This is a genomic window from Hymenobacter sp. (assembly GCF_036388155.1).
GTDB lineage: Bacteria > Bacteroidota > Bacteroidia > Cytophagales > Hymenobacteraceae > Hymenobacter.
This window is the reverse complement of sequence record NZ_DASVSI010000144.1, coordinates 1-55009: the sequence shown is the minus strand read 5'-3', so window position 1 is coordinate 55009 and position 55009 is coordinate 1. Positions and strand designations below refer to the sequence as shown.

Here is a 55009-nt window from a genome sequence, read left to right as displayed (position 1 = left end):
AAAGTGCGGCGGGCGGGGCCCGGCGCACTTCGAAAAAACAAAACCGGCTGGCCACCAAGTGGTGGGAATAGCAAGGCGGCGGGCTGGGGAAGTTTTGCCGACTGCGGCGGGGGCAAATGACCCGCGCGGCAGGCGGCGGCTCCGGCGTTCCGGCACGAAAATAGGACCGTTGGTGAGCGGGCCAAACTTCACGCGGGCCAGTGTGCTCGCAGGCCGGAACGCCGTTTTGCCGTCGGGCGGTGCTGCGGCACTAGCTTGACGGCAAAAACTTCACTCATCCTTGAATTTGACCTGTATGAACCTATCCCGACGCCTTGCGGCCGCGGCCTTTTTGGGCTTGGCTTTTTCGACTGTTTCCCCGGCCCAACCGAAGGAAGGCGCAAGCCAAACCGTGCAGATGACCGTGCAGGCCGGCGACCCCAAGCTGCAAATCAGCAAGCACATTTACGGGCACTTTGCCGAGCACCTGGGCCGCTGCATTTACGGCGGCTTCTGGGCCGACAAGGACTCGAAAGCCCCGCAGCAAGGCCGCATTCGCATGGACATTGTGGAGGCGCTCAAGAAAATCAAAGTGCCCAACCTGCGCTGGCCCGGCGGCTGCTTCGCCGACACCTACCACTGGCACGACGGCGTAGGGCCGGCCGCTCAGCGCCCCAAAATGCTGAACTTGTGGTGGGGCAATACGCTGGAGGATAACAGCTTCGGCACCCACGAATTTTTGGAACTGTGCAACCTGCTCGGCACCGAGCCCTACCTGGCCGCCAACGTGGGCAGCGGCACGGTGCAGGAAATGAGCAACTGGATGGAGTACCTCAACTCGAACGAGGACACGCCGATGGTGCTGGAACGCCGCAAAAACGGCCATCCCGAGCCGTACAAAGTGAGCTGGTGGGGCATCGGCAACGAAAGCTGGGGCTGTGGCGGCAACATGACGGCCGAATACTACACCGACGTGTACAAGCGCTACGCCACCTTCGCCCACAACTACCCCGGCACTGACCTGAAACGCATCGTGAGCGGCGCCAACGGCGACGACGCCCACTGGACCGAGACGTGCATGAAAAACATCCCGCTCGGCCAGATGTGGGGCCTCACCCTGCACCAGTACACGCTGCCCACCGGCAGCTGGACCGGCAGCAAGGGCAAGGCCACTGGCTTTGGCGAGGATATGTACTTCAGCACCCTGCGCAACTGCCTGAAAATGGAGGCTGTGGTGACCAAGCACGCCGCCATCATGGACAAGTACGACAAGGACAAGAAGGTGGCGCTGCTGGTGGACGAGTGGGGCGTGTGGACCGACGTGGAGCCCGGCACCAACCCCGGCTTCCTGTACCAGCAGAACTCGCTGCGCGACGCCCTGGTGGCCGGCACCACCCTCAACATCTTCAACAACCACTGCGACCGGGTGCGCGGCGCCAACCTCGCCCAGGCCGTGAACGTGCTGCAAGCCGTCATCCTCACGGAGAAGGACAAAATGCTGCTCACGCCCACCTACCACGTGTTCGACCTCTACCAGGTACACCAGGACGCGCAGTACCTCCCGCTGCAATTCAGCAGCCCGGACTACGCCTTCGGTAACGAGAAAATCCCGGCCCTAAACGCCTCGGCTTCGAAAGACGCCAAAGGTGCGGTGCACATCTCACTGGTCAATCTGGACCCCAACAAAGCCATCAAGCTGGAAACGGCGCTGGCCGGCGTCAACTGGAAAACGGTGACGGGCCGCGTGCTCACTTCCGCCAAAACCAACGACTACAACACCTTCGACAAGCCCAACACGGTGAAGCTGGTGGCCTTCAACGGCGCCAAAAAGCGCGGCGATAAGCTGAGCGTGGAACTGCCGGCGAAGTCGGTGGTGGTGCTGGAGTTGAAATAACTATTCTCCAAGGTAGCTGGGTTTGCGCCCGCCCGCTTCCTACAGTCAGGACCGTTCTATGAACCCGCAGAAAGCACTTGCGTGCCTCACGTTGGCTGGCCTTGGCCTCGGCTTCGGGCCGAAAGCAGACCGGCCCTTGAAGGATGCCTTCAAAAAGGATTTTTACGTGGGGGCCGCCCTCAACTACCGCCAGATAAGCGGCCGCGACCCCAAATCCACGGCCCTGATAAAGCAGCAGTTCAACACCATCAGTCCCGAAAACCTGCTGAAATGGGAGGCCGTGCACCCGCAACCCGACACGTACAACTTTAAGCCCGCCGACGACTACGTGGCTTTTGGGCAGGACAACAAGATGTTTACCATCGGCCACACGCTGATGTGGCACCAGCAAACGCCCAAGTGGGTGTTTGAGGACGGGACCGGCAAACCCGCCACCCGGGAAGTGGTGCTCAAGCGCCTGGAAGACCACATCAACACGGTGGTGGGCCGCTACAAGGGCAAAATCGCGGGCTGGGACGTGGTGAACGAAGCCATCGACGACCAGCAGGGCGACCTGCGCAAAACCAAGTGGTTGGAAATCGTCGGCGAAGACTTTGCCGCCAAGGCGTTCGAGTACGCCCACAAGGCCGACCCCAAGGCAGAGCTGTATTACAACGACTACAGCCTCTACCGCCCCGAGAAGCGCGAGGGCGTGATTAAGCTGGTAAAAAGCCTGCAGGCGAAAGGCATCAAGGTGGACGCTATCGGCATGCAGGGCCATTACGGCCTCACCAAGCCCAGCCTGGAGCAGGTGGAGGCCAGCATTGTCGCTTTTGCGAAGCTGGGATGCAAGGTCAACTTCACGGAGCTGGACATCGACGTGCTGCCGAACCCGAGCCGCCGCCAAGGGGCCGACATCGCCGAAACCTTCGCGGCCGACGCCAAATACAACGTGTACACCACCGGCCTGCCCGATTCGGTGCAGCAGAAACTGACCAAGCGCTACGCCGACCTGTTCGCCCTGTTCCACAAGCACCGCGACGTCATTGACCGCATTACGCTTTGGGGCGTGACCGACGCTGACTCCTGGCTGAACGACTGGCCCATCCGGGGCCGCACTAGCTACCCCCTGCTGTTCGACCGCAATTTCCAGCCGAAACCGGCGGTGCAGGCGGTACTGCAGGCGGCCAAGTGAGGCCTGGAAAGGAATCGCAACGACTTTCCATGAAGTAGCAAAGTTTGAGCAAAACCACCGTCATGCAGCGCGCAGCGAAGCATGACGCATGCTTCGTCCTATCGATTGAACTACTACCACACGCGAGATGCTTCGCTGCGCGCTGCATGACGGGCTTGATTATTAAGCTAGCCAATCCATCCTGCTCTATGAAAACCACGTCCTTCCGCCTATTCCTGCTGCCTTTGGCAGTACTGTGTACCGCCGTTGATGCGCTGGCCCAGACGGTGCTCCCCATGGGCACGGCCACCGTTTCGGCCACCAAGGGCAGAGGCGCGTTCACGCTGGCCGCGGCTGGCAAAGCGGCCGCCATTTACGCCAGCGGCAGTGACTGGCCGGGCGTGCTGCGCGCCGCCAAGGACCTGCAGGCTGACGTGCAGCGCGTGACCAAAACCCAACCCGCCTTCAGCACCAGCCAGCCGGCCGGGCAGGAGGTTGTGCTCATCGGCACCCTGGGCAAAAGCCCGCTCATTGACCAGTTGGTGAAGGCCAAAAAGCTGGACGTGAAAGCCGTGGCCGGCAAGTGGGAAACCTTTGTGCGCCAAGTGGTGGAGCAGCCCATGCCCGGCGTGGCGCGCGCCTTGGTTATTGCCGGCAGCGACAAGCGCGGGACGATTTTCGGCATCTACGACCTTTCGCAGCAGATTGGCGTGTCGCCCTGGTACTGGTGGGCTGACGTGCCGGTGAAGCCCCAAACGGCCCTCTACGTAGTCCCGGCCCGCCACACGCTGGGCGAGCCTGCCGTGAAGTACCGCGGCATTTTCCTGAACGACGAGGCACCCGCGCTCTCGGGCTGGGCCAAGGAAAAGTTCGGCGGCATCAACTCCAAGATGTACGGCCACGTGTTTGAGCTGATTTTGCGGCTACGAGGCAACTACCTCTGGCCCGCCATGTGGGGCAATGCCTTCAACGACGACGACAAGCAGAGCCCGGTGCTGGCCGACGAGTACGGCATTGTGATGGGCACCTCGCACCACGAGCCCATGGTGCGCTCGCAGCAGGAGTGGAAACGCTTTGGGTCTGGGGCGTGGAACTACCAAACCAACGCCAAAGCGCTCCAGGAGTTCTGGCGGCAGGGCATCCGGAACATGGGCACCAAGGAAAGCATCGTGACCGTGGGCATGCGCGGCGACGGCGACGAACCCATGAGCGAAGGCAGCAACATTGCGCTGCTCGAAAAAATAGTGGCCGACCAACGCCAACTCATCGCCGAAAGCACCGGCAAGCCCGCCAGCCAAACGCCTCAGCTGTGGGCCCTTTACAAGGAAGTGCAGGACTACTACGACAACGGCATGCGCGTGCCCGACGACGTGACCCTGCTGCTGTGCGACGACAACTGGGGCAACCTGCGCAAGCTGCCCAAGCTGGCCGATAAGCCGCGCAAAGGCGGCTACGGCATCTACTACCACTTCGACTACGTGGGCGGCCCGCGCAACTACAAGTGGCTGAACACGAACCCACTGCCGCGCATCTGGGAGCAGATGCACCTGGCCAAGGAGTACGGCGCCGACCACATCTGGATTGTGAACGTGGGCGACCTCAAGCCCATGGAGCTGCCCATCAGCTTCTTCCTCGACTACGCCTGGAACCCCGACCGTATTGGGGCCGACCAGGTGGCCACCTACACTCGGCAGTGGGCCGCTCAGCAGTTCGGCTCCACGCACGCAGCTGGCATTGCCGACGTCCTGGCCAAGTACGCCAAGTACAACGCCCGCCGCAAGCCCGAACTGCTCGACGCCGATACCTACAGCCTGGCTACCGGAGAATGGGCCACCGTCGTTGCCGACTACAACGCCCTGCTAGCCCGCGCCGAAGCCATCAACCAGCAGCTGCCCCTCGAAACCCGCGACGCCTACTATCAGCTGGTGCTGCACCCGGTGCAGGCCTGCGCCAACCTCAACGAACTGTACTACACGGTGGCGCTGAACCGCCAGGCGGCCAAAGCCGGGTATTCCACCACCAACGCGCTGGCCGAAAAAGCCAAGGCCTTGTTCGCCAGGGACACCGAAATCAAAAACCGCTACCACGCCCTGGCCGGCGGCAAATGGAACCACATGATGGACCAGACGCACATCGGCTACACCTACTGGCAGCAACCGCCCGCCGACAAGCTGCCCGAGGTGCTGACCCTCCCCAACGAGAAGGCCACCGCGCTGGTGGAGCCAACCATTCCGGCGCCGCATTCCTTGTACGATGCCAAACAAGTTGTCTCCATCAATGCCGAGCACTACACGCAAGCCGTCACTGCCGGCCCCATCGCCTGGCAGCGCCTGCCGGACCTGGGCCGCACGGCGGGAGCCGTCACCACGTTTCCGGTCACGGCGGCCTCGACTGCCGCGCCGGGTGGCGGCAGTCCGCGCTTGGAATACCGCTTCGCGCTGGCCCAGGCGGGCCCCGTGACCGTGCAGGCCTATTTGGCCCCAACGCTGGATTTTCTGGGGGGCAAGGCCTGCGCTACGCCGTGTCCATCGACGACGAAGCGCCGCAAATCGTGAACCTGCACACCGGCCTGAAGCCCGACAACGGCAACCAGCCCTGGGAGCAAGCCGTGGCCGAAAACATCCTTCTCAAAACCTCGCAGCACCGCGTGGCCGCGGCCGGGGCGCACACGCTTAAGTTCTGGCGCGTGGACCCCGGCGTGGTACTCGAAAAGCTGGTGGTGCACAGCGGGACCCTGCCCGCCAGCTACCTCGGGCCGCCCGAAACCGGGCCAATGCCCGCGCCCGTGCCAGCTGCCGGCAAGGGCAGCGTGGGCAATCGGTAACATCTTGGAAGCTGTTTGAATCAACAAACACCGTCATGCTGGGACAGGCGGACGCCAGATGAAGCACGACGGCCTAACATAATAGCTGGCCGACTCAATGGCTGGCTGACTCAAACAGCTTCGGAAGAATTTCGCTGGCTGCACCTGGTGCCGGGCGCCAAGCAAGCGGGGGCGTTCGCGCTTACCCCGCGCCAGCTCTCGCGCCTAGATGCGCCGGACCGCTCTGTTTCGAGGCACTGGTTTTCAAGTAGGCTACAGAAGCAGCGACCGGATAATGACGTTGCGCGCAAAGGCCGCTAGAATGGGTTTGACAAAGATTTAATGGTAACATTGCGACACTCTTGTCTTACAGCCTTAGCTAAGCTTATGCGGAAATTTACCCTCTTGCTGCTTGGAATGACGGTTTTGCCCACGGCTGGGTTCAGCCAGGCGAGCAAGCAGCCGACCAAAGCTTCCGGGACCAACCAGCCGGCGGCTTCCTTTGCGGCCGCTACCAAAGGCCTTAAGAAATACGACGGGTATTTCCCCTTCTACTACGACCCGAAAACGGGCAAGGTGCTGCTGGAAATCAGCCGGCTAGACCAGGAGTTCCTGTATTTCGCGTCGCTGGCCAGCGGCATCGGCAACGGCATTGAGCGGGGGGAGAGCAATTCAGCCATTGCCAAGTTTGTGCGAGTGGGAGGGAAGGTGATGCTCATGGAGCCCAACCTCGATTACCGCGCTACCCGCGGCAACGCCGACGAGCTGCGCGCCGTCGACAACGCGTTTGCCAAGTCGGTGATTTGGGGCTTCACGCCGCTGGCCAGCGAGGGTGAGAAAGTACTGATTGACCTGACGCCATTCCTGGTGCGCGACAGCCAGAAAATAGCCGAGCGGCTGAGCAGCGGCGGTTTTTCGGGCCCGGGCGCCAACCTGCTCAACCTCGGCGCCAAGCCGGCCGCGGCCTACAAGTTCGACGAGTCACGCTCGGCGGTGGACGTGAACAACTCCCGCAACTTCCCCCAAAACACGGAGTTCGAGGCCATGGTGACTTTCACCGGCGCGGGAGGCAGTGACGGCGGTTCGGACCTGGCGCCCGACCCGAGTGCGGTGACGGTGCACATGCACCAGTCCTTCATCGAACTGCCGGAAAAAGGGTTTAAGCCCCGGAAATTCGACCCGCGCTCGGGCTTCTTTCAGTTCGGCTACCTCGACTTTTCGGCGCCCATGACCCAGCCGCTGACGCAACGGTTCACCGTACGCCACCGGCTGGAGAAAAAGGACCCGGCCGCCGCGCAAAGCGAAGCCGTGGAGCCCATCGTGTACTACATCGACCGCGGGGCCCCGGCCGCCATCAAGAAAGCCCTGATTGAGGGCGGCGCGTGGTGGAATCAGGCTTTTGAAGCCGCTGGCTACACCAATGCCTTTCAGGTGAAAGAGATGCCGGAAGGGGCCGACCCGCTGGACATTCGCTACAACGTGGTGAACTGGATAAACCGCAGCGGCAGCCCGCGCGCCTATTCCTATGGCAATTCCTACATCGACCCGCGCACCGGCGAAATCATCAAGGGTATGGTGACGCTGGGCGCCGACCGCCACCGCCAGGACTACCTCATCGCCGAGGGCCTGCTGCAACCCTACGAGGACGGCAAGCCCGTGTCGGACCAGATGGAGCAGCTGGCCCTGGCCCGCATTCGGCAGCTCTCGGCCCACGAAATAGGCCACACGCTGGGCCTGTACCATAATTTCACGGCCAGCACCAAGGAGCGGGCTTCGGTGATGGACTACCCGTTTCCGCGCTTCACCCTGCTGCCCGACGGCCGCATCGACGTGTCGGACGCCTACGCCACCGGCATTGGCACCTGGGACAAGCGCGCCATTACGTGGGGCTATACTGACTTTGCCAAGGGCACCGACGAGAACGCCGCCCTCGACAACATCATCAAGGAAACGCTGGCGCAGGGCTACCGCTTCATCCCCGACATTGGCGGCTACGCCCACCCCGACGCCAACCAGTGGGAAGACGGCGTAGACCCCGTGGCGCAGCTCACCAAGCTGATGACCGTGCGCCGCCGCGTGCTCGACCAATTTTCAGAAAAAGCCATTCGCAGCGATGCGCCGCTGGCTACCCTGGAGGAAGTGCTGGTGCCCATGTACCTGCTACACCGCTACCAGGTAGAAGCCGTGGCCAAGTCCATCGGCGGGCAGTATTTCAGCCACGCGGTGAAAAACGACGGCCAAGCCCCCACCAAAATGGTGCCGCCCGCCGTGCAGCAACAGGCCCTCGATGCCTTGCTGGCCACCATCACCCCAGCCGCCTTGCAACTGCCAGAAGCCCTGATTGCCAAGATTCCGCCGCGGCCCGTGGGCTACCCCGGCTCGGTGGAAACCTTCTCGCGCTACACCGGCCCCACCTTCGACCCGTTGGCGGCAGCCGAGGCAGCCGCCGGCCCCACCATTTCTTCCATCCTGAATGCGGAGCGCGCCGCTCGCCTGATTGAGTACCAGGCCCGCGACAGCAAGCAGCCCGGTTTCGGGCCAGTAGTAGACCAACTGCTGGCGCGCACCTGGCGCGCCAAGCCGGAAACCGGCTACGCCGCCGCCCTGCAAACCGTAGTGAACAACCTCACCCTGAAATACCTCTTACAACTAGCCGCCGACAACCGCGCGGCCGCCAGCGTGCGCGGCCAAGCCCTGCTGGAAGTAGACGGCCTGCAGAAGTGGATGCAAAGCGAAGCCAAGCGTGCCAAGCCGACGCAAAAAGCCAACCTGCTGTTCGGCCTCGCGCAGATTGACCGTTTCCGCGCCGACCCCAGCAAGTTCACGACGCCCCCGGCCGTGAGCATGCCGCCCGGCGCGCCCATCGGCATGCCGGGGCTGAATTTTCTGGACTGCTTTTAAGAGTCTATCCGCCAAATAGCTTAGGCCGTCCTGCCCTATCGGGCGTCCGCTGGTCGAAGCCCACCGAGTACCCCGAAATTTTATTTCGGGGTACTCGGTGGGCTCCTCTCTCCTGGGGAGAGGGGTTGGGGGTGAGGTGAACGGGGTCGGGCAAAGGGGACTCTTAGAGCGGTTTCGTGGTCAGTGTACAGGCCGGGCAGTAGCGCGAACTTTGTAGTTCGCGTCCCCAGTGGACACCCGAACGACTGCCAAGTGGGGCGGGGACGCGAACGCTACAAAGTTCGCGCTACTATCCACCGACCCCGAAACTGCTCTAGGTTCACTGGTTAAAGTTGTTCGGGGACGCGAAGCACCGCTTCGCGCTACGGCGCTCCAAGCCCGAAATTGCTCTGAACACAAGCAACGGTCCGCCCCTTAAGCCAACCGCTACGGCTGTCGCACCAGAATCAGGGCGGAGCTGCCGGCTATTTGCACGCCGCTGGTTACCTCGAGCACGTCCAAGCCCTCGGGCTGAATTTGGTCGCCGCGGAGCACCACGGTGTAGGTGCCGCGCGGCAGGGCCACGCTGTCGGCGGAGGTGTTGCCGTTGAAAATTACCGTGATGTTTTGCCAGGCGTCGCCGCCGGCGTTGTCTTTCAGCTGATAGGCAATGACGCCGGCGTGGGTAGTGGGCAGGAACTCCAAATGCTTTTGCACCAGCTCGGTGCTGGGCAGGCGGAAGGCCGGGTGCGCGCGCCGCAGGGCAATGAGCTTGCGGTAGAACTCATACACAGCGGCATATTTGGCTTTGCGGCCCCAGTCGAGCTGGTTCACGCTGTCGGGCTGGTTGTAGGAGTTGTGCGAGCCGCCCTTGGTGCGAAGGAACTCGTCGCCGACGGGCAAAAACGGAATGCCTTGCGAAGTGAAGACAATGGTGTTGCTCAGCAAGTCCATCTTGATGCGGTCGGCTTCGGACGCTGTGGGGTTGGAGGCTCTTAGCTTGTCCCACAGCACCATGTCGTCGTGGCAGGCCACGTAGTTGATGGCCTGGGCCGGCGACTCGGCCCACGGCGCCTTCGAGTAGTTCACCTTCGCGTAGTCTAGCTGCGGATGCTGGGTGGCGGCCACGATGCCAAATTTCACGCTCTCCTCCAGGCCGGGCTGGCCGCTGGCGAAGCCGGGCTCGGTTTGGCGGGCGTAGTGGCCCTTCACGCCGTCGCGCAGCTCGTCGCCAAATGCGGCGATGCGGGGCAGCTTGGGCACGTTGGCTTTCACGGCGCGGCGGGTTTCGGGCAGGGGCGAGGGGCCCGCGGTCCAGCCCTCGCCATACATGAGAATGCTGTGGTCTTGCAGGTCCAGGGCCACGCGCACGGCCCGCATGGTTTCGATGTCGAGCACGCCCATCAGGTCGAAACGAAAGCCGTCGGCGCGGTATTCTTTGGCCCAGTACGCCAACGATTCCACGATGAGCTTGCGCACCATGGGCCGCTCCGAGGCCACTTCGTTGCCGCAGGCGGTGGCGTTGCTCAGCGTGCCATCGGGGTTGTGGCGGTAGTAGTAGCCGGGCACCAGCTGCTCAAAGCTGCTGCGGGCGGCATCGGCGGTGTGGTTGTACACCACGTCCAGCACCACGCGCAGGCCCTGGCCGTGCAGGTTTTCCACCATCTGCTTGAATTCGCTGATGCGCGTGGCCGGGTTGGCGGCGTCGGTGGCGTAGCTGCCTTCGGGCACGGAGTAGTGCAGCGGGTCGTAGCCCCAGTTGTAGCGGTTGGCGCGGGCCGGCGCGGTTTCGTCGATGCTCGCGAAGTCGTTGGTGGGCAGCAGGTGCACGTGGGTCAGGCCCAGTTCCACCAGGTGCTCCAGGCCGGTGGTTACGTTTTCGGGCCCGCGGGTGCCGAGCTGGGCCAGGCCCAGGTACTTGCCCTTCTGCCGGATGCCCGACTGCGGGTGCATGCTCAGGTCGCGCAGGTGCATTTCCCCGATGACGATGTCGGTGGGCTGCTTCAGGGCCGGGCGCAGGTCCTCGGCCCAGCCGGGCGGGCTGGCCAGGGCCGGGTTCAGCACGGCACCACGCTGCCCGTTGATGCCCACGGCGTGGGCGTAGGGGTCGGCTACTTCGGCCATGGTTTTGCCCGCAATGGTGGCCTGCACGGTGTAGAAGCCGGTGGTGCCGGCGGGCAGGGCGTAGGTCCAGGTGCCGCTTTCGGCCTTTTGCATGTCGTACTGGGCGCGGGCGGTGCCGCCGCTGCCCGCCGCATAGAGCCGCAGCCGCAGCCCGGTGGCCGTGGGGGCCCACACGCGCAGGGTAGCTTGGGGGCCCCGCCAGGTCAGGCCGAGGTCGGGCCCGAGGTAGGTAGGGTATTTGTCGAAGTCGGGGAGGGGCGAGGCGGCAGCGGAGGCGGCAGAGAAAAGCACGAGCAGCAGCAGGTAGAAGCGAATCATGGGGCAAAGGTCGGATGTCGCACTTACACTTATATAAGTAAGAAGTGAAGAAAGCAGAACAATTAACTCCTCTCCTTACCAAGGAGTGAATGTTCGAGCCAAGGGCTCGGACGGGGGTGGTTAGGGCGTGAACCGAGACACGAACGATTTCGCCCCGACGGCGCGGACGTCCCAACCACCCCAGCCGGCGCTACGCGCCAGCGTCCCCTCCTTGGTAAGGAGGGGACTTGTTCGTGCGGCTTGCTTCACTGGTCGTGCAGCGCGCATCCCAGCCGATAAAACCTCGCTCGCCGTCGATACAATTCCCCTTGCAGTCGGTTTGGCCTGAGATTGGGTAGTTGCCTGGCGTAAGTTTGCTTTGAAGACTCCCACCTGCTATGCCATTTCAGACCCCCCGCCGCTACCTCACCTTGCTCATTCATGTGCTGGTGTGGGGTTTGTTCGGGCTCACTTTCTTGTTGTTCCAGCCGCTCACGGGCCGGCTCGAGCTGCCCCCGCAGTTTTGGGTGAAGCAGGGCCTGATGTTCACCGTGTGGGTGTCCACGTTCTACCTCACGGCCCGCGTGACGGTGCCGCGCCTGCTGTTTCAAGGGCGCACGGGCTGGTTCATTGTGGCCCTGTGCATCACCACGTTGGCGGTGTTGCTGTTCAGCCGTTTTCTGGAGCAGGTGCTCGACTTGCCCGCCCTGCTCAATAAAGCGTTTGAGGCCGCGGCCGGCCGGCCCAAGCTGCTTCAGCAGCGCGGGCCGCGCTTCGACTCCATGGGCCTGCTCACCACCATGTTTGTGCTGGGCATCAGCACCTGCATCACGGTGGTGCAAAAGCTCCAGCAGGACTCCCAGATTCGGCAGACCTTAGAGCAGCAGCGCGTCAGCTCCGAGCTGTCCATGCTCAAGGCCCAAATCAACCCGCACTTCTTCTTCAACACCCTCAACAACATCTACGCCCTTACGCTGCTCGACGGCGAGGAGGCCCGCTCGGCCATCCACCGGCTGTCGCGCATGATGCGCTACGTGCTCTACGACACGGCCTCGGGCACCACCCTGCTCAGCCAGGAAGTGGCCTTTGTGCAGGACTACATCACCCTGATGCAGCTGCGCCTCGACGAGCGCGTGACCGTCACCTTCGAGCGGCCCGAGCCCGTGCACGACGTGCCGGTGGCCCCCATGCTGCTGCTGCCTTTCCTCGAAAACGCCTTCAAGCACGGCGTGGCGGCCACCCAGGCCAGCGCCATTTACGTGGCCCTGCGCCAGCCCGGGCCCGACGTGTTGGAGCTAGAAGTGCGCAACACCCTGCTCAACTTGCCCTCTACGGACCTGGCCGGCAGCAACGGCATCGGCCTGGCCAACACCCGCCGACGCCTCGACTTGCTCTACCCCGGCCAGTTCAGCCTGGAAGTTGACGACCACACCCCCACCCATGAATTCCGGGTTCATTTAACGTTGCACGTTTAATGGGTAAGAGGGTGTGGGGATAGGAGGGGAGGAGTTAAAAATTGTGAACTCTCCCGCGCCAACTGCCCTCATGCCCTCCTACCTCCACACCTCCTTACCCTAAAGCATGTTCGCCCTGCCTCCCCTCAAGTGCATTGCCGTTGATGACGAGCCGCTGGCCCTGGGCTTGGTGGTTTCGTTCATTCAAAAAACACCGTTTCTGGAGCTGGTGGGGAAGTTTGGCAGCGCCGTGGAGGCCCTTAAGTACCTGCACCAGCACCCCGGCTCCGTCGATTTGGCCTTCCTCGACATCCAGATGCAGGAGCTCAACGGCCTGGAGCTGGCCCGGGTGCTGGGGCCCACCGGCCCGCGGGTCATCTTCACCACCGCCTTCAGCCAATACGCCCTGGAAGGCTACCGCGTCGACGCCCTCGACTACTTGGTGAAGCCGTTCAACTACGAGGAGTTTTTGCGCGCCGCCGGCAAGGCCCGCGCCTACGCCGAGCTGCTGGCCCAGCACACCACCGCTCCGGTTGCCAACGGCCCGGAAGAAGAGGAATACCTCTTCCTGAAAGCCGAGTACCAGTTGGTGCGCGTGGCCCTCAGCGACATTCTTTACGTGGAAGGCCTGAAGGACTACGTGAAAGTGCACCTCAAGAGTACCCCGCGGGCCCTGCTCTCGCTCATGAGCCTCAAGGCCATGGAGGAAAAGCTGCCCAGCCGGCGTTTCATGCGCGTCCACCGCTCGTTCATTGTGGCGCTGGACAAGATTGAGGCCGTGCGCCGCCTCACCGTTCAGATTGGGGCCGTCACCATTCCGGTGGGCGACCAATACAAAGACACCTTCCTGCAGTTCCTCAGCCGCTGGAGCTAGCCAACGGCCGCGGCGAGCTGCTCGGGCCAGGGTTCAATGTTTATCCGTTGGGATTTGCCTTAGGCTTTTGCGCGCCGTGCCGAGGCATGATGCTGGCGCGCGTGCGCTTACTCGAGCGTGTCAGCCTGGCCCCTTATTATAAAACAATCATAGAAGTATGCAACGCTTTTGCCAAGCGCTGGGTCCACAGCTACAGCGGGTGGGATACCCCTCTAAAGTTATACGTATAATAAACTGAATATTTACTTTAATTAAATCAAAAAATGTACTTGAACGAAAAAAATAATGTTAGAGTTACACCTTTCTTTATTTATTGATTATGAGCGGCTTATGATTCATAAGGTAGGCCAATAGGGCAAATCAGCCAAAATCAATCAAAACATTGACTAAAATAAATGGTAATTTTATGTGTTTAAACGGGAATAAATTTTACCTCCTGCCATAGTTCATACCTTTTTTCATGATGCACAAATTTACTAGTCCGCACCAACACAGCTGGAATTTGTGGAAACAGCTGCTCCTGCTGCTTTCCTTCCTGGCTCCTGCACTAGCGCAGGCCCAAAGCACCACCGTTGTTATCAGCGAAGTGTACGGGGGGGGAGGAACCAGCACTTCCGTTTACCGCAACGATTTCGTCGAGCTGTACAATAAAACCGGGGCGGCCATCAACCTGACCGGCTTTTCCATCCAGAGTGCAAGCGGCACAGGGAACTTTACCGCCCTCTCACTCGCAGGGGAAATCATTCCTGCCAATGGGTATTTGCTTGTACAATTCGGAGGCGGTGGCAACCCCGCAGGCGCACTCTTGCCGACGCCCGATGCCACCAGTGGGACGAACCTGGGCGCTACCTCCGGCCGGATTGCCTTGGTGAACGGCACTGTTCCAATTGCCAGTAACTTAGCTGCCAACAGTCCTGGGATTGTGGATTTTGTGGGGTACGGCCCCGCGGCCGACACCTATGAGGGCGGCGAACGCGCCCCGGCCCTCACCAACTCTACCAGCATCGAGCGCAAAGCCCGGGAGTTGTCGAGGGCTGCGTCGATGGCCATCGGCGGCGTCGATGCCAACCAAGGCAATGGCTACGACAGCAACAACAACCAGAACGATTTTTTGACGCGCCAAGCGCCGCAGCCGCAAAACTCGGCTTCGCCCGCTGAAGTGCTGACCCCCACCGCAACGTACTACAACACCAAGAACCCGGCCGGCGCGCTCAACGAGCTGGCTACCTACAGCAGCACCCCCGACGGCCTGGGCGCCTCGCCGACCAGCTTCTCGGACGCCTTTCAGGTGTTCTTCATCAGCGGCATCACCCGCGCGGCGCTGACAGCCGACTGGACCGTGGACGGCGTCGGGTCCCGCGTAATCCTGCAGGACAACGCTTCGTTCACGGTGCCCGCGGCTTTTGACTTCACCGGCACGCTCGATTTGCGCGCAAACTCCACTCTGGTGGAGTTGAACGCTGACCCGGGCGTGACGTTCGACACCCAGGACCCCAGCAGCACGGTTGAGTTTGCCCAGACTTCGGACTACACCGTGCCAGTGCTCGCGAGCCCCGGCTACGGCAACCTCACCCTGCGCAACGGCACCAAACGCCTAGGCACTGGCACCACCATCGTGCGGAGCAGCTTCTTGGTGAGCAACGTGGGTGCCGTCGCAGGCGACGTTTTCCGCGGCGCACCCGGAGCTGCTTCTACGCTCAGCCTGAACGGCAACTTCACGCTGGAAGGCACCGTGAGCTTCGCAGCCGATGGCAACGACCGCATCGCCCTCATCGCCACCAACGGCGGCACCACGCAAGTGCTGGACGGTGGCGGCAACACCATCAAGCTCTACAGATTGACCACGGCTGCTGGCCAAGCAGCCCTGCGCCTGGCCGATGGCAGCAGCAACCTGGAGCTGGGCAACGCCCTGGCGGGCGGCGGCTACGCCCTGGCTGCAAATACCACCTTGACGGTGGGCGCCAACACCCTGAGTTTTTTTCCCGGTGGCCAAGCCACCATTGGGTCCAGCACTGGCGTGTTGGCCCTCAGCCCTGCTTCCAGCTTGGCGTTTAGCAAAAACGGGCCCGCTTCGCTGGGAACGCTGCGCCTCTCGACCGGCAGCACCGAAGTGACCAACTTCACGCTGGATGCAGCTGGCCCGGCCAGCAACACCCTCACCCTGCCGACCAGCCTGACGGTGAGCGGCACCCTCGCCCTGACCACCGGACGGTTGACCATCGGGGCAGGAAATGTGCTGACCCTCAATGGCCCGTACAACGTGGGCAACGGCAGCTTCGGCGGCTCCACCACCTCCGATTTGGTTATTGCCGGCACGGGGGCCGTCACTGGCAACCTGTTCGTGGCCGGCGGACTGGGCAACTTCACCTTCAACCGCCCCGGCAGCACCTTGCCGCTTGCCGCCAACCTGACCGTCAATTCCGCACTAACGCTTGCCAACGGCACCTTGGGCCTGAGCACCTTTGACCTAACGTTGAACGGCAGCGTGACCACCACCGGCGGCTTGCTGAGCGGCACCACGGCCTCGGACTTGCGCATCAACGGGAGCGGCCCGCTGGGCAACATTGCTTTTGCTCCCTCGCTCGGCGTGTTGTCCGTGCTGCTGCTGAATCGCCCCGGCGGCACCCTCCTCGTAGAGGGCGGCCCCTTGCAGGTAACCTCGCCCACGCTGACCAACGGCATTCTTAGCCTGGGCAGCAACGTGGCCCTCACCATCACCGGAACTCTGGTGGTGGATAATCCCGCCGTGGCCCTGTTTGCCGGTACGCCTACTTCCAGCCTCAACTTCACGGGTACGGGAGCCATTGGCCCCCTGGCTTTTGTGGCCGGCCAAAACGTGCTGCAGGCGCTTTCGCTCAACCGCGCTACGGGTACCATCCCCACGGCTGAGCTGATGACGAGCCTGACCGTGAACAGCCTGACGCTGACCCGCGGCCGCATTTTTGCCCCCGCCCTCAGCACCAAGCTGATACTTACCCCCGGCGGTAGCCTCGCGACCGGTGCAGCCAACGGGTATACCAACACCCTGACGCTGGCCTCGGTTACCAACAACACCACGCCCACGGTCAACCTGACGTTCCCGCTGGGCGTTGATGGCCAGGTGCGTCCGCTGACTTTCTCCGTGACCGACCAGGTGATTGGCACCACCAGCTACACCGCCCGCCAGTATGAAGCGCCTTCGCCGACGCGCACGCTGCCCCCCACGTTGGTGCGGGTGTCGCAGATTCGCTACTACAGCGTGGTGCGCGAAAGCGGCACCAGCACCTTGCAAAGCGCTAGTATTCGCCTGACCTACGACGCCGGCAGCGACCGGGTGACCACCGCCAACGCCGGCCAGCTGCGGGTGGCCATGACCGACCCCGCCGACAACACCCGCTGGCGCGACGCCGGGGGCTTTGGCGATGGCGCCGGCATCACGTCGCTGCCCTTCCCCGATGGCCCGCTGGGCGACTTCACCCTGGCCACCGACATCAATACCCCCCCGAACACCAACCCGCTGCCCGTGGAGCTGTCGCGTTTCGACGCGGCTCGCCAAGCCGACGATGTGCGCGTGAATTGGGCCACTGCCTCCGAGAAGAACAGCTTGCGCTTTGAAGTGCAGCGCAGCCTCGACGGCAAGACCTTTGCGACGGTGGCCATGGTGAATGCCCAAGGCAACAGCACCCGCCAGCACGAGTACACCGCCCTGGACGCGCAAGCGCCCGCCGGCCAGCTCTACTACCGCCTGCGCCAAGTGGACGTGGACGGCACCGTGGCCTTCTCCGGCGTGGTGACCGTGAAGGGAACCGGGGTGGTGCGTGAGCTCGCCCTGTACCCCAACCCGGCCACCGAGCGCGTGTCGGCTTCGCTGCCCGCTGCCGAAGGCCGCACCTTCCGGGTGCTCAACAGCCTGGGCCAGGTGCTCAGCCAGGGCGATGCCGCCGCGGTGAACCCCACCGTGGACGTGCGCCCGCTGCCGGCCGGTACCTACTTCCTGGAGCTGCGTACGGCCACGGGCCGTCAGGTGCGCCGCTTCGTGAAGAACAACTGATTTTAGTGGCTCAACAAGAGCGGGTTAACTCAAAGCCCCTGCTTCGGCAGGGGCTTTTTTGTGTTTGTGGGTAGTAAAATGGATTTTTTTGGAAGGCTATATTTGAATGCGACTGTCTGCCTAAGAAAAAGACTTTAACAAACTAGAATATAATCATTCGGTAATTCTTGTGTTAGGTAAGTCCTACCCTGTCGCGTTAACTTTACACATGGCGCGTCCACTCCGTGTCATTTAGTCAAACCCCTCAACACCCGTTTCTTATGCTAGTACCCGCTACTACTTTCTCGGCCTTGCTTAGTCGCAGCACGGCGCTGCTCATGTTGCTACTGTTACCACTGGTAGGGTGGGGGCAGGTGACGATTGCAAGTCAGGATTTCGAGGCTTCCCCAGCAACCCCCACTGCTACCGTTACTCTGACAGGCGGAACGGCACAATCCGGCAACACAGGAGGCAGCGACTCACCAGCTAACACACCAAAATTTGCATCTGGCTTGCTTGGATATGGGAGAACAAATGGCGGTGCAACGATTACATCGTCTGCTGATGTAGATGCGAGCACCTATTCTGCAATTTCGGTTGAATTTCGGTTGGCTTCTTTTTCGCTGAATTCGACTGGAAATGGAGCTGACAATGGCGACGTCGCTACACTTGGAATAAGCTTGGATGGAGGGGCTACTTACATAGACCAGGTAACGGTTCGCGGAAACAGTAATTCCCGATGGTCTTTCACGTCTGGCACAAGCCTAGCGACAAGGGCTTACTCGAATAGCCCGGTTACCGTATTGACCAGTGCTCCTGGGTCAACTTTGCCCAGCTATGGGACGGTCTCGGTAACGGGTATTCCTACGACTTCTCAGTTGCGATTCAGAATTACACTCACAAATAATGATGCTAATGAGTTATGGGTAATCGATGATGTCGTACTTAAGGGTACTACCGGCACACCCCCTGTCGCGGTAGCCCCCACTGTAACCACTGCACCAGTTACCGTTTTTGCCGCTACAACTGCTACGGCTGGTGGCAACGTTACCGCCGATGGTGGAGCCTCAGTTTCTAACCGGGGCGTGATATACAGCACCACCAGCGGCTTTAACCCTGCTACTAGCGGCACAACCGTGGTGGCAGGTACTCCAACGGGCACCGGCACGTTCAACGCGTCCCTTACTGGCCTGTCGGCGGCGACCACGTATTACGTGGTGGCTTTTGCGACCAACTCCGCCGGCACCAGCTATGGCGCTGAACAGTCCTTTACGACCAGCGCGGGAGCCCCTACCATTACGGTCACGGGTACGCTCACGGCTTTTAATACCTTTGCCGGCTCGGTCTCTACTGCCCAAAACTTGAGCATTAGCGGCACTAATCTCACGGCAGGCATTATCGTTACGCCGCCCGTTGGGTACGAATTGTCGCTAGTCGGGACTCCAGGTGCAACATACTCATCAGGCCCAATAACGCTGGGTGGTGCAGGCACCGTGGCCGCCACCGATGTGTATGTGCGCCTCACCGGCACTACCCCCACGGCCAGCCTGGGCCCAACCCTGCAGATTCGGAGCAGTGGCGCCACCGACCGCGACCGTACCGTAAGTGGCACCGTGGTAACCGAGCCGACCGCATCACCCACCGTGGTAGCAAGCGCACTGGGTGCCACCACAGTCACGCTTACCGTGAGTGGAGGTAACGGCAGCAGGTATTTTGTCGTGGTGCGGCCATCTGCTGCACCTAACGAAGTTCCCACCGATGGCTCTCCATATACTGCCAGTGCAGTATATGGTGCTGGCAGTGAAACATTTAATGGCTCCAATAATTTTGTGGTATCAGCTGGCGTAGCCACTTCGGTTAATGTTACCGGCCTGACTCCATCTTCTACCTACGTTGTTTCGGCCTATGCCTACAACGTGGGCACAGTAGCAGGTTTTGAAAACTACTTTGTTCCGACTACCGGGACCGTCACCTTTACCACTACCGCCGCACCGGCCACGCCGCTGTTGGCTTATGATTTTACGTCTGGTGACACTCCATCCACCCAAGACGCAAACGTAAATGGCTCAGCCTTTTTACGCCAAGGCGTAAGTTCCAACGCGGGTAGTGGTCGTTTCAACTCAACCGGATGGCCCTCCACAATTAATACTAACGAGTACATACAATTTACATTCTCTCCGAAAGCGAACTACTTAGCTGACCTTACCTCGTTAACATTCGTCGACCAACGTTCAGCTGCTGATGCTGGAGCTTATGAAGTAAGGGCTAGCAGAGACGGATTTGCCACTTCTACTACTTTACTCACTGGTACTACCAATGGAGGAAATAAGTCCGCAACACTGAACGGTTTTACGAATATTGCGGCCGGTACTACCGTTACCTTTCGGTTCTATTATGCTAATTCGGGTACATACAGTGTCGATGACGTTCAACTATTTGGCACCGTAACCACTGCACCTCCCGCCCCCGAAATTGACGTAGCCCAAGGCGCTACCGCCATCGCCAGCGGCACCGGCAGCTATACTTTTGGCAACACGGGCGTAGGGGCAACCCGAGACGTTACCTTCACCATCACCAACAGCGGCACCGCCGACCTGACGCTTAGCCCAACTATCACCCTCACCGGCGCCGATGCCAGCCAATACAGCATCACCCAGCAGCCGGCCCTGACCACGCTCACGCCTTCCGGCGCCAGCAGCTCCACCACGTTCGTTGTTCGTTTTGAGCCTACTTCCGCCGGGACGAAGGCCGCCAGCATCAGCATTGCCAACAACGACAGCAACGAAAATCCCTACACGTTTGCTCTAAGCGGCTTGGGCGTACCCCCCACGCTCACGGCAACCCCGAATGCGCTGACCATTAACGCCGCCGTCTCGCAGTCGGCAACGGACAGCTACGTGCTCAATGGCAGCAACCTGCCCGCCAACGCCACGGTGAGCGTCAGCAGCAACAACGCCGCCGTGGAGGTGTCCACCAACGGGGGTGGGACTTACGCCGCTACCGCCTCCGCCAGCACGTCATCCACCGGCACCCTGAACCAGTCGGTACAGGTTCGCTTCACGGCGGGAGCCACGGTGAGCACCACCACCGCCACTATCACCAACACCATGAGCACGCTGTCGGCGTTGGTCGCCGTCACGGCCAATGCCACGGCCACCACCCCGTCCCCAGTCGCGTCGGCGGGCCTGCTGCTGCTCGAAGACGATTTCAATTACCCCGCCGGAACCACGCTCAACGCCAACGGCTGGGCCGTGCACAGCGGGGGGACAACCGAAGTTCCTGAAATGGTGGCTGGCAACTTGACCAAAGCTACTTACCCAACTGGGCCGCTGGCGCCCAACGCCAACCAGGTGCTTTCGGACGGAACCACCTCAGACGTCAACCGTGGCTTCGCGGTACCTGCCGGCCAAAATACGTTGTATTACTCTGCGTTGGTTAACATCCCTCCGGGCGGCACTTTTCCTGACTACTTCTTGCACCTTCTGGACCGAACCAACGCCGCCGGTACAACCACACGAAACTTCCGAGCCAAGCTCTTTGCTAAAGAAGGCACAACTCCCAACCGGTTTGTGTTTGGGGTCAGCGTTACTTCCAATCCAAACGAAACGCCTGCACCTGCTTACACCACCACTGAGTATTCCGAAGGGCAGACCTACCTGGTCGTAGTAAAATATGTGCTGGTTCCGGGTGGTAGCGATGTTGTCGCGCTCTTTGTGTTCGATGGCGCGACTCCACTGCCTAGCGCTGAACCAGCGACACCCAGCGCAGGGCCGCTGCAAGAACCCAACAACGCCGCTTTCTTGACGCCCAATGGCATCGCCATTCGACAAACGGATAATTCGCCGTTCGTGAACCTCGACGGCATTCGGGTGGCTACCGGCTGGGGCACCGTCATTGGCCGCCCCACTTATACCGCTCCCGCTGCCGTAATCAAGACGGGCAACTACTTTGACCTCTCTCTTTCCAACGCCGACGTGCTCACTCCCGAAGGCGCCGTTAACGTGGAAAGCAACCTAATCCTGGTCAGCGGCTTGGTCAATACTTCGACCACCAACAGCCTCACGCTGTACCAGCCCGCCAGCGTGACCGGTGGCAACGACGCCAGCTTCGTGAACGGGCCCGTGCGGCGGGCCATCGACGGCGTCACCGTCCCGACCAGCTTTGTTTTCCCGGTGGGCAAAGCCACTTCCTACCGTCCGTTTATCCTAAATATCAACAGCCAGACCACGCCGAGCATTTATACTGCCGAGCAGCAGGAAGGCAACCCTGGCCAAGCGGTTTTGCCTGGTCCTGGGCTGGGTTCGGCCGAGATTAAGCGCGTGTCCTTTTTCCGCTCTTTTGACCTGAGCTCCACGGCCGTTTCCAACGCCGTTGGCACGGTCACCCTCAGCTTCGGCACCAACGACGGCGTAAACAACCCCGCCGACCCTGGCCTGGTGGTGGCCGTTCGCAACAGCACCGTTCCGTTGTGGGCCAACTTTAGCCGTTCGGCCAGCACCGGCACGGGCACAGGTCCCGGTGGTTCGTACGTTGCCGGCACCCTGACCTCGAGCCTTTTCCCCAACGATGTCGCTTCGGCCACGTTTGCCCTGGGTGCCACCAACGACAACACCACATTTGGCAGCGCTGTCAATCCCCTGCCCGTGGAGCTCAGCAGCTTCAGCGCCCAGCGCCAAGCCGGTAGCGCCGCCGTGGCCGTGAAATGGACCACGGCCAGCGAGCGCAACAGCGCCTACTTCGAGGTACAGCGCAGCCTCGATGGCCGGGAGTTCACCACCGTGGCCAAAACCGCCGCGCAAGGCAACAGCGCCAAAACCACGGCCTACGCTGCCCTCGACAAGACGGCGCCCCTGGCCACGCTCTATTACCGCCTGCGCCAAGTTGACGTAGACGGCACCGTGGCCCACTCGCCCGTAGTCACCGTGGAGGGCACTACCACTGCCGCCACCCGGGTGCAGCTCTACCCCAACCCCACGCGCGCCACCGTCAGCTTCATTGCCGCCGAGCCCACGCCGTACCGCGTGCTGAGCAATTTGGGACAGCCGCTGCTGCATGGCACCACCGGCACCGGCACGGCCACCGTGCACGTCGAAACGCTGCCCTCGGGCCTTTACCTCCTGGAACTGCAAACCCCCACCGGCCGCGTGGTGCAGAAGTTCGTGAAGGAGTAATTGTCAACCGCGGATTTTCGCCTATTCAACGGATTTCGCGGATTCAATAAGCCGCCATTAAAACACAAAAAAGGCCACCAATTGGTGGCCTTTTTTGTGTTTGTACTTTTCTAAACGAGGAGAACAACCGGGGCTGAATCTGTGAAATCCGTTAAATCGGCGAAAATCCGCGGTTCAGACAGAGAAGCTTTCGCCGCAGCCGCACTCACGCGAGGCGTTGGGGTTGTTGAATTGGAAGCCCTTGCCGTTGAGGCCGTCGGAAAAGTCGAGTTCGGTACCGGCTAGGTACAGGAAGCTCTTCATATCGACCACCACGCGCACGCCTTTGTCTTCAAACTCCTGGTCCATGGGGCGCACTTCGTTGTCGAAGTCCAGCTTGTAGCTCAGGCCCGAGCAGCCGCCGCCGGCCACGGAGGCACGCAAGCGGTACGTCTCGTCGAGGTGCGCGTCGCTCATCAAGCGGGTCACTTTCTCTTTGGCTTTATCAGAAACGGTAATCATGGCAGTAGGGGAGGCCTTGTGACAACGGCCGCAAGTAATTGGAGCCGCAATTTAGACACATTATAAACAAGCTGGTGCGCCACTTGGTTCGCGGCAGTGCTGGCAGCTAGCTAATCAGTTAAGAGCTAGGATTTAATACTACGCTGAAAACCGTGATGGTATTCAAGTCCCGGCCGAAGTACAGCTTGTCCAGTGCCTCGTATACGTTGTGGGCCCGGAAGTAGGAGGTTTGTAGCTCGCGGTCGCCGCGGGTGCGCCATTGCAGCGTGTAGGAGCTTTCGGTGTCGCGGTAGCTGCGCACGTAGTCCAGCATCTTTTGCAGGCATTCCACTTCGTCGCGGCCGGTTTCGTAGCGGAACAGGAAGCTTTGCTGGTGCCGCGGGTTCACGGTCACCAGGTCCAGCCGGGTTTGGCCTTCTACTCTCCGAAAATCAAATCGCAACTGCTCGGGCGTCAAACCCAGGTACTGCTGAATCTCGCGTTGCAGACGCGCTGCTTCAAATTCGTCGGTCATTATATCAATGAGTGAATGAACGAATGAAAAAATGGGTGAACAAGCGAGGCAGCCAGCGGCCAACTCACTCATTCACCCATTCACGATTCACTCACTGATTAGTGGTGCGCCAGCTCCAACGCGGGCAGACCGTTCTTCACGCGGTAGTCCGAGATGGCCGACTTGATGGCATCCTCGGCCAGCACCGAGCAGTGGATTTTCACGGGCGGCAAGGCCAGCTCTTCCACAATCTCCATGTTGTCGATGGCCAAAGCCTCGTCAACGGTTTTGCCTTTCAGCCACTCGGTAGCCAGCGACGACGACGCGATGGCCGAGCCGCAACCAAACGTTTTGAATTTGGCATCGGTGATGGTGTTGGTGGCTTCATCTACCTCAATTTGCAGGCGCATTACGTCGCCGCACTCAGGAGCGCCTACGAGGCCGGTGCCTACGTTCTTTTTGCTTTTGTCCAGCGTGCCCACGTTGCGGGGGTTGCTGTAATGGTCGATAACCTTATCGGAGTAAGCCATGGCTTGAGTTTAATTAGATGCTAAAGTGGTGCAGTGGTTGGTGCCAATTAATGCTCGGCCCACTCAATCTTGCTGAGGTCGACGCCCTCCTTGAACATCTCCCACAGGGGCGACATTTCGCGGAGCTTGGTCACGGCTTCTTTTACGTGGTTGATGGCGTAATCGATTTGTTCGTCGGTGGTGAAACGGCTCAAGCCGAAGCGCAACGAAGAGTGCGCCAGGTCGTCGCTCAGGCCCAAGGCCTTGAGTACGTAGCTGGGCTCCAACGAGGCCGAAGTACAAGCCGAACCGGAAGATACGGCCAAGTCCTTTACGCCCATCATCAGGCCTTCGCCTTCTACGTATTTGAAGCTGATGTTGGTCACGTGCGGCAAGCGGTGCTCCACCGAGCCGTTCACGTAGCTTTCTTCCAGCGTGGTCAACTCTTTTTCCAGCCGGTCGCGCATGGCCGAGAGGCGAGCCGTGTCGGCTTCCATTTCTTGCATGGCCAGCTCGCAAGCCTTGCCCAAGCCCACAATGCCGGGCACGTTGAGGGTGCCAGAGCGCATGCCGCGCTCGTGGCCGCCGCCGTCCATCTGGGCGGTTACTTTCACCCGGGGGTTCTTGCGACGCACGTACAGCGCGCCTACGCCCTTAGGGCCGTACATTTTGTGAGCCGTGAAGGCCATGATGTCGATGCCGTCGGCGATGACGTCCACCGGAATCTTGCCCACTGCCTGGGTGCCGTCCGTCATGAACAGGGCGCCGTGGGCATGAGCAATTTTAGCAATTTCGCGGATGGGCTGGATGGTACCCGTCTCGTTGTTGCCGTACATGATGGTCACCAGAATGGTCTGGGGCGTCATGGCGGCTTCGAGTTCTTCGAGGCTGATGAGGCCCTGCTCGTTCACGGGCAGGTAGGTCACGCGGCCACCCAGCTTTTCGATGTGCTTACAGGTGTCGAGCACGGCTTTGTGCTCGGTGGTGGCGGTGATGACGTGGTTGCCTTTCTGGCTATACATTTCAAACACGCCCTTGATGCCCAGGTTATCCGACTCGGTAGCGCCCGAGGTGAAGATAATTTCCTTGGGGTCGCAGTTGATGAGCTTGGCAATTTGCTCACGGGAGTAATCCACGGCCTCCTCAGCAGCCCAGCCAAACGGGTGGTTGCGCGAGGCCGCGTTGCCGAATACTTCGGTCAGGTAAGGCATCATGGCCTCCAGCACCCGCGGGTCGAGGGGCGTGGTGGCGTTGTTGTCGAGGTAAATAGGGAGCTTAAGCATTGCGCGCAGCAGTAGTGACAAGTGGTAAACCAGCGGAAAGCCGATACCCGTCTAGAACACGGTTCCGGGGCAATCAGTTTTCTTTGGTCCCACAAAAGTAGATACAATCTAAATAAGGAAATGCGTAGGCACGGGGAGCTCGCTGAAAATGCTCGGCGGAGCTGCCTGTTTTCAGTGCCAATGCCCACCGCGCCGCTTTCCGAATCATAGCTTATGCTCACCAACCTCGAACACCTCGGCCTGGCCGTAAACGACCTCGAAGCCGCCACGGCACTCTACACCACCCTGCTCGGCGCGGCCCCTTATAAGAAGGAGCACGTGGCCAGCGAAGCCGTGGACACGGTCTTCTTCCAAGTGGGCGGCTCCAAGATTGAGTTGCTGGCCGGTACTTCGCCGGATAGCGCCATTACGAAATTCCTAGCCAAAAAGCCCGAGGGCATTCACCATATGGCTTTTGAAGTAGATGACATCCAGGCCGAAATGGTACGCTTGAAAGGGGAGGGCTTCGTGCTGCTAAACGAAGAGCCCAAGCGCGGCGCCGACAATAAGCTGGTGTGTTTCGTGCACCCCAAGAGCGCCGCCGGCGTATTGGTCGAACTTTGCCAGACAATCAAGTAGCGCGGACATTTAGTCCGCGAGGAATTCGATTTTATCACTACTTACTCGCGGACTAAAAGTCCGCGCTACGCCATATGAACCGTTTTCAGCAAGAAGTAGAAGCCGCCGTTGACGCCCTGCTGCTGCAGCAAGTCATTCTTTACCCCACCGATACCGTGTGGGGCCTGGGCTGCGACGCCGAAGCGCCGCCGGCCGTGAAGCAGCTCTACAAGCTGAAAGGACGAGAGGCCGGCAAGCCCAGCATTGTGCTCGTGGCCGATTTGGCAATGATGAAGCGCTATGCCGCCGAAGTGCCAGTGGAGCTGGAGGCCATGATTGCCGCGGACACAAGGCCTACGACGTACATCCTGCCGGCCAGCCGGGCTGTGGCGCCGGACCTGGTGGCGCCCGATGGCACGGTGGGCCTCCGGGTGGTCAAGGATGAATTCTGCTTCAAAGTAGTGCGGCGGCTGGGACATGGCTTGGTTTCGACTTCGGCCAATAAAGCGGGCGAGCCCACGCCGGCCGTCTACTCGGAAGTCGATGCGGCCATTCTGCGCGGCGCCGACCACGTGGTGAACTGGCGGCAGGACGACAACACCAGCGTGGCCCCCTCGCGCGTGGTGCGCCTGGGCGAGGGCGGTAAGTTGGAGGTGGTGCGGGAGTAAGAAAGTAGCGCGAACTTTGTAGTCCGCGTCCCCGCGCCGTTAGAGACGTTGCCACAATGGTCGTTCGGGGCCGCGAACTACAACTGCAAGTCAGCGAAGCTAAAGTTCGCGCCACTATGAAGACGCCTCAACTGCCCGAACTGCCCATCTTTCGCACCATCGCCGAAGCGGCGGCTGAGCTCAAGCAGCCCGCCTATGTCATTGGCGGCTACGTCCGGGACTTGGCCCTGGGCCGCGACAGCAAAGACATTGACGTGGTGACGGTGGGCGACGGCATTGCGCTGGCGCAGGCCGTGGGCGCCAAGCTGCCGGGCCGCGGCCGGGTCACGGTGTTCAAGAACTTTGGCACGGCCATGCTGCCCACCAAAGAGGCCGGCGAAATTGAGTTTGTGGGCGCCCGCAAGGAAAGCTACCGGGCCGACAGCCGGAAACCGGAAGTGGAAGCGGGCACCCTGGAAGAAGACCTCGCCCGCCGCGACTTCACCATCAACGCCCTCGGTCTAAGCCTGAACCCAGAAAACTTTGGGGAATTGGTGGACCGGTACGAGGGCATGAAGGACCTGGCCCGCAAAACCATCCGCACGCCGCTGGGACCCGATGTGACCTTCTCCGATGACCCGCTGCGCATGATGCGGGCCGTGCGCTTCGCGAGCCAGCTGAACTTCGACATTGAGCCGGACACGTTCGATGCCATTATCCGGAATAAGGACCGGATAAAGATTGTGTCGCAGGAGCGGATTACCGTCGAGCTGAACAAGATTATCGAGTCGCCCACGCCCAGCTACGGCTTCAAGCTGCTGTTTCAGACCGGGCTGCTGCACCTCATCTTTCCGAAGATGGCCCAGCTGCACGGCGTGGAAAAAGTGGGCACCCATGCCCACAAGGACAATTTCTACCACACCCTGCAAGTGCTGGATAACGTGGCTGCCGCGGGCGGCGACCTATGGCTGCGCTGGGCGGCCGTGCTGCACGACATCGCCAAGCCCGCCACCAAGCGCTACTTCCCCAAAGTGGGCTGGACCTTCCACGGCCACGAGGACAAGGGCGCCCGCTGGGTGCCTGGCATCTTCGCCGAACTGAAGCTGCCACAGGGCGAGGAAATGCGCATGGTGCAAAAGCTGGTGCGGCTGCACCTGCGCCCTATTGCGCTGGTGAAGGAAACGGTGACCGACTCGGCCATCCGCCGCTTGCTCTTTGAGGCGGGGGAGGACATTGACCGGCTTATGCTGCTTTGCCGGGCCGACATCACCAGCAAGGACCACGAACGTAAAGCCCGCTACCTGCGCAACTTCGGGCTGGTGGAGGAGAAGCTGAAGGAAGTAGAGGAAAAGGACCACCTCCGCAGCTTCCGCCCCGTGATTACGGGTGAAATCATCATGGAGACGTTTGGCCTGAAGCCTTCGCGGCAGGTGGGCGAGCTGAAGGAAGCGGTGATGGAAGCCATTCTCGAAGGCACCATTAAAAACGAAATGGAGCCAGCCCTGGCCTTCCTGTTGCAGCAGGGGGCGGCCATGGGACTGGCTCCGGAAGGAGGCTTCGTTCACTCACCAAACTAAGCCTGCCTCCTTTCTTTCGAGAACATAGATGCAGATATACGAAAAAAGTTGCCTATGTCTCTAGGTAAGCAGAAAAAAGGTTACAAACGTTTGATGCTGGCCGGGCCGCTGGCGTCCAGGTCCACGCTTTGGGGCTTGCCGGTGTAGGCTATTTCGCTGGGGCCCACGGCATCACCTTTGATGCTCTCGGTCACGTTGAGGCGGGCTTTGCACACCCCGGCCACGTCCACGTCGGCCGAGCGGGTGAGCAAATTGGCGCCGGCCAGCTCGCAGGCGCCGGCGGCGTCCAGGTCGAGGATGTCGGCTTTGCCGCTGGCGGTGGTGCGGCACGCGCCGGCCTGCTCAATCTTCAGGGTGCCGAAGTTGCCGTTGAGGCGCAGGTGGCTGGCGCCGGCCTGCTCCACCCGGAGGCGGTCTTGGCGTTCAAACCCGCCTAGGTCGGCTTGGATGGCGCCGGCCAGGTCCAGGGCTTCAATTGATGGCATTTCGATGCGGATGAGGATTTTTTCCTCCTTGTCGTTGGAGTTGCCCCCAAAGAAAGACGAGCGGTTGCGGGGGTGAATTTCCAGTGTGCTGCCTCGGCGTTCCACGCGCACGTCGTTGAGAACGGCTTGTTCGCCGCCGGCTTCAATCTTGAAGGAGTTGCCGTGGCGAACCACCACGCGGTAGGAGCCGCGCACTTGCACCCGCGTAAAGCCGGTCTCGTTGAACGTGCGGCGGGCGCTGCCGTAGCTGTCGAACTCGGTGTCGAAGGAGGGCGCGCCACCGTAGTTCAGGGTCAGGCCGCGGCTCTCGGCTTCGTCGTCGCCGCTCTCGTCGGTGGTGCCTTCGTCGTTGCTGTCCTCGCCATCCATCTGAATATTGATGTCGGCTTCGTCCTCGTTCTCGTCGATGCCCAACTGCTCGTCGGTGCAGCCAATGCACTCCAGACGGTTGCCGCGCAGGCGGTAGCGGTGCGTCTCGGGGTCGTTGGGGCGGCGGTCGTTCACGAAGTTCTCGTCGCGCAGCAGGTTGTAAGCAAAGTCGGAGCTCAGGCGGAAGGTGCGGTCGCGGGGCAGGCGGATGGTTAGGGCCAGGTCCTGGTCGCGGTATTTGGCGTTGGGCAGGAAGGAGAAATGGTCGTCGAATACCAGCGAGGAGTCGCCGCTGGTGCGTATCGAATAGTCAATGGAAGTCAAAGCATTGCGGCGGGCGTCTTCTTGGGTAGGTCCTTTGGCGCCCAAGATGCGCAGCACCTCTACCACGCTGCCGCTGTCGGCGGCTACCAAGCGAACATCCACGTGCTGGTCCCATTGACGGTTAACTTCGCGGCTGTCCAAAAATAGCACGGGCTTGGTCAGGGCGGGGTAGCGCTGGAGTTGCTCTACTTGCTCGCTGTACTGGAACTCGCGGTTTTGCTGCACCACGGCCATGGTCACGCCCACAATGCTTAGCAGCCACAGGCCGAGCAGCGACAAACTCACCGTGCGGGGGAGCAGCGTGCGGCGGAACAACAGGTTGAGGCCGGCCAGCAGCAGGGCAAAGGCTGGAATGGCCATGGCAAAGAAGCCGGCCAACATTCCCCAAGCGGGCACGCCATTGAGGAGTACGTGGGCAGGGGTATCACCAAAAACAATGTTTTCCGAGTTCGGAACCATGCCCAGGCCAACGCCCAAGTAGATGGCCGTGGCCAACAGCAGGCCAAAACCGATGATGGTAAGCAACACCCCGGCCGCAATGCGAATGGCCGAGCCGACGAAGTTTACGAGAGGGCGCAGGCCGCGGGCGGCGTCTTCCACAAAAGCCCCCACGGGGCGGTTGGTGGTCGTGGGGCCGTCGGCAAACTCATTGGCGCGCAGGCTGCTGTCGTAGCCTTCCAGGGTCACGGCGTCGCCGCGCATGCGCATCTTGTCCGAGACCGTTTTGGCCTCGGGCAAGACAATCCACAGGATGATGTAAAGCAAGAAGGTGAAGCCCCCGGCAAACAAGCCGGCCAGCAAAATCACCCGCACCAGGGTCACGTCAATGTTCAAGTAAGCGGCCAGGCCAGCAGCCACGCCCGCTACTTTGGCGGTGCCCGTGTCGCGGAACAGCTTGCGGCCAGCCAGCGGGCCCTGGTTGAGCATGGTGTCGTTGGGGGCGGGAGCGTCGTAGCGCTTGGGCAGCACTATCCACAGGATGATGTAGGCCAAGGAAGCCCAGCCGCCAAACTGGAAGTGGAAGTCGCCGTCGTCGAAGTTGAACGAGCTAAAGATGCCGGGCAGCAAGAAGATGAGCACTATCCAGCCCAGGCGCACCCACACCGGGTTGATGGCGAAGTACTGGGCAATGCCTGCGGCCACGCCAGCCACCTTGCGGTGCGCCATGTCGCGGTACAAGCGTTTGGGCTCGGTGGCCGTGGCCGCGTCGGCAGCTGCGCCGGTGCCAAAAGCACCCTCGGAGCCGAACGGGCCTTTGCGACCAAACGAGCTTTCGGTGCCGAAAGAGCCCTTGGAACCAAACGCGCCCTGGGCGCCAAAAGCGTTGGCGGTGGCGGTTTCTTCCACGTCCTCGGCGTCCAGGTCGTCGGTGGCAAAGTCGCTCACTCGGCCCATTTTGGCCATCATAAGCTCCACGTCGTCCAAGGAAATCACCTGCTGCGTGGGGGAGAGGCGGGCCGAAAACAGCTCGGCGATGCGCCCCTCAATGTCGGCCACGATGTCCTCGTGGCCGCGGTAGTTGGCAAAGTGCGCTTTCACTTCGGCCAAATAGCGGCCAAGCACTTCGTAGCCGTCTTCCTCGATGTGAAAGATAATTCCTTGCAGATTGATGCTGATGTTCTTTTTCATGGTCAAAGGCTGAAAAACGGCCGTTTAATTTCTGGTGAGTGGAGCGGGAAAAAGACGGGTAATCAAGCAGCAGTCTTTGGCGGGGCACTGTGCCGGATGATGCCGACCGAAGTAGCCATTTCCTCCCAGGTGTCGCGCAGTTCGGCCAGAAACTGGCGGCCGGTGTCGGTCAGGGTGTAGTATTTCCGGGGCGGGCCGCTGGTGCTTTCTTTCCAGACGTAGTCCAGCAGCGCGGCATTTTTCAGGCGGGTCAGCAGCGGGTAGAGGGTGCCCTCCACCACTATCATGCGGGCCGAAGTCAACTCCTCCAGCATGTCGGAGGCGTAGGCTTCGCCGCGGGCGATGATTTCCAGAATGCAGAACTCAAGGATTCCCTTGCGCATCTGAACCTGGGTGTTCTCGAGTTTCATGGGCGTTATAAACAGTAGTGGGTGAGAAACAGTACAAATGTATGGTAGGTACTTTGTAACGCAAGGTACTGGATGAATAATTCCATAGGATTTAGAATAATAATTTGTTAATGTCTGAAAATCAAGCGGAAAATTTTTAACCTGCGCCGTTAAATTCGCCTCCCACGTTCCAACTGCTGTCCTTTTTATGGACGAACACACGTGGAAAACCAAGCTGCAGGGGCCAGGGCACGGGGTGCCAAGCAGGGACAGAGCGGGTCTAGGGCAAAGACGAGTTTGCACCTCGCACAAAAAGCTGCTCGCATTTTGGCAATTGGCTCGAAATTGGCGGGACTTGGCGCACTATAATGAAGTAACTTGCGTTCCGTCGGCGCGCAACCCGTTACCTATTCTTCTATGTTCCAATTCTCCTCTGCCACCCGTGGGCTTCTTGTGGTGACTGCCACCGCGTTTTTGGCCCTGCCGGCTGCCGCGCAGGTCACGGCTTCGGAGCCCAAAGACAAGACGCCCAAGTACAGCAACGAATTTCTCAACCTGGGAGTGGGCGCCCGCGCCCTGGGCATGGGCAATGTGCAGGTCAGCCTGGCCGACAACGCTACCGCCGGCTACTGGAACCCCGCCGGCCTGGTCAATCAAAAAAACAAGTACGACGGCGTGCTGATGCACTCGGAGCTGTTTTCGGGCGTGGTGAAAAACGACTACGGCGCGTTCTCCATGCCCATTGACGAGCAGAGCGCCATTGGCGTGAGCGTGATGCGCCTGGGCGTCGACAACATTGCCGACACGCGCAGCCTGGTCAACGAGTACGGGCAAATCAACTACGACCAGATTACCTACTTCTCGGTGGCCGACTACGCGCTGCTGCTTTCCTACGCCCGCAAATTGGGCAACATCGAAGGTTTGAGCGTGGGTGCCAACGGCAAAATCATCTACCGGAACATCGGCAAGTTTGCCACCGGTTATGGCTTCGGCATCGATGCCGGCATCCAGTACAACCACAAGGGCTGGAATCTGGGCCTGATGGCCCGCGACATCACCACCACCTTCACGCAGTGGAACATCAACGCCGATGAATACCGCAAAGGCGCAAACGCCGATGTGGCCATTGGCAAAGACGCCATCCCTACCAACAGCTCCGAAATCACGCTGCCGCGCTTCGTGCTGGGCGCTGGCCGGCGGTTTGAGTTGCCCAAGCAATTCTCGGCCCTGGTAGCCGTCGATTTGGAAACGACGACCGACGGCGAGCGCAACACGCTGGTCTCGACCAGCGCCGTCAGCGTGGACCCTCGGCTAGGCGTGGAGCTGGGATACAAGAACCTGGTGTTTTTGCGCGGCGGCGCCGGCAACTACCAGCAAATCGAGGAATTTACCGATACCCCAGGCGTCTACAAGAGCTCCTGGAAAGGCCAGTATAGCCTGGGCGCTGGCGTGGCTGTAAGCGCCCTGCGCATCGACCTGGCGCTCTCGCGGCTACCCGTGGAAAAGCTGGGCAGCTCTTCGCAAACCAACTCATTGATTGTGTCGCTCGGGTACGGGTTTAAATAGCCCGTGCCAAAGCTCAACGGCTTGTGCCTCCGTACGTAGCCAGTACTAGAGCACGATTTAGAATGCTATAATCAGACAGAATGGACAACATCGATACTAGTAAGAGAAAGGGTTGGTTGTGGGGAATTTGGGTATTGCTGCTCGTCGGTAGCGGGGGGCTTGAGCAGGCGCGGGCGCAGTCGGGGCCCTTCGGCAACGAGTGGATAGTGCCCAGCCAGCAGTATTACAAGGTGAAGGTGACCCAAACCGGCATCCACCGGCTTGACTACCAGTACCTCATCCAGGCGGGCTTAACCAACATCGACCCCAGCCGCCTCCAATTTTGGCGCCGCGGGCGCGAAGTGGCCGTGTACCAGGGCGGCGGCCGCACGGTGTTCGACGCGAATACCTACTTCGAGTTTTACGGGCAGCGCAACGACGGCGCCCTCGACGGAGACATTTACAAAACCGCCTCGGCCCAGCCGCACCAGCTCTACAGCCACTACACCGATACCGCCGCCTACTTCCTGACCTACCCCGGGCCGACGGCCCCCGCGGCCAAACGCATGGCCGAACCAGTTGCCGCTGGCGGCACGCCCCACGCCTGGCGCCTGGCCAGCAGCCTCAAGCTGGAAACTAACGTGTACGCGGACGCTGTACACGGCCAGGCACCGGGCAACAACGTAACTCACTTGCCGTGGGTAGAGTCGGGCGAGGGCTACTTTTCATCATTATATGGCGGAACCCACGATGCCCAGCTCGACACGGTACTCCGGGCGGTGCTGCCTACTGGGCCCGCTCCCGCGCCACTCCTCGAAATCAGGGTAGTGGGTGGCACTGAAGTAGGGCACAACATTGAAGTACTGGCCCTGAACCCCAGCACCGGGGCTTACCGTTCGCTCACCCGCCTAATCTTCGACGGCTACGGCCATGCCGGCGGACGCTTTGCTTTGCAGCGGGCCGAAATTGGCCCCGACGGCTCAGTAACCGTCCGGTTGACAGGCAGCACGCGGGGTACCAACAGCACCTCGGCCGACTACTTCCGGCGGGCTTATTTCAAGGTGATAGCTCCCCAGGCCACTCGTTGGCTGGGCCCGCGCCGTCATGTGGCATTCGCCAACGATTCCCTGCTGGGCGGGCCGGCCACCTTTGAAGTAGACAGCATCCCGGCATCGGTGGTGGGCTACGACGTGCACGACCCCTGGAACGTGCAGCGCGTGGCCGCTACAGCGGCCCAAACTAAGGGCCCGTTGGCCCGGCGGTTTGTGTTTCCCAGCGCCACCAGTTCGCAGTCGCGCCGGCTGCTACTGGCCGATGCGCAACGGCCTTTTGTGCCCTTGCCCGCCCGCCGCGTGCGCTTCCGGGCCCTCAGCCAGACGGCCAATTTTGCCATCATTTCGCACCGGCAACTGTTCGGGCCCGCTACCGACGGTGCTGTGACGGTGCCCAACGCGGCCCTGGAGTACGCCAAATACCGCGCTTCGGCGGCGGGCGGCAGCTACGACACGCTGCTGGTGACGACGGCGCAGCTCTACGACCAGTTTCATTACGGCGAACGGTCGTGGCTAGCAATGCGGCACTTCGGCCTGTGGTTGCACGCCGGCGCGCCGGCCAACCCCAACCGCTACCTACTGCTGTTGGGCAAAGGCATAGTACCCGCCGAAGCCTTGATTGCGGGCAGTTCCTTCACCACCACCTTTACTTTCACAACAGCCCGCGTCGTGGGCGAGAATGGATTGGATTTGGTGCCGACCAGCTCTAAAGCGGTTTCGGATAACCTGATTACGGCAAACTTCCGGGCGGACGATTTTGTGCCCAAGCTCCGCACGGGCCGCCTCACCGTGACCACGCCCCAGCAGGTGATGAACTACCTGAGCAAGCTGCGCACGCACGAAGCGCTGGGGCCGGAGCCCTGGCGCAAAAACGTGCTGCACCTGATTGGCAGCAAGACGGACGAGGTGGCTTACTTCACCGACATCATGGAGCGGAACAAGAAGCGGGTAGAACGCCCCTTGTTTGGGGGCCGGGTAACCACCATCAGCCGAACGTCGGACCTGCCGGTGAGCGTGAATATTTCGGCCGAGCTCAACGCGGGCATCTCGCTGATGACCTACTTTGGGCACGGTTCCAACAACACGTTTGGTCTCAATTTTGGTACGCCTGCCGACCCTACCTACAACAACCCCGGCAAGTACCCTTTCTTCTACTTAAACGGGTGCGCGGCCAACCATACGTTCACCAGGTTTCCAACCGTCGTCGAAGACTGGCTTTTTGCGGATAAGAAGGGCGCTTTGGGTTCTCTGGGCGAGTACGGCTTCAGCTATGCAGCCCCGTTGGCGGCCGTGGAAGACTTGCTCTACACGCTGATGTTCAACGACCCGCAGTGGTACGGCAAGCCGATTACGGCCCAGCACAACGAAGCCATCCGGCGCCTGCAAACCACCCCGGCTTTTCAGGACGAAGTAGGCATTGAACAGCTGCTGGCCACCGGCTGGCAAGGCGACCCCACGCTGTCCATGTTCGCGCCCGAGCGCCCGGACTTTATTGCCAGCTCCGCCACGCTGTCGGTGACGCCTGCTCCGGGCCAGGGACCCGTGCGGGCTGCCTCCACCGAATTTGTGTTGAATGTAGGCGTGTCGAACCCTGGCAAGATTACCTCCGACCAGCTTGAAATTCGGGTAACCCGTAGCATCCCCGGCAAGACGCCTCAGGTGTCAAATTTCACGCGGCGCCAAGCCTGGGTGCGCGACACCACTTACGCGCTGGTATTGCCCAACACCTTGGCCGATGCGGGCACCAGCACGTTTCAGGTAGTGCTAGACCCGAGCAACAAGGTGACGGAGAGCAACGAATCCAACAATTCCGCCTCGCTGGACTTTACCTTTCTGCAAGGCGGGCTCAGCGTGATTGCCCCCACGGAATTTGCCATCGTTACCAACACACAGCCGCGGCTGACGGTGCAGAGCAACGACCGCAACGGCCCGCAGCGCGGCTACGATTTTGAGCTGGACACCGTGCCCACCTTCAACAGCGCAGTGGTCGTTCGTGCGCCTCTCGTTACGGCGGGCCTGGTTGCCGAATGGCGGCCCACGCTGCCCGCTGTGGCCCCGCGCGACAGCGTGGTGTGGTACTGGCGCGCCCGCTTCCACACGCCCGCGGCCAACGAAGACGGCAGCTGGGTAACGTCTTCTTTCCGGGTGATTCCCACCAGCCCCGGCGGCTGGTCGCAAAGCCACTACGGGCAGCTGCAGCGCACCGCCCGCACCGGCGTTGAAGTGAGCGCCCCAGCGGGTAGGTGGACGTTCCTGTCCAACAAAGTGCCCCTGGTGCTCCGTACCCGCGGCGGCGGCGCTCCCCGGAGCCCAGCCAATTTTGGGTCGTTGACGGGGGGAGGCATTTATTTGCAAACGGCTGGCTCACCGCCGTCGGCCAGCGGGTGCGGCGTACTCTCGCCCAACCTGCTGATAGCCGTGTACGAGCCCGCTGGCCTGCTGCCGGTAAACATGACGTCGGCGTACCAGCGCTGCGGCATCGCGCCCAACTTCTTCTATTATTTCTCGGCCAGCGACGCGGTGCCAAGTGGCCAAGTGCTCGACACGTTGGACAACCTCAACTACAGCGCCACGCGCCAGCAGCAGTTGGCCACCTTCCTGGCCGCCATTCCGGCGGGTTCCTACGTGGCGGTGGTATCGGCCAATCGGTTGCGTTACTCCTTGCTGCCCGCGGCGCTCAAGAATAGCTTGAGCACGCTGCTCGGCTCGCAGCTCATCGGCCAACTGGCCGACGGCGAGCCGCTGGCGCTGGTGGGCCAAAAGCTTACGGCCAGCACCGGCCGCCTCATCAGCGAAGTCGGACCCGACCGCAGCCAGACCGCTCCCGCCAACAGCCAAACCGTGCAGCTGCGCAGTGAGTTGGAGCAGCGGGCAGTGGCCGGCCGGATAGTGTCGCCGCTGATTGGCCCGGCCAAGCAGTGGCTGAACCTGTACTCCACCATTCGCACCGCCACCCCCAACGGCTACCGCAAGTTGAGCGTGGTGGCCATCGACGCGGCCGGCCGCGAAACCGTGGTGCTGCCCATCGTTACCTCTTCGGCGCAGGCGCTGGCGGCGGTGTCGGCCACCACGTATCCTTACCTGCGCCTCGAACTCGCCGTCGGCGATTCGGTGACGCGCGTGCCGCCGCAGCTGCGGCAGTGGCTGGTCACGTTCCAGGGGCTGCCCGAAGGCGTGGTTCGCCGTGACCTGGAGCCGGCGGCGACTTACGCTCCCGCCACGCTGCTCAAGCAAGCCGAAGGTGGAAAAATCAAGTTCCCGGTGAAATTCCAGAACACCTCCGAGGTGGCCTTCCTGGCCCCGCTGAAGGCGCGGGTGAACCTGCGCAATGACAAGGGCGTGGTGGAGAAAACCGAGGAAATAACTTTTGCCGGGGCGCTGGCCGCGGGTGCCACGGCCAGCATCGACGTAGAGCTGGACATGGTGGGCAAGTACGGCACCTTCACGGTGGAGGTGTTTGTCAATCCCCGCATTCAACCCGAGCAGCTGTATTCGAACAACGAGCTGATAACGGAGCCTTTCTCCATCATCGACAACAACGTGCCGCCCACGTTGGACGTGGCCTTCGACGGCCGCCACATCCTGAACGGCGAGCTGGTGTCGTCGCGGCCCGTCATCAACATCCAACTGAATGACGAAGACAAGCTGCGCCCCATCACCGACCGCACGGCCTTTACGGTGCAGCTGATTCGGCCGGGCAGCGCCACGCCGACGCTGGTGGACCTGAACAGCAACGAAGTGGGCTTCAGCGTGGACGTGACCAATGGCAGCGTGGCCAAGCTTACCTACGAGCCCGGCAAAAGCACGCCCCTGACCGATGGCATGTACACGCTCCGCGTGCAGGGCCGCGACCCGCGCAACTCGGTAGTGGGCACGCAGGAGTTTGAAGTGAAGTTTGAAGTGGTGACGGCCTCCACCATCACCAACGTGTACCCGTACCCCAACCCGGTGGTTAGCAAGGCGCGCTTTGTGTTCACGGTGACAGGGCAGGAACTGCCGCGCAACATGAAAATTCAGATTATGACCCTCACGGGCCGCGTTGTGCGCGAAATTTTCATGAGCGAGCTGGGTCCCCTGCACATCGGCAACAACATCACGGAGTATGCCTGGGACGGCACCGATACCTACGGCGACCGGCTCGCGAATGGTACCTACCTCTACCGCGTGTCATTGGACGACGCCCAAAACCCGTTCAAGCATCGCCAAAGCGGCGGCGACAAAGCCTTCCAGAACGACTGGGGCAAGCTGGTGCTCATGCGGTGAACTAGTGAGGGGTGAAATGGTGAGCTGGTGAGTTTGATGTTTTAGCTGCACATATGGCGCAAACTGAACATCAGACTCACCACCTCACCATTTCACCACTTCACCACTTCACCGCCGGCGTAGCGTCACGAAGCTGAAGGGGTAAGCGTGCCGCTCGTCAACTTCGTGGCGCTCCCGGTTTTCCTCGCGCCAGTCGCTGGGGCTGAGGTCGGGGAAATACGCGTCGCCTTCGAAGCTGTGGTGCACTTCGGTCAGGTAAATCACGTCGGCGGCGGGCAGTGCTTCCCGGTAGATTTCGCCGCCGCCGATGACGCACACGTGCTCGTCTAGCTCGTGGGCCCGCGCCAGCGCCGACAGCACCGAGGCCGCCGTTTCACAGCCGGGCGCGGTCCAGTTGGCTTGGCGCGTCACCACAATGTTGGGGCGCTTGGGCAGGGCCCGGCCCAGGCTGTCGTAGGTGCGGCGGCCCATCACCACCGGGTGGCCCAGGGTGAGGCGCTTGAAGTGCTGGAGGTCATCGGGCAGGCTGCCCCAGGGCAATTCGCCGTTGTGGCCGATTACGCCGTTTTCGGCCACTGCTACTACAAAACAAACCATCGTAAAAAGGAATCAGGGTAGAGTTAAACAGATTGCGCCGGCAGCTTGAAGCCCAGCAGCAGCTCCTTCACTGGCAGTCGCTTTTTGCCTTCCAGCTGCACATCCAGCAAGTCAAGCCAGGCGTCGGCCGCCGCCACACGCAGGAAATGCTTCCCGTCCGACGCCCAGGTGCCCGGGGCTGCCAGGGGTTCAGCCACTTCCGCGGGCACGGGCAGGGCCCGGAAAATCTTGATGCTACGGCCATCGGGCAGGGCGGCAAAAGCCGTGGGAACGGGAGAAAGCCCCCGCACCCAATTCACCAGCTCAGCGGCCGGGCGGGCAAAGTCTAGCCGTCCGGTTTCTTTCTGAAGTTTGGGTGCGGAGCGCAGGTTCTGGTGCTGGGGCTGCGGAATGCTGGGCGCCGTGCCCGCCGCAATGGCCACGACCGAGCGGCGCGCCAAGTCAGCCCCCACCATTTTCAGCTTGTTGTAGAGGCTGCCAAAATCGTCCTCGGGCACAATCGGTACCCGGTCCTGAAAAATGAGGTCGCCGGTATCAATCTCGTGCCGCAGGAAAAAAGACGTCACGCCCGTTTCGGTGTCGCCGTGCATCAGGGCCCAGTTAATGGGTGCCGCGCCCCGGTACTGCGGCAGCAACGACGCGTGGATGTTGATGGAGCCCAGCCGGGGCATGTTCCACACCGCCTCGGGCAGCATGCGGAAGGCCACCACTACTTGCAAGTCGGCGCCGAACGAGTGCAGCTCCGCCTGAAAGTCAGGAGATTTTAGGTTGGTGGGCTGGAGCACGGGCACCCCATGAGCTTCGGCGGCCACTTTCACGGCGGAGGCCTGGAGCTGACGCCCGCGCCCGGCGGGGCGGTCGGGCGCGGTGACCACGGCCACCACGCGGCCGCCTTCCCACTGCAGCAAGCTTTCCAGGGTGGGCACGGCAAAATCAGGCGTACCCATGAAGACGATGTTCAGCATGTTCGTTGTCAGTTGCTAGTTGTCCGTTGTTAGTTGCCACCGCGGTGTTGGGCACGGTCGCGCTACTCATTCATTGCCGAGTGCTTGTTGTTCAAGGCCTGACAACTAGCAACCAACAACTAAAAAACAGCTATTTCTCAGGGTACAGCAAATACTTGGCGCGCATGGTTTTGAATTTGCCCAAGCCGGGCTCCCACGAAGCGCGAATGTCGGCTTCGCTTTTGCCGGCAATGATTTGTTCGCGGAGCGAAGCGGTACCCGTCAGCTGCTCGAAATACTGGCCGAAGAAATGCGCTTTGTCGGTGCTTTGTTTATAAAAGTCAATCAGGTAACTGAGCACGAGGCCCGACTTTTCGCGGGCGGGCGCTTGGGCCAGGTTCAGGCCGTAGCACAGCTGCCCGTTCATGGGCGGGGTGGGGGAGCCGGCGTTGGGCTTGGGCGTGAAGGAAAAGGGCCGGCTGGACGGCTGCGCAGGGCTGCCGATGATTTCAAACGGCGTGGCCGTGCCGCGGCCCACGCTCACGTTGGTGCCTTCAAACAAGCAAATGCTGGGGTACAGCCGCACCGAATGGTCGGTGGGCAGGTTGGGAGAGGGGCGCACCAGCAGGTGGTAGGGCGTGGCGTGGGTGTAGCCCGTGGCCAGCGGAATTACCGTGAGGTCGCACGTGCGGCCGCCGGCCAGCCACTTCTCGCCGTTCATCATCTTGGCCAGCTCCCCCACGGTCAGGCCGTGGGCAATGGGCAGCGGGTCGAGGCCCACGAAGGACTTATGCTGCGGCTCCATGATGGGCCCGTCCACCAAGTCGCCGTTGGGGTTGGGGCGGTCGAGCACCAGCACGGGCTTCTTGAGCTCGGCCGCGGCTTCCATCACGTAGTGCAGGGTGCTGATGAAGGTATAGAAACGCGCGCCCACGTCCTGAATGTCAAAAACCAGCACGTCCACGTCGGCTAACATTTCGGGAGTGGGCTTTTTGGTCTTGCCATACACCGAGCGTACGGCCACTCCGCTGCGGGCGTCGCGCCCATCCTTGATGGTGGCGCCGTCGGCTGCTTCGCCGCGGAAGCCGTGCTCGGGCGCAAAAATGGCCGTCACGTTCACGCCCCGGGCGCGTAGCGTGTCCACCAAAAAGGCGTTGCCCACCCGCGAGGTTTGGTTGATGACCAAGCCCACGCGTTTGTTTTTGAGCTGCGGCAAGTAGTTGTCGAGCTGCTCGGCCCCAACCACCACCTTTGCTGCGGCTGGCGTCGGGCTGGGAGGGGTGGTGGCCGGTGCGGGCACGTTGGCACTTGGCGTGCTGGTTGGGGCTTGGGTGCTGCCGCAAGCAGGCGCGGCTAGCAGCATTGCGAGGGTAATGGGAAGGGAAATGCTAACCATGAGGGCGGGAAAAATGGCCAGAAAAACGAGGCTGCAGCGTGCAGCGCCGGCAAAGCGGGGCGGTGGTGCGGCCGGTACCCGTTCAAAACGTAGCTTTACGGTCGAATAATGAATGTCGCCCGCTACATTTCGCAGAAGATTGACGGCGGAGCCGATTCCGGCTCCTTTACGTCGTCGGTCACAAAAATAGCCATCATCAGCATAGCCATGGGGTTGGCGGTGATGGTGGTGTCCTTTGCCATCCTGCAAGGGTTTCGGAACGAGATTCAAAACAAAATTTTCTCGTTTGGCGCGCACCTGCAAATCTCGCGCTACGACACCAATAATTCGCTGGAGGTGGCCCCCATTGCCGGCCCCTCCCTGGTAGCGCAGCTGCACGATTTCCCCGAAGTGAAGTCGACGCAGCCGTTCGCCGTGAAAACCGCCATCATCAAAACCAAGGACGAGGTGCTCGGCGTGGTGCTGAAAGGAATTGCCGAAACCGACGGCCGCTCGCCCATGCGCGAGAACCTGGTGGCCGGCAAGTTCATGAGCTTCCCCGACTCGGCGGCCGGCGAAGACGTGCTGCTTTCCCGCAAAGTGGCTGATAAGCTGCGGCTGAACGTGGGCGACAAGGCCCTGTTCTACTTCATCCAGAACCCGCCGCGCATTCGCCAATTTCGGGTCAGCGGCATCTATTCCACGGGCTTGGATGAGTTTGACGAGGTGTACGTCATCGGCGACATCCGCCAGATTCGGGAGCTGAACTCGCCGGCGTGGCCCGACTCCCTGGTGGGCGGCATGGAAGTGGTGCTGAAAGACTTCCAAACGCTCGACCGCACCGCCGACAGCTTCTACGAGCAGCTGCCCTACGACCTCAAGATTGACAAAATCACGGACCAGTACGCCCAGCTATTCGATTGGCTGCAACTGCTCAACCGCAACGTCATCATCTTCTTAATTCTCATCATCTTCGTTGCCACCTTCAACATGGTGGCCACCATTTTCATCATGATTCTGGAGCGCACCAACATGATTGGGGTGCTGAAGGCTCTGGGCGCCACCGACAACCAAATTCGGCGCATGTTCTTCTTTCGGGGCCTGTCGCTCACGGTGCGCGGCATGCTCATTGGCAATGTGATTGCCGTGGGCTTCTGCGCCGTGCAGTACTTCTTCCACGTCATTCCCCTCGACCCCGAGAACTACTACATGGACCGCGTGCCCATCTCCTGGGACCCCAGAATGCTGATTTTGATGAACGTCGCCACCTTCGCCGCTTCGTTGTTAGCCGTGCTGATTCCAACCTACCTCATCGCCCGCATCAAGCCGGTGGTAGCCATCAAGTTCGACTAATGTCTGAACCACGGATTCCTGCGAATTGGTCGGATTGCACGGATTTTGTGGACGATTCCTCCTCCTTTAGATGCCAGAAAGGCCACCCGTTCGGGTGGCCTTTGGCGTTTTAACCAATGTTCGGTATTGCCCCAGTGCCGTCCACAAAATCCGTGCAATCCGACCAATCCGCAGGAATCCGTGGTTCAGAGGTATTTCGATTGCAGCACCAGATTCGGGTCGGGGCACAGGGCGGCCCAAATGGCCCGTTCGCTGGGCCGGGCCACCCCGGGAAAGTCGCCCACGCGGCCTTGCAGGTCGGTAATGAGCTGGAAATGCAGGTGCGGCGGCCAGTCGCCGTTTTCGGGATAGGGGCCGACAGTGGCGAAAGCCTGCCCTTTTTCCAGCTTTTGACCCACGTACAGCGCCGTCCACTCTTTGCGGCTCAGGTGGCCGTAGAGGCTGTAGAACGTGGTGCCTTCGAGCTCGTGCTCCAGAATGACGGTGATGCCGTAATCGCCAAAATTGGCGTTGTCGGCCAGGCTGTGCACCACGGCGGGCAGAGGCGCCAGCAGAGGAGTGCCCGCCGCAATCCATACGTCTATGCCCAGGTGCAACGACCGGGCTTCTTCCACCTGGCCGGGGCCAAAGTGCTGGCTGCGGCGGTAGATGACGCGGTTTTCGAGGTAGCCGCCCACGCCGATGGTCGCCTGCTCGCGCGCCAGCATCTCGTTCACGATGACTTCGAAGGCCGCCGTGTCGCGCAGGTCGGCTTCCGCCACCAGGGCATTGTTGTCGGTAAGGTCGAGGCGAATGACGTCGGGGCCGTTGAGGTCGACGGGCAATACGGGGCCAAAAGCGAGTTGGTGACGGTGCAGGAGAGCGGCTAAAGACATGAAAAACCAGGGTCGACGGAAAAATGCGGGCGCGGCCCAACCAGTGGCAGCAAGTTGCTGTTTAGCGACCGGCACGGGCGCGGCGGCAAGTTACCTTTGCGGCGCAGGCCACGGCGCTTTGCGGCCGAGTTTGTTCACTTTTTTGTCATTCCTACCGTTTAGCAACCTGCCAGGCCCTGTGCCTACGTAGACGTTAAATTCCCTCCCTTTTACCCCCGCATGAGTTACCATACCCTCACCGTTGTTGCGCTGACCCAGGAAACCGCCGATTCTGTCACCATTCACCTGGAGCGGCCCGACCGGGCGCCCATTGCCAGCCGGCCAGGCCAGTTCCTGACCCTGATTGTGCCCTGCGGGGCCGGCGGCAAAAAAGAACGGCGCGCCTACTCGCTCAGCAGCACGCCCCACGAGGCCCCGCGCCTGTCCGTGACGGTGAAGCGGGTGCCGGGCGGCCTGGTGAGCAACTATTTGCTCGACACGGTGGCGGTAGGGCAGGAGATTGAAGTAATGGAACCCCTTGGCAATTTCACCCTCAGCCCCAGCCCGAAGGCCGCTCGCTCGCTGGTGCTCATCGGGGCGGGCTCCGGCATCACGCCGCTCATGTCCATCCTGAAAGCCGTGGTGAACACCGAGCCCAACAGCCACGTGCTGCTCATTTACGGCAACCGCAACGAGGAGTCGGTGATTTTTCAACAGCAGCTCGCCGACCTCGAAACCCGCACCAACGGCCGCGTGCAAGTGGAGCACGTGTACAGCCAGCCCCTCAAGGCGGGCGGCGCGCACCGCCACACCGGCCGCCTCAACCGCACCATGCTGCTGCGCATTCTGGAGCAGCGCCACCAGTTTCCGGCCGAGCAGGCCGAGTACTTCCTCTGCGGCCCGGAAGGCATGATGGCCGAAGCCCGCGCCGCCCTCGACCTCTTGAAAGTGCCCGACGCCCGCATCCGGCGCGAGAGCTTCGTGGCCAGCGCCGACACGGCCGAGGTGGCCTCGGCCCAACCCAACGGCCACGGCGACGTGTCGGACAACCCTGCCGATGATACCAAAGCTACCCGCAGCGTCACCATTCAGTACGAAGGCAGCGACTACATTATCGAGGTGCCCGCCGGCAAAACCATCCTCGAAACGGCCCTCGACCAAGACATCGACTTGCCGTATTCCTGCCAGGCGGGCCTGTGCACCGCCTGCCGTGGCAAGTGCCTGAGCGGCAAAGTGCACCTCGACGAGCGCGAAGGATTGTCCGATTCGGAGATGAAGCAGGGCTATGTGCTAACTTGTGTGGGCCACCCCATGACGGACGACGTCGTGATTGAAATTGGGTAAGCGCTTCCGGGCGCGGCCCTTGCCCACCGGCTCGGGCATGGCGCGGCAGAAAAAAGTTAAAATGTTATTAAAAGACAACATCAACCGGACTTTTCGAGTCTTCCCATTGCTCCTGCCATTTCCATTCAAGCTGTTTCGGTAAGCCCAACCGGTGCGGGTACCTTTTCCTCTTAATACCCGGTGCTGGCCGATTGAATCGTTCAGTGCGGCTGTGAGTGGCTAAAGCAGAGGCTGCTGGCACGTCAACACCTACGGGTATTTACCTTATCATTGTCTTCATGATGCTACTTGCTGAACCTACCGCCGAGTCGGCCACGGATACGAGCCGACCCCCGCGGCACTACCTGCCCGAAGATTTCACCGTGACCGACTGGGCGGCCATCGAGCCGTTTTTCCAGGAATTGCAGCACCGGCCCGTGCACACCGCCGCCGAACTGGAACGTTGGCTGCTTGACCGCTCCGAGCTGGAAGCCGTGCTCAGCGAAGACCTGGCCTGGCGCTACATTCGCATGACCTGCGACACCCAAGACGCCACCCGCGCCGAAGCCTTCCAGTACTTCGTGAACGAAGTGGAGCCCCAAGTTGCGCCCTACGACCACGCCCTCAACGAGAAAATGCTGGCCTCACCCCACCTCGGCGGGCTGGACGAGCGCCGCTACGGCGTGTTCCTGCGCTCGGTGCGCCGGGCTTCGGAGATTTACCGCGTCGAGAACATCCCGCTCAAAACCGACATCAGCACCAAGCAGCAGCAGTACGCCGCCACGGTGGGCGCCATGAACGTGACCCTGGATGGCCAGGAGCTGACCCTGCCCCAGGCCGCCGACCGCCTCAAGAACCCCGACCGCGCCGTGCGCGAAACGGCCTACCGCGCCATCCAGCAGCGCCGCATCCAGGACGCGGGCTCGCTCGATAAGCTGTTCACCGAGCTGGTAAGCCTGCGCCACCAAGTGGCCCTGAACGCCGGATTTGCCAACTTCCGCGACTACATGTTTGCCGCCCTGGGCCGGTTCGACTACACCCCGCAGGACTGCTTCGCCTTCCACCGCGCCATCCGCGAGACGGTGGTGCCCCTCATCGACGACTTCGACCTGGAGCGCCGCCAAGACCTGAACCTGCCCGCCCTGCGCCCCTGGGACCTCGACGTGGACCCCAGCGGCCAGCCGCCGCTGCGGCCTTTCGGCACCGGCGAAGAGCTGCTCGACAAGACCATCACCGTCTTCCAGAACCTCGATTCCTACCTCGGCGACTGCCTGCGCACCATGCGCCAGATGGGCCACCTCGACCTGGAAAGCCGCAAGGGCAAGGCCCCCGGCGGCTACAACTACCCCCTGGACGAAACGGGCGTCCCCTTCATCTTCATGAACGCCACCAGCTCGCTGCGCGACGTGGTAACCATGCTGCACGAAGGCGGCCACGCCGTGCACAGCTTCCTCACCCGCGGCCTGCCGCTGGGCGCCGACAAGCACCCGCCGTCCGAAGTGGCCGAGCTGGCCTCCATGAGCATGGAGCTCATGAGCATGGACCAGTGGCACGTGTTCTTCCCCAACGAAGACGACCTGCGCCGGGCCAAGAAAACGCATCTGGAAAGCGTGCTGGAAACTTTCCCCTGGGTGGCCACCATCGACAAGTTTCAGCACTGGGTGTACGAAAACCCGACCCACACCGAAGCCGAGCGCCACAAGTGCTGGTCCGACATTTTCGACGAGTTCAACCAACGCACCGTGGACTGGACGGGCCTTGAGAACTTCAAGCCCTACCTCTGGCAAAAGCAGCTGCACCTCTACGAAGTGCCGTTCTATTACATCGAGTACGCCATGGCCCAGCTGGGGGCCATTGCCGTGTGGCGCAACTACCGCCAGAACCCGGCCGAGGGCTTGGCGGCCTACAAGCGCGCGTTGGCGCTGGGCTACACTGCCCCCATCGGCCAGATTTACGCCGCTGCCGGCATTCGTTTCGACTTCAGCACCGAGTACCTGCGCGCCCTGGCCGACTTCGTGCGCGAGGAAATGGCGGCGTTGTAAACGCTTGCTTTCCCAAACAAAAACGGCCGGCAAGTATGCCGGCCGTTTTTGTTTGGGGTGAGGTTTGGGCTACGAATTGCCGCTTGGTGCAGGAGGGGTGGGGCAACGGTCTTGCTGCTTGGATTTGGACGACGAAGGCTTAGGGTCGTCTTCTTTGCAGTCTTCGCCACACGAGGCGAGCGCGAGGCTGGCGAGCAACAGCGCCGGCAATAGCCGACGGAAAAAGGTAGTCGAGGTGTGCATGGGGCGAAGAACGAATGGGTTGAGGATGAGAATTTGTTAGTGTAAGATACACAAATACTCGTTCATTCCAAGCTCGTCTTCATATTTAATGGCTAATGCTCAGCTGCTTACTGCGGACCTTGCCCCATGGCAAGCCTATGCAACAACGAGCGGTGAGAATGGCTGTTTACTCGTTGCCACAGCGCAACACCTGCTGTTCCAAGCAAGAAAGCGACACGTAGTTGACGTTATTCTCGCCACTGGTAGGCTTTGAGGCGGGCTCGTAACTCACGCGTAGCACTTGCCCGTCTACCTGCTTAGGCAGATACGCTTCCCAGACTTTTCCGGTGGGCCGAATGCGGGTGCCGTCGCTCAGCTCCAAGGTGGTGTGCTGGGTGGGGCACATGGTGGTCAGGCCGTAGCAGAAGCGCACCGTAGCTGTGGTGGCGCAGGGCTCGTCTGGGGCTACTTCTTCCTGGCCGTTGCAGGCACTGAGGCCAAAGGTGGCTGCCAGGCCCAGACGGGCAAACGTGTGCAGAGCGAAAAGGTGACGCATAGGGTTGGTGGGGTTGGGGTGATGGTCTTACGGCGTTGACCGGTACCTTCCCCGCGGGGTTGCACCCCCACCAACGCAACTTACGGCACCTGCACCGTGAACAGCGGCAGGGGCTGCAAGGACGCGTATTTGCCCCCCAACGACTGCACTTCCGGCTGGTGCAGCTTCAGGTAGTCGTTGTACTGGCGGGCGGCGCGGTCGTACTGCACCCGGAAGCCCACTACGCCGGCGTCGAGCTGCTGCAGGCCCTCCACGAAGTTGCGGGCATTTTCCGTGGGCGCGTTGCCGTTGGGTGCCGCCACGGGGTAAAGGGCGTGCAGCAGGGAGTCCTGGGCGGCGTCGTACTGGTCAATTAGCTCCGAAGTGGCCATGGTTTGCTGGGTGTAGCGGCGCGCTTTGAGGCGGGCATTGGCGCGCTCCAGGCCTTGAAGCTGGGCGGGGTTCATGCCGGGTTTGCCGTTCAATTCGCGCAGCAGCAGCCGGGTCACGCCAATTTTCTGGTCGTCACTCTCCGTCATGTTGCGCCATTTCACGTCCACGGAATCCCGCAAAATGTCGAGTTGAGCTTTCACCGCAGCGGCCGAAGCTGGATTGGAAGAAGGTGTTTTGGCGCCGTCGCGCTTGCAGGAAGCCGCGCAGGCAGTCAGCGCCAACAGGGCAATAACCACCGATTTGGCGGGGGAAACAAAGAATTTGCTCATGCGGAAAAAACACAAAAGGAAGCCAGCAGGTTCGGCAAAGCTACACCGGTTTGAACTGCTCGAACAGCTGTCGGCAGTCGTGGCAATAGTGCACGGCGCGGCACAGCGTAGCCCCAAACGGCGTGCGCAGCTCTGTATTGTTGCCGTGGCAATTGGGGCACTCCGCGTATTCCAGAAAATCGAGGTCGAGCACCTGGTTGCCGAGCACCGGCGGCGGCGACAGCTTGTGCTGGCGCAAAGCCTGCCGCCCCGCCTCGGTCAGCATGTCCGACGTCCACGCCTCGCGCATGCTGATGTCCACTTCCACCGAGGGCACGCCGTGGGCCAGCAGAGTGCGCTCTACGTCGCGCTTCATGTAGTCCATGGCCGGGCACCCCGCAAACGTGGGCGTGAGGTGCACCCGCACGGCTCCCGTGGCCTCGTCCACCTCCACGCCCCGCACCACGCCCAAGTCAATGAGCGAAATGGTGGGAATCTCGGGGTCCTTCACGGCTTGCAGCCAGTCGAGGATTTGGGCTTTGTCCATGATGCAAGGGCCTACCAATCAGCCGTAGGGTCCAGCCGAAATACCTCGGCCATTTCATCCAGCAGCGGCTGCAGGTGCTCGGTGTGCTGCCCGTGCCGGCCTCCCGTCACGGGAGTGAGTGTGGCCAGGTCCGGCATTTCCAGCGCCGTTTGGTTCAGCACCTTGCTGATACTTTCCAGCCAGCGGCCGCGCAGCTCGTCCTCGCCAATAAACAGGCCCGAGCTAATGATTTCCGCCTCGGCGTCTGTCTTCTCAAAAACGCCCAGGGCGTAGGGGAGGGTGAAATTGAGCGAGCGCTGCATCCGTTCAATGGCCTCGTCGGTGGCGGTTCCCAGGCGCTTCATCCACGTGTTGGCGTGAAGGGCGTGGTATTTCAACTCGCCGCGCAGCTTGCGGGCTACTTGGGCCAGCGGCTCGTAGCTGCTGCCGGCCAGCGCCTCGAATCGCAGCAGCTCGGCGTGGTCGAACAGGAAATGGCGGGTCAGGCTGAAGTCGTACTCGCCAATGGGCAGCTCCACCAGCTGGCAGCAGTGGAACTGCGGCGCATTGCGGGTGAAGGCCACGGTGTCGGGCTCGGCTTCGCCCAGCTCGTGCAGCAGCGTGTACAGCGTCAGGCTGTGGCCTAGTTTGTCCTGGGCCATGCTCGAAAAGGCAATGTCTTCTTCCAGAATCGGCCCCAGGCCGTTCCATTCCGAGTTGCGGTGGCCCAGGATGAGCTGGTCATCGGCCAGGCGGTATAGCAGGTCGAGTTTCGGGTCTTGGGGACTTGGGGACTGAGGGACTTGGGAATCGGGAAACATAGCGGCGATGTTGAAAAAAAGGGGAGTGAGGGGCCGGAGGCAGGAGAGCCAAGCCCCTAAGTCCCCAAGTTCCCAAGACCCGCTGATTTAAATTTTTCAATGCGGTCCTGCACTTTGTAGGCGATGGCGTCGCGGTACTTTTTATCCGGCGTGGTGGCCCAGATGTCGCGGTCCTCGTCGTTGGAGCGCAGGAAGTCGGCGGCGCGCACGGCCCACACATTCACCACCGGGCGCTGCTCGCCGAACACGGCCTTGGCCACCTGCAGCGCCTTGGCGGCCGAAGCAGCGCGCACCTTACCCACGTGCTGGTGGGCTTTGCCGCGCTTTTTGAGGTGAAAAATGTCGTAGTCCTCTTCGCCCGCGGCATAAGCGGCTTCCTCGGCGGCGGTATCGTCGGCCGGTTCCGCAAGCGCGGCACCGCCTGACTTCGGAACCAACGGCAAGGTGTCATAGGCCGACTCTTGGTCGCCCACGTAGGCCGTCACCGTAATGGCCGCGGTCGGCACTACCCACAGGCCCGTGCAGGCAAAACGCCGGCTGTACTGCTCCTTGGCAAACAGAAAAGCCACGTCGGCTTCCGGCGCGTGCACCGGCCCGACGTACACAAACGGCGCGCCTTCCTTCTTCTGGTGAAACACCTCGTAAGTGCCGAACTGGTCGAGCGCGTCTTTAGCGGCAACAGTGGCGGGCGTATCGGGCAGCCCCAGCCGGTTCATGCGCGGGTCGTGGGAATTAATCATGACGCCAGATGAGGATGACAAAAATTAGGCTAACGGTTTTACGTACTGCGTTTTGGGCGTGAGTAGGGCGCGGCGCACCCAAGCCCCGTTTTCTTCGGCCGCGCGGCGTACGGCAATGCGTTCGGCGTTGCAGGGACCGTCGCCATTAATCACGCGCTTGAAGTCTTCCCAGTCGGGCTCGGTGAATTCCCACTGGCCGGTTTCCTCGTTTTTGCGCAGGTTGGGGTCGGGCAAGGTCAGGCCGATTTCCCAGATTTTGGGCACGTACATGTCCAGGAATTGGTTGCGGCATTCGTCGTTGCTGGCCATTTTTACCTTCCAGCGCATCAGGATTTCGGTGTGCACCGACATCTTATCCGAAGGGCCGAAGAAGGTCATGATGGCCGGCCACCAGCGGTTGAGGGCCTCCTGCATCATCTTGCGCTGAATGGGCGTGCCGGTGGCCATGTGCACCACGGCGTCGTGCCCGTACTTCAGGTGAAAAGCTTCTTCGGCACAAATCCGGTCAAGGGCACGGCAATACGGGCCGTAGCTGCCCTTGGCGTTGGCCAGCTGGTTGACGATGGCGCCGGCATCAATCAGCCAGGAAATGACGTTCGAGTCAGCCCAAGTAGGCGTGGGGTAATTGAATACGTTAGAGTATTTGCTCTTGCCGTTGATGAGGTCGGTGAGCATTTGCTCGCGGGTTTTGCCCAGGGTCTCGGCCGCCGAGTACAGCAACTGCGCGTGGCCCACTTCGTCCTGCACCTTGGCCATCTGGGCCATTTTGCGGCGGAAGCCCGGCGCCCGCGTAATCCAGGTGCCCTCGGGCAGCGAGCCGATGATTTCGGAGTGCGCGTGCTGCTCAATCATGCGGGTGAGCTGCTTGCGGTAGAGGGCCGGCATCCAGTCGCCCGGCTCAATCTTTTCGCCCCGCCCGATGCGGGCCTCAAACTCGGCCAACAGAATGGGGTCTTCGTTTTCCAGGCCGGTGGCGGCAGTGGTCGGCAGGTCGTGGGTGCTGGCGGAACCGTACATGATACAATAGGTGAATGAGTGAATGGAAGAATGAGTGAGTAGGCGTCGGGGAAGAGAGTGAAAAATATTCACTTATTCGCCCCATTCGCTCATTCACCCAGTGAAAATGAGCCCTCCCAGTAGTTGGTCGGCCAGGCGATGGGCTATTTCTTCGGGGGTCAGCCGGCCGTCGGGGCGGTACCAGCTCGGCAGCCAGTTGAGGCTGGCCAGCAGCGTAAGCGCGGCAAAGGCAGCATCGGGCGCGTGCAGTTCGCCGGCGGCGATGCCCCGCTGGATGAGGCCGCGGAAACTGGCTTCGTAACGGTCGCGCAACGCCAGAAACTCGGTGCGGGCCGGCTCGCTCAGGTGGCGCCATTCGTGCAGAAACACGGTTGAGGCCGCACTGTCCTGGGTGAGCACCCGCACGTGGGCTTCAATGGCCTGGCGCAGCTGCGTCGTAATGGAGGCTTCCGTCGCTTCGGTGGCCGCCGCAAAGGCGGCAAAAAAAGTTTCGGCCAAGCCAAAGCACACCCGGTGCAGAATTTCTTCCTTGGACTTAATGTGCGAATACAAGCTGCCAGCCTCTAGGCCCAGCGCAGTGGCAAGCTCGCGCATGCTGGTGGCCGCAAAACCCCGCGACCGAAACAAGGCCGTGGCGGTACGGTCAATCTGCGCTTTGCGAGGACGGAGGGAGGCAGCAGTGGACATTGGCAGTAGCAAAGATATACTTGCTAACGCTCGTTAGCAAATTAAGGTTGCAGGAATATGGCGGCTCCTACTGCCTGACTGATTGTTGGTAGTCATGCGATTAACCGGGGCTGGTTTGCGGCTGGTCTGGGATGTCAAAAGCTGGCTAAAGTTGTCGGTTGCTATCCGGTTGGCTGGCGCTTAAGGCACTGAGCTGCTCTTTTTGAGTGTGACGAAGAAGGGGCGGGAGACTACGTTTTCGCTCTCCTGGGGTAGAAACGCCTACTTGCGTCTTGTCGGCCGCGCCGTTTGGGTTCCGTAAGTGTCATCGTTCGACGACGAGACGCAAGTAGGCGTCTCTACTCTGTTCTGATGTTAGCTAGGGCGTGTGGCCAGTGAAGTGAGCAAAAAGCCCTTCCTGCTAAGCGGAATCGGAGCTTCTTGCCTGCGAGGCGTCTCATTCCTGCCGGGTCGTACTCGGCAGGGGCAAGGGTGAAACGTGTGTACACGAACTGCTGCACACTTCCCTGCTTATTCTACGGGCGTACTTTTGCGGCCCGGCCAACGTAGCTGGCCCTACTCCATTCATTTGTTTCATTGATTATGGCTAACCTGACGCCTCTTACCGCCATTGGCGAATTTGCCCTCATCCGACGTTTGCAGGAAGGCACCAGCACGCGCCAGCCTGGCACAGTGCTCGGCATCGGCGACGACGCGGCCATTATTGCCCCCACGCCGGGTAATGAGGTGGTGATGACCACTGACCTGCTGGTGGAGGGCATTCATTTTGACTTATCGTTTTGCCCCTTGCGCCACTTGGGCTACAAAGCCATTGCCGTGAACGTGTCGGACGTGGCGGCCATGAACGCGCTGCCCACGCAACTGGTGGTGGGCGTGTCGGCGGGGACGCGCTTTACCGTGGAGGCCATTGAGGAGCTGTACGCGGGCATGCGCCTGGCCTGCGAGGCTTACAACGTGGACCTGGTGGGCGGCGACACCACCGCCAGCCGCGGCGGCCTCACGCTGGCCGTGACCGTGCTGGGCGAGGCACCGGCCGGCCAGGCGGTGCGCCGCAGCGGGGGCAAGCCCACCGACTTGCTCTGCGTGACCGGCGACCTGGGCGGCGCGTTTCTGGGCCTGCAAGTGCTGGAACGCGAAAAGCAAGCCTTCCTGGCCGACCCCGAAATGCAGCCCGAACTGGCCAACTACGAATACGTGGTGCAGCGCCAACTCCGCCCCGAAGCCCGGCTCGACATTGTGCACGAGCTGCGGGAGCGCGGCATCCGGCCCACCAGCATGATTGATATTTCGGACGGGTTGGCGTCGGAAGTGCTGCATTTGTGCGCCGCCAGCGGCACCGGGGCCCGGGTGTTTACCGAGTTTCTGCCCCTGGCCAACCCGTCGCTGGAAGCCGCCGCAGAATTCAACCTCGACCCCATCACCTGTGCCCTCAACGGAGGCGAAGACTACGAGCTGCTCTTCACCGTGCCGGTGACCGACCACGACAAACTCAAGAACCACCCCGACATCACCATCATCGGCCACCTCACCGAAAAGGCAGACGGTGCCAATTTGGTGACCAAGGCCGGCCAGGCTGTGCCGTTGCAGGCACAGGGTTGGACGAGTTTTTAACCCGGTTCGTCGGGCTGCGGCCAACTTTGGATAAGCGCCACCGTTAGGATGGCCAACAGGATGGGGTTGATGGCACGCTAATTGTCTTTCCAACCAGCACAGCCGATTCCATCCGTTCAATTTATCAACTTTCACGTCATGAAAAAGCTCCCATATATCCTCAGCCTGTTGGTGCTGCTCAGCGCCTTTTTCAGCACTCCTTCGGTTCAGGCCCAGGACCGCAAAGGCTGGAGCCCGCAAGCCAAAGGCGCCGTAATCGGCGGTCTGGGCGGGGCCGCCGCCGGTGCCATCATCAACAAGCGCAACCGCCCCGTGGGCGGTATTGTCGGCGGCGTGGCCGGTGGCGCCATCGGCTACGGTGTGGGCAAACACATCGACAACAAGCAGAAGGAGCGGGCCCGCATTGCGGCCGCCAACCGCGCCGCCGCTGCCCGCGAAGCTGAGTACCGCCGCGCCATTGCCCGTGCCAACGCCAGCAAAAAGTCCAACGCTGCCAGCGCCCAAGCCACGGCCATGCCGGTTAACAGCCTAGTAGCTTCGAACGCGGCCTCCAGCGCCGCCTATTTGCCCAACGACGCTTACGGCAACGCTGCGCATCCTTACGGGACTTCGGAGTACCGTCGCAAGAGCTGGTAATTGCCCGAAACGCTTGACTGCTAAGCCCCGGGCCTCGTGCTCGGGGTTTATGCATTCTGGGCTGTATAGCACTACTTGCTGAAGCCGAATACTTTTACTTTCTTTTTACCTTTTCTTTCGAATCATGAAAGCCCTCCTGTATAGTTTGCTCGTGGCCGCTACGCTTACTTCTTGCACCAAAGCGGACGAAGCGGTGAACATTCAGAGCCTCAACCAAGAGTTTATTGGTGCTTGGAACAACAAAGACTCCGGCAAAGTCAGCAACCTGCTCGCCGAAGACGTGAGCTTCGTGCAAGGCAGCGTGCACTGGAAAGGCAAGGGCGAAGTTTCCCAGAAATGGGTGAACGAGACCATGCCCACTATTAGCAGCTTAAAAACCAGCGTAGTAAGCTCCTCCACCGACGCCAACACCGCCTACGAAGCCGGTACGTTCTCGGTCGACGTGTTGCCCCCCGCGCCCGGCCAGCCCGGCAGCATCGGCGAAGGCAACTACATCTTCCTTTGGAAAAAAGGCGCCGACAAAGCCTGGAAACTCAGCTACGCGCAGCTGGAAGACCTGCCAGTTCGGACTCGTTAATAAAGCTGCGCCGCCAGCCGGGCCGCTTACTCAGAAGACACGCTAGCACGTAAAACCAGAACGTCATGCTCATCTGGTGTCCGCGCAGCCGAAGCATCTCGACTGTGTAGCTAATCCTGTCGATTGGATTACTACCATACGCGAGAT

The 55009-nt window shown here is 61.2% G+C and carries 37 protein-coding genes and 1 pseudogene; 19 read left to right on the top strand and 19 right to left on the bottom strand.

Features of this window, described 5'->3' with window-relative positions:
• The first annotated feature begins 295 nt into the window (after window positions 1–295).
• The 4 genes and pseudogenes from VF629_RS20275 to VF629_RS20255 all read left to right on the top strand — a co-directional run bounded on the left by VF629_RS20275 (window position 296) and on the right by VF629_RS20255 (window position 8730).
• Complete coding sequence (locus VF629_RS20275; RefSeq protein WP_331060329.1) at window positions 296–1873, top strand: alpha-N-arabinofuranosidase; 1578 nt, start codon at window positions 296–298, stop codon at window positions 1871–1873.
• Between the two features lie 58 nt (window positions 1874–1931).
• Window positions 1932–3047, top strand: coding sequence for an endo-1,4-beta-xylanase (locus VF629_RS20270; protein WP_331060328.1), 1116 nt, complete (start codon window positions 1932–1934; stop codon window positions 3045–3047).
• Between the two features lie 62 nt (window positions 3048–3109).
• Window positions 3110–5850, top strand: a pseudogene (locus tag VF629_RS20265) (glycosyl hydrolase 115 family protein).
• A gap of 396 nt (window positions 5851–6246) precedes the next feature.
• Window positions 6247–8730: a zinc-dependent metalloprotease gene (locus tag VF629_RS20255; protein WP_331060325.1), complete on the top strand. Its 2484-nt coding sequence runs from the start codon at window positions 6247–6249 to the stop codon at window positions 8728–8730.
• A gap of 426 nt (window positions 8731–9156) precedes the next feature.
• On the opposite strand, the gene pulA is transcribed toward VF629_RS20255, so the two are convergent.
• Window positions 9157–11151 (bottom strand): type I pullulanase, encoded by a 1995-nt coding sequence (pulA, locus tag VF629_RS20250; RefSeq protein WP_331060324.1) that lies wholly within the window; start codon window positions 11149–11151, stop codon window positions 9157–9159.
• A gap of 377 nt (window positions 11152–11528) precedes the next feature.
• On the opposite strand from pulA, the gene VF629_RS20245 reads away from it, so the two are divergent.
• The 4 genes from VF629_RS20245 (at window position 11529) to VF629_RS20230 (ending at window position 22638) form a co-directional block, all read left to right on the top strand.
• On the top strand, window positions 11529–12605 hold the full coding sequence (locus tag VF629_RS20245) for a sensor histidine kinase (protein WP_331060323.1): 1077 nt from the start codon (window positions 11529–11531) through the stop codon (window positions 12603–12605).
• Window positions 12606–12711: 106 nt separating this feature from the next.
• Window positions 12712–13458, top strand: coding sequence for a LytTR family DNA-binding domain-containing protein (locus VF629_RS20240; RefSeq protein ID WP_331060322.1), 747 nt, complete (start codon window positions 12712–12714; stop codon window positions 13456–13458).
• Between the two features lie 460 nt (window positions 13459–13918).
• The gene (locus VF629_RS20235; protein WP_331060321.1) at window positions 13919–17488 is read left to right on the top strand and encodes a lamin tail domain-containing protein; all 3570 of its coding nucleotides are present in this window, start codon (window positions 13919–13921) and stop codon (window positions 17486–17488) included.
• A gap of 1064 nt (window positions 17489–18552) precedes the next feature.
• The gene (locus VF629_RS20230; RefSeq protein WP_331060320.1) at window positions 18553–22638 is read left to right on the top strand and encodes a choice-of-anchor D domain-containing protein; all 4086 of its coding nucleotides are present in this window, start codon (window positions 18553–18555) and stop codon (window positions 22636–22638) included.
• Between the two features lie 174 nt (window positions 22639–22812).
• On the opposite strand, the gene VF629_RS20225 is transcribed toward VF629_RS20230, so the two are convergent.
• The 4 genes from VF629_RS20225 to VF629_RS20210 form a co-directional block, all read right to left on the bottom strand.
• Window positions 22813–23139 carry a HesB/IscA family protein gene (locus VF629_RS20225; RefSeq protein WP_196294524.1) on the bottom strand — a complete coding sequence of 109 codons (327 nt, stop codon included), beginning with the start codon at window positions 23137–23139 and terminating at the stop codon, window positions 22813–22815.
• 118 nt (window positions 23140–23257) lie between these two features.
• Window positions 23258–23653, bottom strand: coding sequence for a hypothetical protein (locus tag VF629_RS20220; protein ID WP_331060319.1), 396 nt, complete (start codon window positions 23651–23653; stop codon window positions 23258–23260).
• Between the two features lie 98 nt (window positions 23654–23751).
• A complete protein-coding gene (gene iscU / locus VF629_RS20215) occupies window positions 23752–24162 on the bottom strand; it encodes a Fe-S cluster assembly scaffold IscU (protein WP_035561862.1) in 411 nt (136 codons plus the stop codon).
• Between the two features lie 47 nt (window positions 24163–24209).
• Window positions 24210–25424 carry an IscS subfamily cysteine desulfurase gene (locus tag VF629_RS20210; RefSeq protein WP_331060318.1) on the bottom strand — a complete coding sequence of 405 codons (1215 nt, stop codon included), beginning with the start codon at window positions 25422–25424 and terminating at the stop codon, window positions 24210–24212.
• 213 nt (window positions 25425–25637) lie between these two features.
• Here VF629_RS20210 and mce point away from each other — a divergent pair, with 213 nt between their 5' ends.
• The 3 genes from mce (at window position 25638) to VF629_RS20195 (ending at window position 28245) form a co-directional block, all read left to right on the top strand.
• Entirely contained in the window at window positions 25638–26042 is a 405-nt protein-coding gene (gene mce / locus VF629_RS20205; RefSeq protein WP_331060317.1) for a methylmalonyl-CoA epimerase, read from the top strand.
• Window positions 26043–26116: 74 nt separating this feature from the next.
• Complete coding sequence (locus VF629_RS20200) at window positions 26117–26689, top strand: L-threonylcarbamoyladenylate synthase (protein WP_331060316.1); 573 nt, start codon at window positions 26117–26119, stop codon at window positions 26687–26689.
• A gap of 116 nt (window positions 26690–26805) precedes the next feature.
• A complete protein-coding gene (locus tag VF629_RS20195; protein ID WP_331060315.1) occupies window positions 26806–28245 on the top strand; it encodes a CCA tRNA nucleotidyltransferase in 1440 nt (479 codons plus the stop codon).
• Between the two features lie 80 nt (window positions 28246–28325).
• Here the strand turns inward: VF629_RS20195 and VF629_RS20190 are convergent, their stop codons facing one another.
• Complete coding sequence (locus VF629_RS20190) at window positions 28326–31052, bottom strand: PspC domain-containing protein (protein ID WP_331060314.1); 2727 nt, start codon at window positions 31050–31052, stop codon at window positions 28326–28328.
• Window positions 31053–31114: 62 nt separating this feature from the next.
• A complete protein-coding gene (locus VF629_RS20185) occupies window positions 31115–31462 on the bottom strand; it encodes a PadR family transcriptional regulator (RefSeq protein WP_331060313.1) in 348 nt (115 codons plus the stop codon).
• Window positions 31463–31858: 396 nt separating this feature from the next.
• On the opposite strand from VF629_RS20185, the gene VF629_RS20180 reads away from it, so the two are divergent.
• The gene (locus tag VF629_RS20180; RefSeq protein WP_331060312.1) at window positions 31859–33007 is read left to right on the top strand and encodes a PorV/PorQ family protein; all 1149 of its coding nucleotides are present in this window, start codon (window positions 31859–31861) and stop codon (window positions 33005–33007) included.
• A 134-nt stretch (window positions 33008–33141) separates the two neighbouring features.
• Window positions 33142–38301 carry a C25 family cysteine peptidase gene (locus VF629_RS20175; RefSeq protein WP_331060311.1) on the top strand — a complete coding sequence of 1720 codons (5160 nt, stop codon included), beginning with the start codon at window positions 33142–33144 and terminating at the stop codon, window positions 38299–38301.
• Window positions 38302–38409: 108 nt separating this feature from the next.
• Here the strand turns inward: VF629_RS20175 and VF629_RS20170 are convergent, their stop codons facing one another.
• From VF629_RS20170 to VF629_RS20160, 3 genes are all read right to left on the bottom strand, one after another.
• Window positions 38410–38898, bottom strand: coding sequence for a dihydrofolate reductase (locus VF629_RS20170; RefSeq protein ID WP_331060310.1), 489 nt, complete (start codon window positions 38896–38898; stop codon window positions 38410–38412).
• A gap of 23 nt (window positions 38899–38921) precedes the next feature.
• A complete protein-coding gene (fmt, locus tag VF629_RS20165; RefSeq protein ID WP_331060309.1) occupies window positions 38922–39863 on the bottom strand; it encodes a methionyl-tRNA formyltransferase in 942 nt (313 codons plus the stop codon).
• A 130-nt stretch (window positions 39864–39993) separates the two neighbouring features.
• On the bottom strand, window positions 39994–41238 hold the full coding sequence (locus tag VF629_RS20160; RefSeq protein WP_331060308.1) for a DUF1343 domain-containing protein: 1245 nt from the start codon (window positions 41236–41238) through the stop codon (window positions 39994–39996).
• A 108-nt stretch (window positions 41239–41346) separates the two neighbouring features.
• On the opposite strand from VF629_RS20160, the gene VF629_RS20155 reads away from it, so the two are divergent.
• Window positions 41347–42570, top strand: a complete 1224-nt coding sequence (locus tag VF629_RS20155; protein ID WP_331060307.1) for an ABC transporter permease — start codon at window positions 41347–41349, stop codon at window positions 42568–42570.
• Window positions 42571–42755: 185 nt separating this feature from the next.
• On the opposite strand, the gene VF629_RS20150 is transcribed toward VF629_RS20155, so the two are convergent.
• Window positions 42756–43445 carry a peptidoglycan DD-metalloendopeptidase family protein gene (locus VF629_RS20150; protein ID WP_331060306.1) on the bottom strand — a complete coding sequence of 230 codons (690 nt, stop codon included), beginning with the start codon at window positions 43443–43445 and terminating at the stop codon, window positions 42756–42758.
• A 219-nt stretch (window positions 43446–43664) separates the two neighbouring features.
• On the opposite strand from VF629_RS20150, the gene VF629_RS20145 reads away from it, so the two are divergent.
• Together VF629_RS20145 and VF629_RS20140 are read left to right on the top strand one after the other, a co-directional pair.
• Entirely contained in the window at window positions 43665–44768 is a 1104-nt protein-coding gene (locus VF629_RS20145) for a ferredoxin--NADP reductase (RefSeq protein WP_331060305.1), read from the top strand.
• 278 nt (window positions 44769–45046) lie between these two features.
• The gene (locus VF629_RS20140; protein WP_331060304.1) at window positions 45047–46789 is read left to right on the top strand and encodes a M3 family oligoendopeptidase; all 1743 of its coding nucleotides are present in this window, start codon (window positions 45047–45049) and stop codon (window positions 46787–46789) included.
• Between the two features lie 69 nt (window positions 46790–46858).
• Here the strand turns inward: VF629_RS20140 and VF629_RS20135 are convergent, their stop codons facing one another.
• The 8 genes from VF629_RS20135 to VF629_RS20100 form a co-directional block, all read right to left on the bottom strand.
• Complete coding sequence (locus VF629_RS20135; RefSeq protein ID WP_331060303.1) at window positions 46859–47032, bottom strand: hypothetical protein; 174 nt, start codon at window positions 47030–47032, stop codon at window positions 46859–46861.
• 166 nt (window positions 47033–47198) lie between these two features.
• Window positions 47199–47567, bottom strand: a complete 369-nt coding sequence (locus VF629_RS20130) for a hypothetical protein (RefSeq protein WP_331060302.1) — start codon at window positions 47565–47567, stop codon at window positions 47199–47201.
• A gap of 80 nt (window positions 47568–47647) precedes the next feature.
• Window positions 47648–48268 carry a hypothetical protein gene (locus tag VF629_RS20125; RefSeq protein WP_331060301.1) on the bottom strand — a complete coding sequence of 207 codons (621 nt, stop codon included), beginning with the start codon at window positions 48266–48268 and terminating at the stop codon, window positions 47648–47650.
• A 40-nt stretch (window positions 48269–48308) separates the two neighbouring features.
• Entirely contained in the window at window positions 48309–48794 is a 486-nt protein-coding gene (gene paaD, locus VF629_RS20120) for a 1,2-phenylacetyl-CoA epoxidase subunit PaaD (RefSeq protein ID WP_331060300.1), read from the bottom strand.
• Window positions 48795–48805: 11 nt separating this feature from the next.
• Window positions 48806–49594, bottom strand: coding sequence for a 1,2-phenylacetyl-CoA epoxidase subunit PaaC (gene paaC / locus VF629_RS20115; protein WP_331060299.1), 789 nt, complete (start codon window positions 49592–49594; stop codon window positions 48806–48808).
• 56 nt (window positions 49595–49650) lie between these two features.
• Window positions 49651–50334 carry a phenylacetic acid degradation b gene (locus VF629_RS20110; RefSeq protein ID WP_331060298.1) on the bottom strand — a complete coding sequence of 228 codons (684 nt, stop codon included), beginning with the start codon at window positions 50332–50334 and terminating at the stop codon, window positions 49651–49653.
• 24 nt (window positions 50335–50358) lie between these two features.
• Window positions 50359–51351 (bottom strand): 1,2-phenylacetyl-CoA epoxidase subunit PaaA, encoded by a 993-nt coding sequence (gene paaA, locus VF629_RS20105; RefSeq protein WP_331060297.1) that lies wholly within the window; start codon window positions 51349–51351, stop codon window positions 50359–50361.
• A gap of 93 nt (window positions 51352–51444) precedes the next feature.
• Entirely contained in the window at window positions 51445–52038 is a 594-nt protein-coding gene (locus VF629_RS20100; RefSeq protein ID WP_331060296.1) for a TetR/AcrR family transcriptional regulator, read from the bottom strand.
• Window positions 52039–52620: 582 nt separating this feature from the next.
• Between VF629_RS20100 and thiL the strand changes: the two genes are divergently transcribed.
• The 3 genes from thiL to VF629_RS20085 all read left to right on the top strand — a co-directional run bounded on the left by thiL (window position 52621) and on the right by VF629_RS20085 (window position 54862).
• On the top strand, window positions 52621–53649 hold the full coding sequence (thiL, locus tag VF629_RS20095) for a thiamine-phosphate kinase (RefSeq protein WP_331060295.1): 1029 nt from the start codon (window positions 52621–52623) through the stop codon (window positions 53647–53649).
• 138 nt (window positions 53650–53787) lie between these two features.
• The gene (locus tag VF629_RS20090) at window positions 53788–54285 is read left to right on the top strand and encodes a YMGG-like glycine zipper-containing protein (protein WP_331060294.1); all 498 of its coding nucleotides are present in this window, start codon (window positions 53788–53790) and stop codon (window positions 54283–54285) included.
• A gap of 124 nt (window positions 54286–54409) precedes the next feature.
• Window positions 54410–54862, top strand: a complete 453-nt coding sequence (locus VF629_RS20085; RefSeq protein WP_331060293.1) for a nuclear transport factor 2 family protein — start codon at window positions 54410–54412, stop codon at window positions 54860–54862.
• The last annotated feature ends 147 nt before the right edge of the window (window positions 54863–55009 follow it).

Bases quoted from the DNA above. Each gene is read 5' to 3' on its own strand.
- pulA (WP_331060324.1), bottom strand. From the start codon at position 11,151: ATGATTCGCTTCTACCTGCTGCTGCTCGTGCTTTTCTCTGCCGCCTCC.
- VF629_RS20125 (WP_331060301.1), bottom strand. From the start codon at position 48,268: ATGAGCAAATTCTTTGTTTCCCCCGCCAAATCGGTGGTTATTGCCCTG.
- VF629_RS20235 (WP_331060321.1), top strand. From the start codon at position 13,919: ATGATGCACAAATTTACTAGTCCGCACCAACACAGCTGGAATTTGTGG.
- VF629_RS20170 (WP_331060310.1), bottom strand. From the start codon at position 38,898: ATGGTTTGTTTTGTAGTAGCAGTGGCCGAAAACGGCGTAATCGGCCAC.
- VF629_RS20275 (WP_331060329.1), top strand. From the start codon at position 296: ATGAACCTATCCCGACGCCTTGCGGCCGCGGCCTTTTTGGGCTTGGCT.
- VF629_RS20130 (WP_331060302.1), bottom strand. From the start codon at position 47,567: ATGCGTCACCTTTTCGCTCTGCACACGTTTGCCCGTCTGGGCCTGGCA.
- VF629_RS20245 (WP_331060323.1), top strand. From the start codon at position 11,529: ATGCCATTTCAGACCCCCCGCCGCTACCTCACCTTGCTCATTCATGTG.
- VF629_RS20110 (WP_331060298.1), bottom strand. From the start codon at position 50,334: ATGATTAATTCCCACGACCCGCGCATGAACCGGCTGGGGCTGCCCGAT.
- VF629_RS20085 (WP_331060293.1), top strand. From the start codon at position 54,410: ATGAAAGCCCTCCTGTATAGTTTGCTCGTGGCCGCTACGCTTACTTCT.
- VF629_RS20200 (WP_331060316.1), top strand. From the start codon at position 26,117: ATGAACCGTTTTCAGCAAGAAGTAGAAGCCGCCGTTGACGCCCTGCTG.
- VF629_RS20145 (WP_331060305.1), top strand. From the start codon at position 43,665: ATGAGTTACCATACCCTCACCGTTGTTGCGCTGACCCAGGAAACCGCC.
- VF629_RS20255 (WP_331060325.1), top strand. From the start codon at position 6,247: ATGACGGTTTTGCCCACGGCTGGGTTCAGCCAGGCGAGCAAGCAGCCG.
- VF629_RS20160 (WP_331060308.1), bottom strand. From the start codon at position 41,238: ATGGTTAGCATTTCCCTTCCCATTACCCTCGCAATGCTGCTAGCCGCG.
- VF629_RS20100 (WP_331060296.1), bottom strand. From the start codon at position 52,038: ATGTCCACTGCTGCCTCCCTCCGTCCTCGCAAAGCGCAGATTGACCGT.
- VF629_RS20150 (WP_331060306.1), bottom strand. From the start codon at position 43,445: ATGTCTTTAGCCGCTCTCCTGCACCGTCACCAACTCGCTTTTGGCCCC.
- VF629_RS20270 (WP_331060328.1), top strand. From the start codon at position 1,932: ATGAACCCGCAGAAAGCACTTGCGTGCCTCACGTTGGCTGGCCTTGGC.
- fmt (WP_331060309.1), bottom strand. From the start codon at position 39,863: ATGCTGAACATCGTCTTCATGGGTACGCCTGATTTTGCCGTGCCCACC.
- VF629_RS20190 (WP_331060314.1), bottom strand. From the start codon at position 31,052: ATGAAAAAGAACATCAGCATCAATCTGCAAGGAATTATCTTTCACATC.
- VF629_RS20220 (WP_331060319.1), bottom strand. From the start codon at position 23,653: ATGACCGACGAATTTGAAGCAGCGCGTCTGCAACGCGAGATTCAGCAG.
- paaC (WP_331060299.1), bottom strand. From the start codon at position 49,594: ATGTTTCCCGATTCCCAAGTCCCTCAGTCCCCAAGTCCCCAAGACCCG.
- VF629_RS20140 (WP_331060304.1), top strand. From the start codon at position 45,047: ATGATGCTACTTGCTGAACCTACCGCCGAGTCGGCCACGGATACGAGC.
- VF629_RS20090 (WP_331060294.1), top strand. From the start codon at position 53,788: ATGAAAAAGCTCCCATATATCCTCAGCCTGTTGGTGCTGCTCAGCGCC.
- iscU (WP_035561862.1), bottom strand. From the start codon at position 24,162: ATGGCTTACTCCGATAAGGTTATCGACCATTACAGCAACCCCCGCAAC.
- VF629_RS20135 (WP_331060303.1), bottom strand. From the start codon at position 47,032: ATGCACACCTCGACTACCTTTTTCCGTCGGCTATTGCCGGCGCTGTTG.
- VF629_RS20180 (WP_331060312.1), top strand. From the start codon at position 31,859: ATGTTCCAATTCTCCTCTGCCACCCGTGGGCTTCTTGTGGTGACTGCC.
- VF629_RS20240 (WP_331060322.1), top strand. From the start codon at position 12,712: ATGTTCGCCCTGCCTCCCCTCAAGTGCATTGCCGTTGATGACGAGCCG.
- mce (WP_331060317.1), top strand. From the start codon at position 25,638: ATGCTCACCAACCTCGAACACCTCGGCCTGGCCGTAAACGACCTCGAA.
- VF629_RS20225 (WP_196294524.1), bottom strand. From the start codon at position 23,139: ATGATTACCGTTTCTGATAAAGCCAAAGAGAAAGTGACCCGCTTGATG.
- VF629_RS20155 (WP_331060307.1), top strand. From the start codon at position 41,347: ATGAATGTCGCCCGCTACATTTCGCAGAAGATTGACGGCGGAGCCGAT.
- thiL (WP_331060295.1), top strand. From the start codon at position 52,621: ATGGCTAACCTGACGCCTCTTACCGCCATTGGCGAATTTGCCCTCATC.
- VF629_RS20210 (WP_331060318.1), bottom strand. From the start codon at position 25,424: ATGCTTAAGCTCCCTATTTACCTCGACAACAACGCCACCACGCCCCTC.
- paaA (WP_331060297.1), bottom strand. From the start codon at position 51,351: ATGTACGGTTCCGCCAGCACCCACGACCTGCCGACCACTGCCGCCACC.
- paaD (WP_331060300.1), bottom strand. From the start codon at position 48,794: ATGGACAAAGCCCAAATCCTCGACTGGCTGCAAGCCGTGAAGGACCCC.
- VF629_RS20195 (WP_331060315.1), top strand. From the start codon at position 26,806: ATGAAGACGCCTCAACTGCCCGAACTGCCCATCTTTCGCACCATCGCC.
- VF629_RS20185 (WP_331060313.1), bottom strand. From the start codon at position 31,462: ATGAAACTCGAGAACACCCAGGTTCAGATGCGCAAGGGAATCCTTGAG.